We start from the raw sequence: 57671 nt of genomic DNA, 5'->3' as shown, positions 1-57671 counted from the left end.
CAGGCATCCAATACCACGTTGGTCCAATATCGAAAGTAAATCCCTCTTTTTTAAGTTGACGAGCTCTTCCTCCTATGGTGCTGTTTTTTTCAAAAACTGTTACATCGTTACCTTGCTTTGCTAAATAGCATGAAGCTGCTAACGATGAAAATCCAGATCCGATAATGGCGATTTTTTTACTCACTATTTTAATATTTTTGTTTAACAAAGATAATAAAAAGTTAAACAAAAGCAAACTTTTTATAAGGTATTTGAAAGTTCTTCTATACTATTAAATATACGTACGTTCTTTTTGATGACTTTAGATGAAATAGACTGTGTCATTCTGCCTAATAATAGCAGTTCATGATTGGTTTTTTCAATTAACTTAGCTTGAATGTCAATCATATAATTGTCTATTTCATCCTGATTAGGCTCAACAGTTAGGTAACTAACAAAGGATATTTTTTCGTAGGAATTAATCAAATCTAATAAACTATCGGTTGGGATACTTTCTCCTAAGTAAATGGTTTGATATCCTTTTAGTAAGATTTCATAATTTAAATACATTAATCCTAGTTCGTGAACTTCATTTAAAGGCAAAAACAATACAAAAACTTTATCTGTTCTTGTAGGTTCTAATATCTGAACTTTTTCGGTATTAATTAAAAGTTTTTGTTTAATTAAATAACTAATAAAATGTTCGTGTGCTGGTGAAATGGTTTCAGTTTGCCAAAGAAATCCTATTTCTTGCATTAATGGGATAAAAACAGTATAAAATACTTCACGAAATGATTTCTCACTCAATAATTGATTGTAAGTATTGAAAAACAACGATTGATCGAAATTCATCATCGCCATCTTGAAAGTGCTAATAGCATGATTTTTTGCACTTTTTTCAGATATAATATCGTTGGCAAGTTGGTTTATTTGATCTTGTGTTAATGTTCCAATTTTAGAAATCTTGTATCCGTAATTATGGAGTAAAACGATATTTAATAATTTTTGTAAATTCTTAATATCATAAGATCGGATATTAGTATCAGAACGCATAGGTTCTAAAACATTATATCTTTTTTCCCAAATTCGAATGGTGTGAGCTTTAATTCCTGAAAGATTTTCTAAATCTTTAATACTGAAAACATTTTTGACGTTGTTCATTTCTCATTTCCTTTTGTTTAACAAAAATAATAAAAAAAGTAAACAAAAAAATAATTTCAACAAAAAATGTTTAATATTTAATAAAATATCTTAAACAAAACTAGTAAGGAAAGATTAAATTAGTGACCAAGGAGGGATTTGAACCCTCACGCCCTTACGAGCACCACCCCCTCAAGATGGCGAGTCTACCGTTTCTCCACTTGGCCATAAAAAACAAAGACGTTGCAATGCAACGTCTTTAAGATTTTCTGTGACCTGGCTGGGATTCGAACCCAGGACCCCATCATTAAAAGTGATGTGCTCTACCAGCTGAGCTACCAAGTCGGTGCGTTCAAGAAATAAGTTTTATATAGTGACCTGGCTGGGATTCGAACCCAGGACCCCATCATTAAAAGTGATGTGCTCTACCAGCTGAGCTACCAAGTCATTTTATTTCCTTGAATGCGGGTGCAAATATAAAAACATTTATTTATTTTGCAATGGGATTTTCTTATAAATTTGTCTTTTTTTACAATTAATTTCTTAACCCTTTAATTTATAGGGTATTATTTATTTATGAAAATAGTTTTATTAGGTTACATGGGGTGTGGTAAGTCGGTAATAGGGGCTTTTTTAGCTGAAAGCCTTCAAATTCCGTTCTATGATTTGGATCAAGAGATTGAAAAAGAAACTCAAAAATCAATTACTGAATTGTTTCAAACTAGAGGTGAAATCTATTTTCGCAAAAAAGAAAATGAAATATTGAAAAAGTTTTTAGATAAAAAAGAACCTTTTATTCTAAGTTTAGGCGGAGGAACTCCATGTTATTACAACAATCATGAGTTATTACTTCAAGAAGGCGTTTTTTCTGTTTATTTAAAAGCGTCTGTTGATACATTGGTAAGTCGATTAATTAAAGAAAAAGCTAAACGCCCTTTACTTCATAATCAAGATGAGGTTACTTTAAAGGATTTTATCAACAAGCATTTATTTGATAGAAATTTTTATTATCATCAAGCCAATAAAATAGTAAATAATGATGATAAATCTGTTGAACAAATTTCAAATGAAATTAAAGCACTTTTAATTTAGATAAGCAAACGAATTATTTTCTTCAAAAACAACTTGAATGTGTTCTTGTAAGGAAGTCGATAATGATAATCCTTTAAAATCAGCTTTTACTGGATATTTTTTATGATTTCTATCTACTAAAACAGCAGTTTTAAATTTGCTTAAAGGAACTTCTAAAAAGTGTTTTACGCCATAAATTAAGGTAGTTCCTGAATTAAGAACATCATCAATAAGTACTAATCCTTTATTTTTATAATATTCACTAGGTATTGAAGTGTTTATTGATTCTTGAGGATTTTGTTTGTTTATTTTAACTTCACAAAGTGTTATTTTTAAATCCGATATCAAAGCTAGTTCTGCAGCAACTTTTTGGGCAAAAATATACCCGTTATTAGCAATTCCTGCTAAAATTACTTCCTCTTCATTTACGAATGTTTCGAAAATTTGGTAAGCAATTCGTTTGGTTTTGTGTTTGATTTCTTCGTGTGTTAAAATAATATTTTCCATGTGTGTTGTTATTTGACCTCAAAGATAAAAAAGAGTTCCTTATTTTCTCGTGGCTTAATCGAATTATATGCTTTTTCTAGTGTTTTTATGTTGAATTTGTCTGAAAACAGATTCAAATATTCGGTTACAGAACCTCCAAATGGGGGACCTTCAGCTGTTAAAGGAAAATCAAATAATAGTCCTGCTAATTTTCCATTAGGATTTAAAAGCGAAGCCATTTTTTCAACATATTGTAGGCGCATTTTTGGCGGTAAAGCACAGAAAAACGTTTGTTCTAAGATTAAATCGAAAGTATTTTCTAAAGCAAAAAAATCAGAATGAATCAAATGTGATGCAAATTCAGGTTTTCTCGATTTGATGTTACGTAAAGGGGTTTCGGCAATATCAATCACGTATACATTTTGAAATCCATTTTCAACTAAATAGTCAAATTCATAACCATTTCCGGCACCTGGAATTAAAATTTTAAGATTTTTGTCGGTTAATTGGTCGATGTATTCTTTTAATGGCGTTGTAATTGTTCCTGTATCCCAACCCGTTTCTCCTTTTTTATAGCGTTCTTCCCAGTAATTCATTTTATTCAAATTCTTCGGTTTCAAGATTGTCATCTAAATAGTCGTCGATATCTCTTCGTTCTTTTTTTGTAGGACGACCTGTTCCATGTGCACGATAGTGTTCTTTTGACAACTTCAATAATTCTAAATGCTCAAATGCTTCTTTTGGAGTTTCGTCTTTTCGATACATATCAACAAGTTTTGCTCCTAATCGATTTTGAGGAATATCTAAAATCGTTAATTTGTAGTTGATTTGGTCTTTTCTAAGTGTAATTTTATCTATTGGGAATATCTCTCTAGATGCTTTTGCTACTTGACCATTAACGGTAACATGACCTTTTTTAACTGCCTCTGCTGCAATACTTCGAGTTTTGTAATATCGCAAGCACCATAAAAGTTTATCAATTCGCATAATATAATTCAAAAAACCATGTTAATATTTCTACAAAAATAAATGAAAATTGTATCTTGCGCACAAAAAAATAACATAATGAAGAGTTTTTATAAAATTGTATTTGCTTTAGGGTTTTTAACGAGTTTGATTTCATGTCAAAATGAGGATAGTGTTTCTTTAACTCCTGATAGGCCTTATGATGAAGTTTATGCAGAAGATATAGCTGAGATTGAAGATTTTTTAGATACACATTATGTAACAGTTGATGCCGATTACAATACAACTTTTACACAAATTCCAGATGGCGGTACTCAAACCCCAATTTCTGCAATGCCTGAATTAACTTTTAAAGAGGTTGATTTGCATGATATAACGTATAAAGTTTATTATTTGAACTTAAGAGAAGGTTCTGGTGAAAATATTACCCGAGTTGATTCTTCTTTTGTATCATATAAAGGTTTTAGTTTTTCAAAAACAACGGTTGATAATGTGGATACATATACACAAACAGTTTTTGATAGTAAACAAAGCCCAATATGGTTGTCTTTAGATGAAGTTATTAGAGGTTGGGCTCATATAATGCCACTTTTTAAAATAGGAACTTTTACTTCTATGACCGATGGTAGTTTATCTTTCAATGATTTTGGTGCTGGGGTTATGTTTCTTCCTTCTGGATTAGCTTATTTTAGCTCAGGTTTTTCTTCAATTCCTTCTTATTCGCCACTCATTTTTAATTTTAAATTATATAATTTAAGAAGAAGAGATCATGATCGTGATGGTATTTTGTCTATGTATGAATACGGACCTGATTTTGATGAAGATGCTATAGATACTGATGGAGATGGCCGTCCAGATTATATTGATGTTGATGATGATGCAGATGGTGTGTTAACAAAAAAAGAAAGAGAAATTCCTGGTACTGATCCGGTTCAATATTATGATTTTGCTAATATACCTTTGTGTAATTCCACAGGTATAAAGGTACATCTTACTCCTGAATGTAGATAAAATTTCAAAGACCGATGCAAATCGGTCTTTTTTATACAAAAAAACTCCGATTTGCATCGGAGTGATTTTTTCTAAACTAACCCTAACTAAATGAGAAACATTCTCTTATTACTTTGCAAATGTCTTACCTTTTTTTGAATTCTTATGTTAAGGTAATGTTATACTTATGTTATTGATTATTAAAATTTTACGAAAACGTTTTTTCTATAAAAGTATAATCCGTTTTTTATTATTTTTTGTCTTGTAAAGCAAAAACTCGTTTTAATAAATCGGAACTTCTAGCGTTTAGGTTGTTACGAATTTCCTTTTCTTCAACCGCAATCATTTTAAAAACACCTTCCATAGCTTTGTTAGTAGTGTAATCGGTTAAATCAGGATTTACTTTAGTAACTAACGGAATAGAATTGTATTTTGTAATTATATTATTCCAAACTTTATCAGCACCAACTTTGGCAAATGAATTTTTTATCACTGGGTTGAATTTTATGTATAATGCATTTGAGGTTGTATTTTGCAAATATGTAGTAGCTGAGTTTTCGTTCCCCATCAAAATGTTTTTCGCATCATTGAATGTCATTTGTTTAACAGCATCTACAAAAATAGGAGTAGCTTCTTTAACCGCGTCTTCTGCAGCACGATTTAAGACTTTCAATCCTTCATCGGCTAATTTGCTCATGCCTATCTGACGTAATTTTTTATCAACCACTTGTAATTCTTGAGGTAATAAAATTTTAACGGCTTCATTTTTAAAGAAACCATCTGTTGCAGTTAATTTTGATACTTGTTTGGATATTCCATTGTTTAAAGCTTCTTTTAAACCATTACCAATTTCAATTTGGCTAATTCCGGTTGTTCCTTGAGGTAATTGATCTAATACTTGTTGCATTTCAGCACAACTAAATAAACTGAAAACGGCTAGGCTAAGAAAGATTTTTTTCATTTTTTTATATTTTACTTACTGTTTTACAAAGATAGTGCCAATTTTTGACTGAATTTTATATAAAATTTGAGGGGAATAAAATTATTAAATTCGTAAATTGCACCCTCAAAAATGAACAAAAATTACATATGGAACTACAAACTCCTTATATTCCTAAAAATAAAGTAAGAATTGTGACCGCAGCGTCACTTTTTGATGGACATGATGCAGCTATTAATATCATGCGTAGAATTATTCAAGCTACAGGTGTTGAGGTAATTCACCTTGGACATGATAGAAGCGTGGAAGAAGTAGTAAATACTGCCATTCAGGAAGATGCAAATGCAATTGCTATGACATCTTATCAAGGTGGTCATAACGAATATTTCAAATACATGTACGATTTGCTTAAAGAAAAAGGAGCAGGTCATATCAAAATATTTGGTGGAGGTGGAGGTGTAATTCTTCCTTCTGAAATCGAAGAGTTACATGCTTACGGAATCACTAAAATTTATTCTCCAGATGATGGTCGTGCTATGGGATTACAAGGCATGATTAACGACTTGGTTCAAAAAGCAGATTTTCCTGTCGGAGATGTGTTAAATGGAGAAGCGGAACATTTAGAAGAGAAAAATCCAAGAGCGATTGCTCGTGTAATTTCTGCTGCTGAAAATTTCCCTGAAATTGCGAAAGAAACGTTAGATAAAATTCACGCCGCAAACGAAACTTCTAAAATTCCAGTTTTAGGTATTACGGGGACAGGTGGTGCTGGAAAATCTTCATTAGTAGACGAATTAGTTAGAAGATTTTTAATCGATTTCCCAGAAAAAACAATCGGATTAATTTCGGTGGATCCATCAAAACGTAAAACTGGTGGTGCTTTGTTAGGTGATAGAATTCGTATGAATGCGATTAACAATTCTCGTGTTTACATGCGTTCGTTAGCAACTCGTCAATCGAATTTAGCCTTATCAAAATATGTAGCCGAAGCGATTCAAGTGTTGAAAGCGGCTAAATATGATTTAATCATTTTAGAAACTTCAGGAATTGGACAATCGGATACTGAAATTCTTGACCATTCAGACGTTTCTCTATATGTAATGACACCTGAATTTGGTGCTGCAACGCAGTTAGAGAAAATTGATATGTTGGATTTCGCTGATTTAGTAGCATTAAATAAATTTGATAAACGTGGGGCTTTAGATGCAATTCGTGATGTGAAAAAACAATACCAACGCAATCATAATCTTTGGGATGTAGATACCGATAAGATGCCAATTTTTGGAACTATCGCATCGCAATTCAACGATCCAGGAATGAATACGCTTTACAAATCTATCATGGATAAGATTGTGGAGAAAACAGGTTCGGATTTAAAATCTACTTTCCAAATTACGCGTGAAATGAGTGAGAAAATCTTCGTAATTCCGCCTCACAGAACTCGTTATTTATCTGAAATTGCAGAAAACAATAGAAAATATGACGAAACTGCTTTAACACAAGTAGAAGTAGCGCAAAAATTATACGGAATTTTCAAAACCATTGAATCAGTTAACGGAAATTTACCTCAAATTGATAAAGCAGGAATTATTGAAAGTTCGTTAAAAATAAATGATAGCAACAAAGATTTCTTAGGATTGTTATTGAAAGAATTCGACCGAGTAAAAATGAATTTAGACCCATACAATTGGGAGATTTTATTGACTTGGGAAGAAAAAGTAAACAAATACAAAAATCCGGTCTATTCGTTCAAAGTTCGTGATAAAGAAATCAAAATTGAAACGCATACCGAATCGTTATCGCATTCACAAATTCCAAAAGTAGCCTTACCTAAATACCAAGCTTGGGGTGATATCTTAAAATGGAATTTACAAGAGAACGTACCGGGAGAATTTCCTTTTGCATCTGGATTATATCCTTTCAAACGTGAAGGAGAAGATCCAACGCGTATGTTTGCAGGAGAAGGAGGTCCAGAACGAACCAATCGTCGTTTCCATTATGTTTCTTTGGGAATGCCAGCAAAACGTTTATCTACAGCATTCGACTCGGTAACGTTATACGGAAATGACCCAGACCACAGACCTGATATTTATGGTAAAATTGGTAATGCAGGAGTTTCTATTTGTTGTTTAGACGATGCTAAGAAATTATACTCTGGTTTCGATTTAAGTCACCCAGCGACATCCGTTTCTATGACAATTAATGGTCCAGCACCCATGTTGTTAGGATTTTTTATGAATGCTGCTATCGACCAAAACTGTGAAAAATACATCAAAGAAAACGGTTTAGAAGCCGAAGTTGAGAAAAAGAAAAAAGAACTTTACGACGATAAAGGTTTAGAAAGACCAAGATACAACGGAGAATTACCAGAAGGAAACAATGGTTTAGGATTGTTGCTTTTAGGTGTAACGGGAGACCAAGTGTTACCAGCGGATGTGTATCAAGATATCAAAGTGAAGACGTTAGCACAAGTTCGTGGAACGGTTCAAGCGGATATTTTAAAAGAAGACCAAGCACAAAATACTTGTATTTTCTCAACAGAATTTGCGTTGCGTTTGATGGGAGACGTTCAAGAATATTTCATCAAACAAAATGTACGTAACTTTTATTCGGTTTCGATTTCAGGTTATCACATTGCCGAAGCTGGAGCAAATCCAATTACGCAGTTAGCATTTACTTTAGCGAATGGTTTCACTTACGTGGAATATTATTTAAGTAGAGGAATGAATATCAATGACTTCGGTCCGAATTTATCGTTCTTTTTCTCAAACGGAATTGATCCTGAATATGCGGTAATTGGTCGTGTAGCTCGTAAGATTTGGGCAAAAGCCATGAAAAACAAATACGGAGCTAACGAAAGAGCGCAAATGTTGAAATATCACATTCAAACGTCTGGACGTTCGTTACACGCGCAAGAGATTGATTTCAATGATATTCGTACGACTTTACAAGCGTTGTACGCGATTTACGATAACTGTAACTCGTTACACACGAATGCTTATGATGAGGCAATTACGACTCCAACAGAAGAATCAGTACGTCGTGCAATGGCAATTCAGTTGATTATTAATAAAGAATTAGGTTTAGCTAAAAACGAAAACCCAATCCAAGGTTCGTTCATTATTGAAGAATTAACTGATTTAGTTGAAGAAGCGGTTTTAGCTGAATTTGATAGAATCACAGAAAGAGGAGGAGTTCTTGGTGCTATGGAAACCATGTACCAAAGAAGTAAAATTCAAGAAGAATCATTGTATTACGAAACTTTGAAACATACTGGAGAATTCCCAATTATTGGAGTAAATACCTTCTTAAGTTCAAAAGGTTCGCCAACAGTGATTCCAGCAGAAGTAATTCGTGCTACAGAGGAGGAAAAACAATTCCAAATCCAAACATTAGAGAATTTACATCAAGCCAAAGCGAAAGAAGTAGAAAATCAAATTTCAATCATTCAAGAGGCAGCGATTCAAAATCAAAACATTTTTGAAAAATTAATGGATGCAGCTAAGGTGTGTTCGTTAGGGCAAATCACCAGCGCATTATTCGAGGTGGGTGGTCAGTACCGAAGAAATATGTAATATTTCAATTATAATCATTTGTAGAGACGCGATTTATCGCGTCTCTTTTTTTTTGAATGAATTCAAAAAAAATCAAAATTATTTCCAATTCCCAAAATATTTTAATTATTTCGTAATTCGATATAACATTACACGCCATGCAAAATAAATTTAAAAACAAATACCGCATTTCCTCTGCGCGTCTACAAACGTGGGATTATTCCAATAATGGTGCCTATTTTATCACCATTTGTACGCAAAATCGACATCATTTTTTTGGTCATATTAAAAATCAAGAAATGCAATTATCCGAAATAGGAAAATTGGCAGAAAAATTTTGGTATGAAATACCCAATCATTTTTCAATGGTAGAATTAGGAAATTTTGTGGTGATGCCAAATCATGTTCATGGGATTTTGATTATTGATAAAACGAATGATGAATCATTTGTAGAGACAAGGCAATGCCTTGTCTCTACAATTCATACCAATTCAATTATTGGTTCATCCCGTTTTCAAAATCAGGGAAAAAATACCATTTCATCGATTGTAGGTTCATATAAATCAATTGTGACCAAAATGTCACGTCAAATCAACCCTAATTTCGCCTGGCAAACCCGATTTCACGATCATATTTTTCGGAATTCGAAATCATTTAATACCATTCAAAATTATATCGAACAAAATCCGTTAAAATGGAAAGAAGATACATTTTATAATTTATGAAGCCAACAATAAAAACCTTTCCAACTACAAAATTCATCGGAATAAATAGTCAATTTTCGTATTCAGATTATCGAATAGGGGAATTATGGGGGGAATTTATGCCTAGAAGAAATGAAATTCGAAATACGATAGGTAAAGATTTATTCAACATTCAAATCAATCCCGAAAATTTTGATTTCAATCCACAAACCGAATTTGTGAAATGGGCTGTAGTTCCTGTAACAGATTTTGATTTTATTCCTGAAGGAATGCAAAAATTAATAGTAGAAGAAGGTTTGTATGCAGTTTTTAATCACGTTGGTGATGCAGTAAAAGCTAGAGAAACCTTTAGTTATATTTTCGGTATTTGGTTGCCTAATTCGGAATATGAATTAGATAATCGACCTCATTTTGAAATTTTGGGTGAGATGTATAAAAACGATAGTCCTGATTCGGAAGAGGAAATTTGGATTCCAATTAAGAAAAAAATCTAATATTCTCCATCTACATAAAACCATTTCCCATCTTCTAATTTAAATGTTGAGTGTTCGTAATGCACTTGTGCTTTTAAATTTTCGTCTAAATAATAAGCTTTGAAGGTTACCGTGGTTTCAGTTGAAGCTAAAACTTCTAATTTTAACCATTTATTTGCCTGACTCCAGGTTAATATATCTTTTTTGTTGTGGAAGCGTCTTTTAGAAATATGAGTTGTGTTTACCAAATAATCTGCAGCACCTGTTGCAAAAGCGCTGTAACGAGAACGCATTAAAGTTTCTGCTGTTGGTGCTTTTTTTATCCCTTTAATATAAGGTTCACAACAATCATTAAATGAAATTGAATTTCCGCAATAACAATTCGACATAAATTACGATTTAGATTCGTTAAATTTTCTAGCGATTTCTTTTAATTTTTCGGCACGAGCATTCTTTTTCGCTTTTTCTTTTGCTTGCTCTTTGTGCAATTTGTTGTTGTGCGCTTTGATGTTTTTTGGATTATTTCTCCCCATTTTTATGGACTTTTTAAGCGTTTCAAATGTACAAAAAATAAATATTATAAAGTTTGGCACAACAATTGGTTATATTTACATAAGAAATAACTTAAAAATTAAAATATTATGAAGAAGATTACTTTATTGATAGCTTTTATCGGGATGATAACACTACAAAGTTGTACAATTAATGAGGAACACGATCATGTTGATAATGATACTATAGCTGAGGTTTTTGAATTAAGAAATGTAAATTTTAGTTATAATAGTTCAACAGGAGGATATTTTATTTACAGAACTTTAAATCCTCAAATTTATGCTTCAGATAATATTTTAATTTATAGAATGTCTGATTTAATTGATTCAAATACTCCAGTTTGGCAATTAATTCCTAGAACTATATATTTAAGTGGTGGTGATGAATTAGATTATGATTATGATTTTAGTAGAGAGGATTTTACTATTTATGCAGGTGGTACTTATAATTTGGCAGAAACTCCTGAGTTTATTTACAATCAAACTTTCAGAATTGTAATTGTCCCAGGTTATTTTTCTAATAGAAGTGCTACGCAAGTAGATTTAAATGATTATGATGCGGTAATTCAAGCTTACGGAATCAATCCTAATAATATAAAAAGTCTTTAAATACAAAGAGCTATCATCATGATAGCTCTTTTTTTATACGGATACTTTATCAATTTTTAAATAGCCAATGTGTTTTTCATCTTCTAAAACCGCGTTGGCTTTTGTTATTTTTAAACGGTATTGCGATTTGAATTTCTCCGAAAGAATTTCTTCTATATTATGAATGTCATCTACATCAACGCCATATTTGTCATCAATGTGCGATTCGGCTCCTTTAAATCCGTAATGTTTGTAAAATGTAGTTTGTTTGGCTTTTTTAATGGCTTCGGCTTTTGTTTTAGCAACAACTAAAATTTTGTAATGGTATTCTTCAAAATCACCTTCTTTATAGCCACCTAAATTCAAAAAGAACAATTGTTCTTCTTGTTCTTGTTTTTCATCTTTTGCAATAACTTCAATAGAAAATCCATCAACAAAAGTTACTTTTTGCCAAGCATCTATATGGATTCTTCCTTTTGCTTCTGGCCAAAAAGCATTCATGTCTGGAATTAATTCTTTTACGCTTGAACCTATTCCAAAAAAAATATCGTGTTGTTCTGTAAACCTGCCTTTTGGGGTACAGCCAAGCATTATCATATGTAAATTTAATGTTTTCATGATGTAAAAATAACAAATTTGATAATTAACCCCTAAAAAAATAGGGTGTTTTTGTAAATAAATCAAAAAAATCATATATTTGCATAACTTTTCAAGGGTTTAACAATAAAAACAACACATCTTATGTCAACATTCCGTTTTCAGGCTTTAAGAAAAGCAACAGACAGAAAACCAGTTCAAGTAGAAGAATTGGATAGAAAATCAGTTATTTTTGGTAGTAATGTCTTTGGTGACAAAGCTATGCGACAATTTTTAACTCCTGAAGCTTACAAAGCGGTTAAGGCTGCTGCAGAAGGCGTTAAAATAGATAGAAAAATTGCCGACTACATTGCTTTAGGTATGAAAGAATGGGCATTATCTAAAGGTGTAACACATTATACGCACTGGTTTCAGCCATTAACAGGAACTACTGCAGAGAAGCACGATGCTTTTTTTGAAACTTTTCCTGATGGAAGTGATCCAGTTGAGAAATTTGGAGGAAGTCAATTAGTACAACAAGAACCAGATGCTTCTTCTTTTCCAAATGGTGGAATCCGTAATACTTTTGAAGCAAGAGGATATACTGCTTGGGATCCAACATCTCCAGCATTCATTTTTGGAACTACATTATGTATTCCTACAGTGTTTGTATCGTATACAGGTGAAGCTTTAGATAACAAAACACCTTTGTTAAGAGCTTTACAAGCGGTGGATGCTGCTGCTATTGAAGTTGCAAAATACTTCGACAAAAACGTAAAAAGAGTTACTCCTACATTAGGTTGGGAGCAAGAATATTTCTTAGTAGATACTGCTTTAGCTAATTCAAGACCTGATTTATTAGCTACAGGTAGAACTTTATTAGGACACACGGCTGCTAAAGGACAACAATTAGACGACCATTATTTTGGTTCAATTCCTACACGAGTTTTAACATATATGCGTGATTTAGAAAACGAGTGTATGTTATTAGGAATACCAGTAAAAACACGTCACAATGAGGTTGCGCCAAATCAGTTTGAGTTAGCACCAATTTTTGAAGAAATTAATTTAGCAGTTGATCACAACTCATTATTAATGGATGTAATGCAAAAAGTGGCTGAACGTCATGATTTTAAAGTATTATTCCATGAAAAACCTTTTAAAGGAGTTAATGGTTCTGGAAAACATAATAACTGGTCATTAGCAACAGATACTGGAATTAACTTATTATCTCCAGGAAAAACGCCAATGAGCAACTTACAATTTTTAACGTTCTTTATTAATACTATTAAAGCGGTACATGATAATGAAGAGTTATTAAGAGCGTCAATTGCATCGGCTAGTAACGATCACCGCTTAGGAGCTAACGAAGCGCCACCAGCAATTATTTCTGTTTTCATTGGACAACAATTAACTAAAGTATTAGCGGAGTTAGAAGGTGTTTCTAAAGGAAAATTATCTCCAGAAGAAAAAACGGATTTAAAATTAAACGTAGTAGGTAAATTACCAGACGTTTTATTAGATAATACAGACAGAAACAGAACATCTCCATTTGCTTTCACAGGAAATAAATTCGAGTTTAGAGCTGTTGGTTCTTCTGCAAACTGTGCGGTTTCAATGACAACTTTAAATACTATTGTTGCAAAACAATTAAAAGATTTCAAAGCTGAAGTTGATGCGTTAATCGAGAAAAAAGATTTAAAGAAAGACGAAGCTATCTTTAATGTATTAAGAGAATATATCAAGCAAACTAAAGCTATTCTTTTTGAAGGTGATGGTTATAGCGATGCTTGGGAAAAAGAAGCTAAAAAACGTGGATTAAGTAATCACAAAACAACTCCTCAAGCTTTAAAAGCTAAAGTTTCTAAAAAAACAATTGCTCTTTTTGAAGAAATGGGTGTAATGAACCATGTTGAGGTTGAAGCGCGTTACGAAATCGAATTGGAAGAATACATGAAAAAAATCCAAATTGAAGGACGTGTTTTAGGTGATATTGCTCGTAATCATGTAGTTCCTACAGCTATTAAATATCAAAATGTTTTAATTGAAAACGTTAAAGGTCTAAAAGAAATTTTTGGAAAAGATTTCGAAAAAGTAGCCAAAGAACAAATTTCATTAATTAAAGAAATTTCTGAGCACATTGAAGGAATCAATACGAAAGTAGAGAAAATGACAGAAGAGCGTAAAAAAGCAAATGCTTTAACTAGTACTGAAAAAATGGCTGAAGCTTACTGTGATAAAGTAAAACCTTACTTCGAAGAAATTCGTTACCATGCTGATAAATTAGAGTTATTAGTAGACGACGAACTTTGGACATTAACAAAATACAGAGAGTTATTGTTCACGAAATAATTTTCAAACAAAATAATTCATAAAAAACCTGTTCATTTGGACAGGTTTTTCTATTTTCGGCATAAATAATAAAATAATGAGAAAATATTTATTCCTTTTACTTCTTTTTAGTTCGATTTCTTTTGGACAATCTAAATTCACGGTTTATTTTGATACTGATTCTGATCAATTAAAACTAAAGGAACTGATTCGTTTTGATGATTTCTTTAGAAATAAAAAAGTCAAATTCATAAAACTTATAGGCTATTGCGATTATCGTGCTTCAAATGGTTATAACGATACGTTGGCATACAACAGAGCTAAATTTGTATCAAATATTATCGAAAAAGTTGCTGACCAAAAGCAAATTGAAATTATTAGTAAAGGCGAAAATTTCGAACAAAATCACGATTTAAAATTGAATCGTAAAGTTGAGATTTACTATGAAGAAATACAATTAGATGAAATATTAGATAAGGACGACACTATTGAAAATAATAAGAATAATAATTTATCTTCCCAAGTTACAACAGTAAAAGTAGGCGATAAGTTAATTTTGAAAAATTTACATTTCTACAATCGTTCTGGGATTTTTGTTCCTGAATCGCGACCAGTTTTAGAGGAATTACTCCAAATTATGAAATCTAACCCGAATCTTAAAATCGAAATTCAAGGTCATATTTGTTGTCAAATGGGTACCGATGTTGAAGATACTGCTAAAGTAAGAGCGCTTGCTGTTTACAATTACCTTTATAATAATGGAATTTCAAAAAATAGGCTGAGTTATAAAAGTTTTGGGAGTACCCGCCCAATTCACACAATTCCAGAAAATAACGAAAATGAAAGAAATGAAAATAGAAGGGTAGAAATTCAAATTGTAGCTAATTAATTTTCGTCTTTTTATTAATTTATTGAAAATGATAAGTTTACTACTTGTGGTTAGTTCTTTTTGATAAATTAGTTTTTTATATCCTTTTTATTTTTTTATATTCGTTACATTAAATACCCTAAAATGAAATACCTATTACTGCTGTTTGGACTACTACTTTCAGCACAAGAAAAAGCTAGTTTTTATTTTGATTTCGATCAAGATACGTTTAATCCTAAACAAAACGAATTGTTTTTGTCTTGGTTAAACAAAGATGAAACTCGCGAAATTCTAGTAATTAACGGGTATTGTGATTGGTATGGAACTTATGAATACAATGATACCTTGGCTTACAAACGAATTCATACGGTTCATGAGCAACTAAAATTAAAGAACTCGATTTTTTTTACTTCTGATTTAAAAATTAATGGTTATGGTGAACGAGTTCAAACTAGAAAAGAACGTCGTCATAACAGAAGAGTTGATGTTTTTTACAATGTTTTTCCAGAAAAAATAAAAAAAGAAGAAAAGGTAGTATATGATGATCCTGAGGTTTATACAGGTCAAAAAATATCAGACGAACCAATTCCTGTTAATAAAATTAATAAAGAATTTCAGCCCGTAGATCCAGAGGAATTAATTCATCTAGAAGCTATTCCTAATCGCTATGCAAATGCTAAAGTTGGTGATAAATTGGTTATGAAGAACTTATATTTTTATGATCGTTCCGGAATTTTTGTTCCTGAGTCACTGCCAGTTATGGAAGAGCTTTTAGATTTTATGGTTAGTAACCCAAAAGCTAAGATTGAAATTCAAGGTCATATTTGTTGTCAATTAGGTGAAGATCCAGAAGATATTGCGTTAATTCGTGCAATTGCGGTACATAATTACTTGGTTGCAAATGATATAGATGATTCTAGGTTGCTTTATAAAAGTTTTGGAAGTTCGCAACCAATTCATAAAATTCCAGAAAAAAATGAAAAAGAACGAAACGAAAATCGTAGAGTAGAAATTCTTATTTTAGAGAATTAAATTTGGCACAATTTTTCGTTTTATTCATAAAAAAGTATAGTAATGAAATATCTATTTTCCGTTATAGTTTTCTATTGGTTTCAAATTGGAGTTGCTCAAGAACAAGTTACTTTTTATTTTGACAACAATAAATCCGAATTGAATAAAACAGAAGCTACTAAACTTCAAAAATGGATTGCCGAAAATACAACTTCAAAAATCCTTTCAATTACTGGCTCTACAGATGAGGTAGGTTCAACGGGATATAATGATACTTTATCTCAAAAAAGAGTGACTCATATTTTTAATCAAGTAAAAGATAAAGTCAACATAAGACCCGATTTTAAAAGTATTTCTCTTGGAGAAAAAGGAGCTACTTCAACAAATAAAGCCGAGAATAGAAAAGCAATCATTCATTATTTGTTAGAAAAAGATTTAGACAAGGAAAATGAAGTTTTAGGAATTAAAGTTGAAGAACCAGAGGTAATTATTCCTGAGGATGCTCCTTTAGCTGAAAAAGTTAAGTTGGCAAAAATTGGAACAAAAATCACGTTAAAAAATATCAATTTCTATCAAAACACTTTCGCAACAATGCCCGAATCACAAGGAACATTGTATGATTTGTTGTTTGTTATGCAAAATAATCCAGACTTAGTAATTGAAATTCAAGGACATATTTGTTGTATTGATAAAGATTACCGAAATTTGTCAACCGATAGAGCAAAACAAATTAAACGTTTTCTCGTTTATAATGGTATTCAGCAACATCGGGTTAAAACAAAAGGATTTGGTGTATCCCAACCTTTATATCCAATTCCTGAAGCAACACCTGAACAAGCAGCAGCAAATCGTAGGGTAGAAATTGAAATTTTAAGTAAAAAATGATGAAAAAAAGTTTAGGTTTAATAGTATTAGTAGTATTCTTTTCACTAATAAGTTGTAATGATGGTTGTGAAGAAGGAAGCCAACCCACGCCAGCCTCTTTTTTTGTAGAAATACTAGATGAAGCTTCAAATGAAAATGTATTTGAAAATACTACCTATACCCAACAACAAATAACTATTCTTGATTTAGATGAAGCGGCTATTCCTTTTAAATTCATAGAAAGTGCTAATGTTATTCAAATTTTCCCATCTGTTTTAAATTCTACTGATAATTCATTTACCATTAAATTAAATAATGATACTACGTTACAAACAGATGAAATTGAAGTAAATTATGATGTTTCATCAAGTGCGGGAGAATGTTTTAAAACCTATAAAATTGAGAATGTTTTGTTTCCAAATAACACTTCAGAAATTACGGAAACAGTTTATGTGATAAAAATTTAACAAATTCTAAAGTCAGATTTCTAAATTCTAATTTTTAGAACTATCTTTGCGCCACAACAACAACACACTATATTCATGAGTTCTGATACGAGCAAACGCTACAATTTACGAGGAGTTTCGGCTTCTAAAGAAGATGTGCACCAAGCTATCAAAAACATCGACAAAGGCTTATTTCCTCAAGCATTTTGTAAAATTATTCCTGATTATTTAACGAATGACGACCAATACTGCATTATTATGCATGCGGATGGAGCTGGAACAAAGTCTTCCTTAGCTTACATGTATTGGAAAGAAACTGGCGATATTTCGGTTTGGAAAGGAATTGCTCAAGATGCCTTAATCATGAATATTGATGACTTATTATGTGTTGGAGCAACTGATAATATTTTACTTTCCTCTACTATCGGAAGAAATAAAAATTTAATTCCTGGCGAAGTAATATCGGCTATCATCAACGGTACAGAAGAATTAATTTCGGAATTAAAAAATCACGGAGTTACCATTCATTCTACTGGTGGAGAAACTGCTGATGTAGGTGATTTAGTTAGAACTATCATTGTAGATTCAACCGTAACTGCCAGAATGAAACGTGAAGATGTAATTGATAATGCTAATATTCAAGCTGGAGATGTTATTGTAGGACTGGCTTCTTTCGGTCAAGCTACTTACGAAAAAGAATACAATGGCGGAATGGGAAGTAACGGTTTAACTTCGGCTCGTCATGATGTTTTTGCGAAATATTTGGCTGAGAAATATCCAGAAAGTTTTGATGCTTCGGTTCCTAATGAATTAGTGTATTCAGGTCAAACTAAATTGACAGATACTGTTGAAAATAGTCCAATAGATGCTGGTAAATTAGTGCTTTCTCCTACTAGAACGTATGCGCCAATAATCAAAAAGATTTTATCAAAATACAATTCAAACGAAATTCACGGAATGGTTCACTGCAGTGGTGGTGCACAAACAAAAGTGCTTCACTTTGTAGATAATGTTCACGTGATTAAAGATAATTTATTTGCAGTTCCACCATTATTTAAACTGATTCAAGAAAATTCTAAAACGGATTGGAAAGAAATGTACCAAGTATTCAATTGTGGTCACCGTATGGAATTATATGTTCCTGCAGAAGTAGCTCAAGACATCATCGAAATTTCGAAATCATTCAATATCGACGCACAAATCGTAGGAAGAGTAGAGAAATCAGATAGTAAGAAATTAACGATTACATCCGAATACGGAACGTTTGAATATTAATCTGTAGAGACAAGTCATGACTTGTCTTTCTGTTTTTAATGAAATTAAAATTTACAACACAACATCAATAAAATGCAACACAACGTATTAATTTTAGATTTCGGGTCGCAATACACCCAATTAATTGCCCGAAGAGTAAGAGAATTAAACATTTTCTGCGAGATTTTTCCATTCGATAAAATTCCAGCAGATTTATCATCATATAAAGCGGTAATCTTAGGCGGAAGTCCATGTTCGGTTCGTTCTGAAGAAGCATTGCACCCAGATTTATCACAAATCAGAGGAAAATTGCCATTATTAGCAATTTGTTACGGAGCACAATATTTAGCGCATTTTTCAGGTGGAGAAGTAGCGGCTTCAAACACTAGAGAATACGGAAGAGCGAATCTTTCATACATCAAAGAAAACGAAGTATTTTTAGAAGGTGTTTCTGAAAACAGCCAAGTTTGGATGAGTCATTCGGATTCAATCAAGAAACTTCCTACTAATGGTGTAATGATTGCCAGCACAAAAGACGTAGAAAACGCAGCATATAAAATTGAAGGCGAAACTACTTATGCAATTCAATTCCACCCAGAAGTTTATCATTCTGTGGATGGAAAACAAATGTTGGAAAATTTCTTAGTGAAAATTGCAAAAGTGCCTCAAAATTTCACACCAAATGCTTTCGTAGAAGAAGTAGTTGCCGAAATGAAAGCTAAAATCGGAAACGATAAAGTAGTTTTAGGACTCTCTGGTGGTGTAGATTCAACAGTAGCAGCAGTTTTATTGAACAAAGCAATTGGAGAAAACTTATATTGTATTTTCGTTAACAACGGATTATTACGTAAAAACGAATTCCAAAATGTACTTAATCAGTATAAAGGAATGGGTTTAAATGTAAAAGGAGTAGATGCTTCGGCACGCTTTTTGGATGCATTAGCTGGGTTAGATGATCCAGAAGCGAAACGTAAAGCCATTGGAAAAGCGTTTATTGAAGTTTTTGATGATGAAGCACACCAATTAACCGATGTAAAATGGTTAGGTCAAGGTACTATTTATCCAGATGTTATCGAATCAGTTTCGGCAACTGGCGGACCATCAGCTACAATTAAATCGCATCACAATGTAGGTGGTTTACCAGATTTTATGAAATTGCAGGTGGTTGAACCTTTACGTATGTTGTTTAAAGATGAGGTTCGAAGAGTAGGAAGAAGTTTAGGAATCGACGAAGAATTATTAGGACGTCATCCATTTCCAGGGCCAGGATTAGCGATTCGTATTTTAGGTGATATTACAGCGGAAAAAGTAGCTATTTTACAAGAAGTAGATGCAGTTTTCATCAACGGATTAAAAGAACACGGTTTGTACGACAAAGTTTGGCAAGCAGGTGCTATCTTATTGCCAGTGAATAGTGTAGGAGTAATGGGCGATGAGCGTACCTACGAAAAAGTAGTGGCACTTAGAGCTGTAGAATCTACAGATGGTATGACTGCTGATTGGGTACATTTACCATATGAGTTTTTAATGAAAGTCTCAAATGAAATCATAAATAATGTTAGAGGAGTAAACAGAGTGGTTTATGATATTAGTTCAAAACCGCCTGCAACAATAGAATGGGAATAAAATAAATTTTTCAAATTCAACATATAAATTTCAATAGCAATTATTTTTATTCTATTTTTACGATATAAATTGCTATTGAAATTTTTGTTTAGTATTGTTTTAAATTAAGATTATGATAAAAAGTGTTGTTTTTCTTTTCAGTTTGATTTTTTTCTTTGCCCTACCAGTGAAATCTCAGATTAAACATGTAGTAGCTAAAGGAGAAACCGTTTTTCAAATAGCAAAAAAGTATGAAGTTACTCCTTTTGATATTTATCGTTTAAATCCTGACGCAAAAAATGGAGTTAAAGAAAACACAACTTTACTAATTCCTAAAACAACTTCTTCAAAAGCGCTTGTTCATGTTGTTGCTGAAAAGGAAACGCTTTACGGAATTTCAAAAAAATACAATGTTTCGGTTAGTGATTTAGAAAATTGGAATAAGGCAATTCTTCAAAATGGCTTAAAGAAAGGTCAGGAAATTTTTGTTTCTAAACCTTCTGCAGAAGAGTTAAAGTCAATATCATCAGCAATTGTATCGCGACCAAAAGTGGATGTAAATGCTACTACTCATTTGGTTGTTGCTAAAGAAACAAAATACGGAATAGCTACTCAATATGGATTAACAGTTACTGAATTAGAACAATTAAATCCACATATTATTGGAGGTTTGAATGTAGGGCAAACGGTAGTTTTAAAGCCAGGTGTTCAAATAAAAAAGACTTCCAATACAATTTTAGTTGATTATGAAGTGCAACCAAAAGAGACGCTATATAGTTTATCTAAGAAATTTGATATTGCTCAGGCTGAGTTGATAACGTTAAATCCGGATATTCAGGATGGTTTAAAAATTGGAATGATAATAAAAGTTCCGTCAAATGGTGGAATAGCAACTCTTAATTCAAAAGTTAAAGACTCGGTTTTATCTGCAAAAACAAAAGTAAATTTACTAGCAACTGTAGATAAAACACAATCTAAAAATATGGTGTTGTTATTGCCATTTAATTTAAATAAAATTGAAACAGATTCGGTTAAGACTAAAACGGAACATTTAAAAACAAATAAATTTTTAAATCTAACGTTAGATTTTTATGCTGGTGCGCAAATGGCAATTGATTCTGCAAAAACACTAGGCTTGCCAGTTAATGTAAAAGTGTATGATGTAGAAAGTTCTAAATATTCTTCAAATGTGGCCACTATCATTTCTAAAAATAATTTTGAAAATGTTGATGTTGTTATTGGTCCCTTTCAAAATTCTGTAATAGAAACTACGGCTCAATTATTATCGAAATATGATATTCCAGTAATTTCACCATTATCAAAAGAACGTGGATTACCTATGAATAATTTATATTATTCAATTCCATCAGAAGATTTGATGAAAGTTACATTGTTTAATTATTTCAAAGAAAAACAAGGTAATGTTGTGGCAGTTATTAGCTCTAAAAAAGTAACTTCAAAAGAATATATTTTAGAGAATCATCCAGAAGTTAAACACGCTGTATTCAATGAAAAAGGAGCTTTAGATGTTGCTCTTTTGAAAACACAATTGGTAAAAGGACAAAAGAATTTTGTTTTAATGGAAATTGAAAAAGCCAGTACCATATTAAATGTAACCAATATTTTAAAAGGATTACAAAAAGAATATGATATTCAATTAGCGGTATTTGAATTATATGATGCGTTAAATTTTGAAGAAATCCCAATGACAAATTTAACCGATTTAAAAATGGTATTTCCATCAATTACTAAAGTAGCCGAAACTCCAGAAGAAAAGATTTTTGAAAAAGAATTTAAGAAAATCAATAACATTTATCCAAATGCTGCAGCTAAAAAAGGATTTGATGTAACGTTTGATGCAATGTTGCGCATTTGCCAACCAGAAGGTTTTGTAAATTCCGCAGCTACAACCAAAACAGAATACATTGAAAATGCTTTTGATTATACATCAAATAATGGAATGATTACCAATAACGCAACGTATTTATTGTATTACGACAGCGATTTAACAATTAAGCAAGCACAATAATGGCAACTTCTAAACTGACATATTTAGGTGATTTACGCACCTCTTCTATACATTTACAATCGGGTTCTGAAATTATTTCGGATGCACCGCTAGACAACAACGGAAAAGGAGAAGCTTTTTCTCCAACCGACACCGTTGCCAATGGATTAGCTAGTTGCATGTTCACCGTTATGGGAATCAAAGCACGAGATTTGGACGTAGATTTTTCAGGTTCAACAGCAGAAGTAACCAAAATCATGGGAACCGAACCAAGAAGAATTACGGAAATTCACGTAACCTTCAATTTTTCCATAAATCCCGACGAAAAAACAAAAACCATCTTAGAAAGGACTGCAATGACTTGTCCTGTTTTTTATAGTTTACATCAGGATATTAAGAAAGAAATTGTTTTTAATTGGAAGTAGTTTGCAAAATGAATATTATCCACAATCTTGTCATTCCGAAGGAATCTCTTCTTATGAAATTATTTTCAATAATCTTATTGTTTGCTTTTAGTTCAATTCAGTCTCAAAGTTTTGAAGGTGAACTGAACTATACTGCAAAGATGGATGGTTATGTGATTTATAAATCAGATACATTGAAATTTAAAGATTTAAAAGAAAAAATGATTCAAAAAGGGGAGTATTTTGATTCTCTTAACATTAAGATTAATGATTTGGGTTATGTCAAAAAAATCAACAATGGTAAAAATAAAACTATAATTTTAAATTTCAATCAAAAAAAGAAATATATAATTACCGAAAAAGAACTTACTATTGATGATTTGAATTTTAGAAATATCTATAATAGACAATTAGGTGCAGATTATACTCATAATGAAATCATTGAGTTGACGCAAAATGATACAATCATAAAATTCAACAATACTGAAATTAAAGCCAATAGGATAACTGTTAAGAAAAAACACTCAAAAGAAATCTATTTAATTTCTGATGATTTTTTAAAACTTCCTGTAAAAAGAAATATTTTAATTAGTGAAGATAATCAGATTTATGATAAAGAAGTGGAAGATTTAATAGAATCTAATTTAATTTTAAAATATACGATGACAACAACCTTTTTAGGCTATTTGATTGTTGATATCGAATTATCAAAAATAGAGCAAAAGGAAATTCCCATATCTAATTTCGAAATTCCAAAACATATTGAAGATAAAGAGTTGAAAAAAATCAACAAAGATTCTGAAAGATTCAAGTTTTACAAAATAGTGAATTAGTCTTTCTTCTTTTCTCTTTCTTCTATCCTCTCAAAAATGACCAACCACGAACTCCTCATCAAACTCGCCCACACTAAAATGCCATTTGGTAAATATGAAGGCTATTTCTTAATCGACCTTCCGGAGTATTACGTAGTTTGGTATGCTAATAAAGGTTTTCCAAAAGGACAATTGGGCGAACAATTAAAATTGGTACACGAACTCAAGTTAAACGGCTTAGAAGAACTCGTTCGAAATATCCGCAGGAACTTTCCAAAAAAGTAATTTTTTTTGCCACAGATTAAAGGATTTTTACGGATCACCTTTTGTTAATCTGTGTAATACTTGTTTGTAAAATTTTGTTTATAACACAAGAAACATCTCAAAAAAATAAAATATTTATACAGTTTAAAATTATTAATCCGTGTTAATCTGTGTAATCCGTGGCTCTAAAATTTCGTTTTATTAAATATTTTGACTTTTCATTGTTGAATAGAATATTGTTTACAATTTAATTACAAAATTGATACATCGACTAATTGGCACATTGACTAATTAATATTATCTTTGCACGTTTTTATTAATTATTACAACTTGTCTTCCTGAGCTTGTCTAAGGAAACAACAACACAACAACACAACAACATTACAATGAACCAAACTAAGTACATTTTTGTTACCGGAGGTGTAACTTCTTCTTTAGGAAAAGGTATTATCGCAGCTTCGTTAGCCAAATTATTGCAAGCAAGAGGATACCGAACCACCATTCAAAAGTTCGACCCTTACATCAACGTGGATCCAGGAACATTAAATCCTTATGAACACGGAGAATGTTATGTAACTGATGATGGTGCGGAAACAGATTTGGATTTAGGTCATTACGAGCGATTTTTAAACGTTCCTACTTCTCAAGCGAATAATGTAACTACTGGAAGAGTATATCTTTCGGTTATAGAAAAAGAGCGTAGAGGAGAATTTTTAGGAAAAACGGTTCAAGTGGTGCCTCATATTACAAACGAAATCAAGGAACGCATGCAGTTGCTTGGAAAATCGGGTGATTATGATATTGTGATTACAGAGATTGGTGGAACAGTTGGGGATATTGAATCATTACCTTATATCGAGTCAGTTCGTCAATTGATTTGGGAATTAGGTGAAAATAACGGAATCGTTGTTCATTTAACCTTAGTGCCCTATTTGGCTGCTGCCGGAGAATTGAAAACGAAACCAACACAACATTCGGTTAAAACTTTAATGGAAAGCGGAATCAAAGCCGATATTTTAGTGTGTCGTACCGAACACGAATTGTCTTCAGATTTACGTCAGAAATTAGCGTTATTCTGTAATGTGAAAAAAGAAGCGGTAATTCAATCTATTGATGCTTCTACTATTTATGAAGTTCCTAATTTAATGTTAGAAGAAGGATTGGATAAAGTAGCATTAAAAAAATTAGATTTACCAGAAAAAAATACGCCAGATTTAAACAACTGGAACGAGTTCTTATTTAGATTGAAAAATCCAAAACACGAAGTTAACATCGGATTGGTTGGAAAATACGTAGAATTACAAGATTCGTACAAATCGATTTTAGAAGCGTTTATTCATGCAGGAGCAGCAAATGAGACAAAAGTAAATGTCATTTCGATACATTCGGAGTATTTAGATGCCAATTCGGCAGAAAGTCAGTTGAAAGATTTAGATGGTATACTTGTTGCACCAGGTTTTGGCGGTCGTGGAATTGAAGGTAAAATCGACACGGTTCGTTATGCAAGAGAAAATAATATTCCGTTTTTCGGAATCTGTTTAGGAATGCAAATGGCAGTAATTGAATATTCACGTAACGTTTTAGGTTATGCTGATGCCAATTCAACCGAAATGAACGAAAACACCGCTCATCCAGTAATTAACTTAATGGAAGAGCAAAAAAATATTGAAAATAAAGGAGGAACTATGCGTTTGGGTGCATGGAAATGTAGCATAAAAGAAAACACGTTGGCACAAAAAATCTATGGTAAAACTGAGATTATGGAGCGTCACCGTCACCGTTATGAATTCAATGGTGCGTATTTAAACGAATTAGAACAAGCAGGATTGGTAGCTTCGGGAGTAAATCCAGATACGAAGTTGGTAGAAATCGTAGAAATTCCTACACATCCGTTCTTTATCGGCGTTCAATACCATCCTGAATATAAAAGTACTGTCGCTAATCCACACCCACTTTTTGTGAATTTTGTAGCAGCTGCAGTACAACATAAAAATAAATAAACCGTTCACTAATCCCATAGTTTTGGGAATAAAAGTTGAACACTGAACACTAATAGTAGATGGAAGAAAAAAAATTAGACCTTAATTCGATTATTGGATTTGTATTAATTTCTGGAATTTTAATTTGGATGCTTTGGTCAAATGCTCCAACACCAGAGGAATTAAAGGAAAAAGAGAAAAAAGAGCAAGTTGAAAAGCAAGCAAAAGAAGTTAAAACCGTAACTTCAACTGTTGCTTCAACTCCTGAAGCAGATTCTTTAAAAACTGCTCAAGCCCAAGCCCAATTAGGTTCGTTTGGCTATTCTGCAACACTTCCATCAGCAACTGATGCTGTAACTGAAATTAAAAACGAAGTTTTATCGCTTAAAATTTCAAATAAAGGAGGATATATAGTGGATGCAACGGTTTTAGGATTTGATCAATTTGAGAAAAATTCAAAAAAGGCGGTTCAAATTATTAAAGATAATAATGCTTCTTTAGACATCGCTTTAAATACAACCGATAACAGAACGTTGCATACAAAAGACATGTATTTTGAACCTAAGTTAACAATTGAAGGTAAAAATCAAGTTTTAACGTTACAATTAAAAGCGGGTCCGGATCAGTTTTTAGAATATCGATATGTATTGAAACCTAACGAATATATGTTAGATTTTGCAATCCGTTCTCAAGGGTTAGAAAAAGTGGTAAATACTGCAAAACCATTAGATTTAGAATGGCAATTAAAAACCTACAGAAACGAAAAAAGTGTTATGTATGAAAACCGCTACACAGATATTCACTTTGAGTATGAAGGCGGAAAAGATAATTCTTTAAGTGTTGGTACCGAAGATGAAGATACTGTTAATGATGTTTCTTATATTGCGTTTCATCAACATTTGTTCGCGTCTATTTTATTAACAGATACGAACTTTAAAACGGCTAAATTCAAATCTGAAAACTTAGTTAAAGATGAGAAAACAGATACAATTTATACTAAAAAATTTTTAGCTCAGGTTCCTTTAGAATTTAAAAATGGTGCTTTAAATTATAATATGAATTGGTATTATGGCCCTACAAAATATGAAGTTTTAAATAGTTATGATCGTAACTTAGATGAAATATTACCTTTAGGATGGGGAATTTTTGGATGGTTGAATCGTTATATATTTATTCCTGTTTTCGGACTAATTTCTTCAATTGGATTTGGTTATGGTATTTCAATTATTTTGCTAACAATCTTGGTTAAATTAATTTTATCACCTGTAACATATAAATCATTTTTATCTCAAGCAAAAATGAAGGTTTTACGTCCTGAAATTGCCGAATTGAATGAAAAATTCAAAGATAATCCGATGAAGAAACAGCAAGAAACAATGAAATTGTATTCTAAAGCTGGAGTAAATCCAATGGCGGGTTGTTTACCTGCTTTATTACAAATGCCTGTTTTATATGCCTTAATCTATTTTTTTCCATCTGTATTTGATTTAAGACAAAAATCATTTTTATGGGCAGATGACTTGTCTTCATATGACAATATTATTCAGTTACCATTTTATATTCCGTTTTATGGAAATCACGTGAGTTTATTCCCAATTTTGGCTTCTATTGCTATTTTCTTCTATATGAAAATGACAACGGGTGACCAAGCGATGAGTACACCTCCACAAGAAGGTATGCCAGATATGGGTAAAATCATGAAAATTATGATTTATATCTCGCCAATTATGATGTTGTTTTTCTTTAATAACTTTGCATCTGGTATGAGTTTGTATTACTTTATTTCCAACTTAATTACTATCGGAATTATGTTAGTAATTAAGAAATATATTGTAGACGAGAAAAAAATTCACGCTCAAATTCAGGAGAATAAAACAAAAGAGAAAAAGGAAAGTAAATTCCAAAGAAAAATGCGCGAAATGATGGAGCAAGCAGAAGCTCAAAAAGCTGCGCAACAAAAGAAAAAATAATGTATACTCTTAAAAACCCTGTCTGCAAAAGGCAGGGTTTCTTTTTTAAAATAGTAATGAAAATAGCAATTATCGGATTTGGTAATATGGGGCAAACCTATGCCAATAGTTTTATGAGTTCAGGCTTTGTTGGAGCTTCAGATATTTTAATTTTAAATAAAATTGCCGTAGCAGAAAAAGATTCTTACGGAATTGAATTGGTTAACTTTTATACCCAACCAAATCCTAAGATCTTCGAATCAGATATTTTAATTTTAGCGGTAAAGCCACAAGATTTCAAGCAATTAGCATTTGAGATTAAAGCGTTCTTACATCCAGATCATGTTGTTTTATCAGTTATGGCTGGAATTTCTATTGAAGCGATGCAAAAGGAATTAGGAGTTACAAAAATTGTTCGTTCTATGCCAAACATTCCCACCCAAATAGGACAAGGAATGACTGTTTTTTGTGCTTCTAGTGCTGTGGATAGAAAAGAACTTTTCATTGTACAGAATTTAATTAACACTACCGGAAAATCGATTTATATTGAAAAAGAAGAAATGCTAAACGCAGCCACAGCCGTTTCTGGTAGTGGTCCTGCTTATGTTTTTTATTTCATGCAAGCTATTATTGAATCAGCTATTAAATTAGGTTTTACTGCTTCAGAAGCTGAGTTTTTGGTGAGCCAAACATTTTCAGGATCAGTTCAATTACAAAATAGAAGTAAGTTATCAAATGAAGCATGGATTCAAAGAGTGGCTTCTAAAGGAGGAACTACAGAAGCAGCTTTGTCTGTTTTTAATCAAAATAAACTTCAACAAATTGTTATAGATGCTATAGAAGCCGCAAATTTAAGAGCAATTGAATTAGGGACATAAAAAAAACGCTTTCCTAAAGAAAGCGTTTTTATTCATAGCAATTTTATTTATAGAAACGAATTAATTTAAGTTTGGAAGTAATACTTTGTTAATGGCATGAATTACACCATTTGAAGCTTGTACATCAGTAGCTATGATATTTGTACTTCTACTTTGTTCATCTGTTATAACTGTTCCAGTGATTGAAAATGTTCCTGATTCAAAAGTTGTTATTGGCCCTGAAGGAATTGCGTTAGATAAAACATTAGCACCTGGTACTACATGATAAGTTAATACAGCTGTTTTTTGTGTTGAGGTTAATCCACTATATAAATTTAATGTAGCAGTATCAAATGCACTATTCAAAGGAGCAAAAACAGTAAATGGAGAACTAGTAGTCCCATTTAAGGTTTCTACTAATTGTTGCTGAGTTAATAAAGTAGCTAATGTACTGAAATTAGGGTTAGCCGTTGCATGTGTTACAATTGTAGGCAAGCCAATAACAGCATCAACAACATGAATTACACCATTATTTGCAATTAAATTTGCTGTAATTACGTTAGAAACACCATTTAGTCTTACGCCAGATTCTGTATTGATAAACATACTTAAGTTATTAGAAGGAGAAGCACTTCCAATTGCTAATGTCTTTACATAACCAGTTGAAAGATTATTTGATGTATTCGTTCCTAAAACAACGTGATTTAGTAAAATTTGTGTTAAAGTCGATACTGGCACATCATCTAAAGAATTAAAACCATTTTCATCTAAAAAATTCATAAATGCACCATTAGTAGGTGCAAATACTGTATATGAACCAGCTTGATCAAGTGTCTCTGCCAAATTTGTTCGATTTAAAGCTTCAACAAGTATTGTTAAGTTTAAGTTTTCAGATGCAATTCCTGTAATTGAATTGTTTTTAGGTAAAGTATCATCATCTGAGCATGAAAACATTATTATTGAACTTAGTGATAATAATGTTAATTTGATTAATTTTGCAATGTTTTTCATAGATATTTATTTTTTTTGTTTAACCAAAATTAAAAAAGATTAAACAATAAAAAAAATGGTCTTAGTACTTATTAAAGAAATTTAACTCATATTTATTTTTTGTTTAATCAATAAATGGATTGATTTTTGAAACAGTAGAATAAATTAAGTTAATTGAAAGGATATCAATTAAACAATATAAAAAAATATGAAAAAAATAGTTATGTTGATTTTATTTTTTGGTGCTTTTTTAGCAAATGCACAAGATAAAATTAATCAAGTAGATGATAAAGGAAATCGTCATGGTTTGTGGAGAGGAACGCATAAAGAATCCAATCGAATTCGATATGAAGGTACTTTTAATCACGGAAAAGAAACCGGTATATTTAAATATTTTGATGATACTAAAGCAGGAACAGTAATTGCAACTCGCGATTTTACTAAAGGAGATGGTTCTTGTTATGCTATTTTTTATAACCAAAAAGGAAATAAAGTAAGTGAAGGGAAATTAGTAAATAAACTTCCTGAAGGAGAATGGAAATATTATCATTTTGAATCCACTCAATTAATGTCTTTAGAGTTTTATAAAAACGGTAAATTGGATGGAATTCGAAAGGTTTTTTATAAAGACGGAACGGTTGCCGAAGAAACTAATTATAAATTAGGTGTAAAAGAAGGTGCTTCAAAAACGTACTCAGAAAAAGGTGAATTAATTGATTCTCACATTTATAAAAATAATGTTTATGATGGACCAGCGTATTATTATGATGGTTTAGGTAATAAAAGGTATGAGGGTAATTATGTGAACGGAAAACGAGTTGGAATTTGGAAATTTTATGAAAATAATAAGGTTATCAAACAAGTAAAAGCAGCAAAGTTTAGTCAAGAATTGATAAAATACGAACAAAGAAATACTGAAGAAGTTTCAAAAACACTTGAAGATTTAAAAAAAGAAAAAGGAGGACAGGAATAAATGAAAAGAGTAGTAGTAGGACTTTCGGGTGGTGTAGACTCGAGTGTTGCCGCTTATTTATTAAAAGAACAAGGATATGAAGTTATTGGATTATTCATGAAGAATTGGCATGATGATTCGGTAACAATTTCTAATGAATGTCCGTGGTTAGAAGATAGCAATGATGCTTTATTAGTAGCCGAAAAACTGGGAATTCCATTTCAAACAGTTGATTTATCGGAACAATACAAAGAGAAAATCGTTGATTATATGTTTAACGAATACGAAAAAGGTAGAACTCCAAATCCTGACGTATTGTGTAACCGTGAAATCAAATTCGATGTTTTTATGAAAATAGCCATGTCACTAGGTGCAGACTATGTGGCTACAGGACACTATTGTAGAAAAGGAACTATTGAAAAAGAGGGAAAAGAAATTTACCAATTGTTAGCAGGTAAAGATGGAAATAAAGACCAATCGTATTTTTTGTGTCAATTATCGCAAGACCAACTTTCGAAAGCTTTATTCCCAATAGGTGAATTGACAAAACCTGAAGTTCGTGAAATTGCAGCAAGATTAGATTTAATTACAGCTGAAAAGAAAGACTCGCAAGGACTTTGTTTCATCGGAAAAGTGCGTTTACCCGAATTTTTGCAACAAAAATTACAACCTAAAGAAGGAATTATTGTAGAAATTCCTGCAGAAGCAGCTATATATAATCAAGAAAAACCTCAATTTAATTCGGAAGAAGAAGCTTTTGCTTACGAATCAAGACGAATTAACTATTTGAAAGTTCCGGGTAAAGTTGTTGGAAAACACCAAGGTGCTCATTATTTTACTAAAGGACAACGTAAAGGGCTGAATGTGGGAGGAACAAAAGAGCCATTATTCATCATTGAAACCGATGTTGAAAAAAATATTGTTTACACAGGTCAAGGAAATCAACACCCAGGTTTATTTAAAAAAGCCTTGTTTATTGCAAACGATGAAATTCATTGGATAAGAGAAGATTTGGCTTTACAAGAAGGTGATAAAATGGAAGTGATGGCAAGAATTCGTTATCGTCAACCTCTACAAAATGCAACTTTACATCAATTTAAAGAGGGAATGTATGTAGTTTTCGAAAATCCACAATCTGCTATAACAGAAGGGCAATTTGTAGCTTGGCATCAAGGTGAAGAGATTTTGGGAAGTGGTGTAATTGCTTAATAATGGATTTGTTAGATACAATTATCAATAGTATTGATACCAATATTATGCTGTGTTTAATTCCATTGATTTTATCATTATGGATTACCAACACAATTTTCAAAGAAAAATACAATTCTAAAAAAGTATTGAATATTGTTAGTTGGACAGTAATTTGCTACAGTTTTATTATTTTGATTCGTTTTATAATTGAAATTATTATCAACGCTGATAATGTTGCAATTTATAATAGAGCTACAGGTCCATATTGGTGGTCTTATTGGTTAATGCTTTTTTGTGCAACTATTTTTCCTTTTACATTACTTTCAAAGAAATTAAGGGTTAAATTTTGGTATGTATTAATTGTTGCGTTTTCTATTAAGATTGGATTTTATTTTGAAATGTATGTTATTATTGTATCTAATTTTCATAGAGAACATGCTCCGTCTGGTTGGTCCAATAGCAATTTTATGTATTTATACGAAATTGGAAAATTTTTTATTCAAGGCATTTTTATAGCAATATTATCATTGGTTATTTATAATTCAGTTATTAATTTAAAAAATAAATAATCAATTAAATTATCAGAAATACAATTTTATGAATTTCATCTACATTATTTTAGGTTTAACATTATTAGTTTTAGGAGGAAATTGGCTTTTAAAATCTTCTGTTGGATTATCCTTAAAATTTAATATCTCAAAAATTATTGTGGGATTAACAGTAGTTTCGTTTGCTACTTCTGCACCCGAAATGATTGTAAGTATTAAAGCTGCTTTAGATGGTTTTCCTGATATTGCTGTGGGTAACGTTGTGGGTTCAAACATAGGGAATGTTGGTTTGGTGCTTGGAGTTGTTTTATTAATTAATGCCATTCAGGTCGAAACTAATTTTTACACAACCGATTGGCCAATGAAGATGATTGCTTCAGTATTGTTGTTTTTCTTTTTAATGTTAGATGGAAAATTAAGTCGTACAGAAGGAATAATTTTTGTTCTACTATTAATTGCTTTTGTGATTCATTTGATCAAAAAAAATAAAACCATAGAAATCGAAATTAACGAAGATAAAGACCCCGAAATGTCGTACGCTATGATTTTCGGATTATTAGCAATAGGAGGTTTCGCACTTTGGTTAGGTTCTGAATTATTAGTAGATGGTGCTGTACAACTAGCAGAAGGATTAGGAGTTAGCAAAAGAGTAATTGCTGTTACAGTTGTATCAATTGGAACTAGTATCCCTGAATTAGCTTCATCAATAATTGCGGCAGTAAAGAAAGAAAACGATATTTCTATCGGAAACATAATTGGATCTAACATTTTCAATATTTTAAGTGTTTTAGGATTTACAGCTATTATTAAACCAATAGAAAATGTAGACAGTAAAATTATGTCTTTCGATATTTATTGGTTGTTGGCTTTTGCTTTTATTTTATTACCAATGGTTGTTTTACCAAAACGAAATAGTTTGTCATTCAAAGAAGGAATTCTTCTAGTAGCCTCATACATAGTATTTATATATTTTACGATTCAGTAAAAAATATATTTTATATATTTGGTATCCAAACATTTGCTGCAAATGAATAAAAAGTTACTTTTCGTTTTTATATTTTTATTTTCATATGGGATTCAAGCTCAGGAAGATGCTTGGGTATATTTTAATGATAAACCTGATGCTGATTTTTATTTGAGCAATCCGTTGCAAATGCTATCACAAAGAGCGTTAGACAGAAGAACGAGTCAAGGGATTAGTTTAAACGAATCTGATGTGCCTATTTCTCAAAACTATATTGACCAAGTAGTAGCTTCTAGTGAAATTAATGTTTTAGCTAAGTCTAAATGGTTAAATGCTTTGCATGTTAGAGGTCTTCAAACAGATATAGAAGCAATTCGAAACTTTTCATTTGTTAATAGAATAGAATTTGCCGATCGAAATTTGAATTCAAGAACTGTACCTACAAATCGTGTAAATGAAATCCAAAATGTAAATAAAGAATTGGAAGTATTAGTGGATTTCAATTATGGAAATTCCGCTAATCAAATTCAAATGTTAAACGGACATTTTTTGCACCAACAAGATTTTACAGGTCAGGGTAAAATAATTGCGGTAATGGATAATGGCTTTACGGGTGTTAATACCGCAAGTTCTTTTCAACGTTTACGAGATAATAATTTAATTTTAGGAGGCTACAATTTCCCTGATAGAAATACTTCCATTTATTCAAGAGGTTCGCACGGTACAAATGTATTGTCTTGTATGGGAGGATTTGTAGATAATCAATTGGTAGGAACGGCACCTGATGCACACTATTATTTGTTTATTACAGAAGATATTAATTCTGAAAATCCTGTTGAAGAATCGTATTGGGTAGAAGCAGCCGAAGTTGCAGACAGCTTGGGTGTCGATGTTATCAATACATCTTTAGGTTATTTTGCTTATGATAATCCAAATTACAGCTATACATATGCTGATATGAATGGAACAAAAGCTTTTATTTCAAGAGGGGCTGATATCGCTTTTTCAAAAGGTATGATTTGTGTAACTAGTGCAGGAAATTCTGGAGCTACTTCTGAACCTCATATTGGAGCGCCGGCTGATGCAATTTATACTTTAACAATTGGAGCAGTTGATGCTTCAGAAAATTATGTTTCTTTTAGTTCTATCGGACCTTCTTTTGACGGAAGGGTTAAACCCGATGTTTGTGCGAAAGGTTTAAGTGCTACAGTTAGTAATACGTCTGGAATTATTGTAACCTCAAACGGAACTTCGTTTTCTAGTCCTATTATGGCTGGAATGGTGACTTCTTTTTGGTCGGCTGTACCTAACCTAACCAATGCAGAAGTTGTTCAATTTGTAAAACAATCCGCTGATTTATATGCCACTCCTACTGTTTTTAAAGGTTATGGTGTTCCCGATTTTCAATTGGCTTTAAACAATGCTCTTTCCTTAAATTCAAATGAAATGGCTTCTGTTGTTTTGTATCCAAATCCTGTTAATGATAAACTTCAGGTTAACTTACCAAACAATACATCTTCGGCTAAACTATTCTTATACAACAATTTGGGACAACAAGTAAATTCTTATGTTGTTGATGCAACAAATGCTACAATTTATTTAGAAAGTTTGGCATCTGGTTTGTACTTTTACCAAATAGAATTTGCTAATAATTCAGCAAAAGGAAAATTATTGAAATTATAATGAATAAAATTACCCAACTCTTCAATATAAAATATCCAATTATTCAAGGTGGAATGATTTGGAATAGTGGTTATAAATTAGCGAGTGCTGTTAGTAATGCAGGTGGATTAGGTTTAATAGGTGCGGGATCTATGTATCCAGAAGTGCTTAGAGAGCACATCCAAAAATGCAAAAAAGCAACCGATAAACCTTTTGGAGTAAACGTTCCAATGCTATATCCAAATATTGAAGAAATTATGCAAATTCTAAAAGAAGAAGGCGTGAAGATTGTTTTCACTTCTGCAGGAAATCCAAAAACTTGGACTCCTTTTCTTAAAGAAAATGGAATAACGGTTGTTCATGTGGTAAGTAGTTCTAAATTCGCGTTAAAAGCACAAGAAGCTGGAGTAGATGCTGTAGTTGCAGAAGGTTTTGAAGCTGGCGGACACAACGGTAGAGAAGAAACCACTACTTTAACCTTAATTCCAATGGTTCGCGAACAAATTTCTATTCCGTTAATTGCAGCAGGAGGAATTGCAACGGGTAGAGGAATGTTAGCTGCTATGACATTAGGTGCTGATGGTGTTCAAATGGGAAGTCGTTTTGCAGCTTCAACGGAAAGTTCGGCGCATGATGAATTCAAACGAACTATTGTAGAAACAGGTGAAGGTGATACGCAATTAACGTTAAAAGAATTGGCACCCGTTCGATTAATCAAAAATAAATTTTACAACGATGTTCAGGAATTATATGCCAAATGTCCGTCAAAAGAAGATTTAGAGAATTTACTAGGAAAAAGAAGAGCAAAAAGAGGTATGTTTGAAGGTGATTTAGTGGAAGGCGAATTAGAAATTGGTCAAATTGCCGGATTAATTCATGATATTTTACCTGTTGAAACTATTGTTGATAATATCATAACCGAATTTAACTTGGCTAAAAAAGAGGTTACTACCTTTGAATTTTAATATTTATATGATGAAGCATTTAAAATCCCTACTATTATTTTTGTTTTTTGTATCTACTGTAAGTTATGCGCAAAAGTTTAACTTTAAGACTTCTGGATATATGGTAAGCCAGAAAGATAATAAAGGAAACTGGAGCGATTGGTCAAAACTACAAAAATCAGAAATGACAGTATTGTTAGATATGGAAAGTCATCGAATTGTGGTGTATTCTGAAATTCTTCAACTTTTTTCCATAATGAAATATGGAAATCAAGAAACAATAGGTGATGACGATGTAGTAAAATTTGATTGTGTTGACAATAATGGAGTGGAATGTATCTTAACCATTTATACTCGAAAAAAACAAGGCGGACGCAATCAATTATATATCACCTATCAAGATATGATTATTGCCTATAATATGACCGTACTTGAAGATAATTCTTCAAAGAAAAAATAATATTTTTAAAATATCTTGAAATGACTTTTTATTTGATTAAATAAAGAGTCATTTTTTTATTAATTAACATTCCTTTTACATCAAAAATGTATTTTTGTATAAATAAATTTTAAAATGAAAAAAGCAATTGCCTTTATAATTGTCTTAGTTAGTTTAACCTCTAAAGCTCAAGATAAACCAAAATTAGTTGTAGGAATCGTAGTAGACCAAATGAAAATGGAATATTTATACCGTTTTTCAAATGACTTTTCAGACAATGGTTTTAAACGCTTAATGAATGAAGGATTTACCTTTCATAATACACATTACAATTACATGCCAACATATACGGCACCTGGCCATGCTTCTGTTTATACAGGAACAACGCCTGCGGTTCATGGAATTGTTGGAAATGAATGGTTCAATAAAGCTACTGGTAAAGAAACGTATTGTACCGATGATGAATCAGTGAGTACCATAGGTGATAATTCAGATAAAGAAGGTAAAATGTCGCCAAGAAATTTACAAAGTTCTACCATGACCGATGAGTTAAAATTAGCAACTAATTTCAAAGGAAAGGTAATTGGAATCAGTATTAAAGATAGAGGTGCTATTTTACCAGCCGGACATTTTGCGGATTGGGCTTTTTGGTATAGTAAAACGGGTGCTTTTATTTCGAGTACATACTATGGTGAAAAATTACCAGATTGGGCAACCCAATTCAATTCGGAAAAACATTATTTAAAATATTTAAGCAAGAATTGGGAATTACTGAAGCCCAAAGAAACATATAATGAAAGTTTAAACGACAACAATCCTTACGAAGGAAAATTGTATAAAAAAGCGCCATTCATGCCCTACAATTTGCAAGATATGTATGATGCCAATGATGCAGGAGTTTTGCGTTCTACACCTTTCGGAAATAATTTATTGGCTGATTTTGCTAAAAAAGCCATCGAAAGCGAAAATTTAGGAAAAGATAACATCACCGATTTCTTAGCAATTAGTTTCTCTTCAACTGATTATGTTGGGCATCTTTTAGGACCAAGATCAATTGAGCTACAAGATACCTATTTACGATTAGATGAAACTATTGCCGATTTCTTAGCGTATCTAGATAAAACCGTTGGAAAAGGAAATTACTTAGTTTTCTTAACGGCTGACCATGCAGGAGCAGAAAATGTAACCTATTTAAAGGATAACCGATATAAAGTTGATAACATTAATTACAAGAACATTCAAAAAGAATTAAAAGAATTCTCAGAAAAAACGTATGGAGAAGATTTACTTTTGAATTATTCTAATTTCAATGTGTTTTTTGATAAAGATAAAGTGAAATCAAAAGGCTTGAATTTACAAGAAGTTAAACAAACTTTTAAGGATTATTTACAAAAGCAAGATTACATAAAAAGAGCTTACACAGAAGAAGAAGTTGCAAATGCAAATGCAACGGATTACTATTTGAATTTTGTTGCAAAAGGTTACGATCCAACGCAGAATGGTGAGTTAGTTGTCATTTTTAAACCTGGTTATGTAGAATATTCGGCAACAGGCACAACTCATGGTTCGCCTTATTCTTATGATACACACGTTCCATTATTATTTTATGGATGGAATATTAAAAAAGGACAATCTCACGATAGAAAAGAAATTACACAAATTGCACCAACCATTACGCAAATGCTAAAAATAACCATGCCTAATAGTTCTGATGGTAAGGTTTTGTTGGAAGTTTTAGGTAAGTAAATTTGTTTATGAATATTTTTATTAGACTTCTATTTTTATCTTTTTTATTTATTGGATGTGAAAATTCAAATAATGACATTTTAGATTCTGATTTAGAGAAAGAGTTTAGAACAGCTATTGCCAATACAAAAGCAGAAGAATTTAAATATTTAGACGATGGTTTAGTTCCTCAAGAGAATTTTTTTATAGATTCAAAACTTAAATATTTGAAATTTAGATATAATCCAGAAGCCGGTTTTTCTGAGAGAAGAGTTTATTTTGACTTAAATACTGATTCGATAGAAAGAATAGTTTTGAGGAAAGTTCAAGCAGATTGGGATAGTTTTAAAGATGGAGATTATCATAAATTTCATGATTCTATTTTTATTGTGTATCCTAAAATGAATAAAACAGAAGTTTATTTTAAAAATGAAAAGATAAAATCAATCAATTCAAAAGCTGTTTTATTAAAAGAAGAAAAATTCATCTACAGATTAAAGAAATATACTGAAATTCAGAATAATAATAAAGGATCAAACTAAAATTTGATGCTTTTTCATTCGTGCTAATTTGTGAAATTCGAGTTTAAATTAACTCAATATTGTCATTCCGAACACGTTTCGGAATCTTACGTTAGAAGCTGAAACAAGTTCAGCTTGACAAATGTCGATATAGTTTATAAAGTATTAAGCAAAATCAAAAATCCCGAATTAAATTAATTATCCGGGATTTTTTCTTAACCAAAAACTAAATTTCAATCATTACTTGATTTTTCAAAATATCGTCAAACGTTTCGCGCTCTCTGATTAAGTGCCCTTTTCCGTCTTTCCATAATACTTCGGCTGGTTTTAATCGTGAGTTATAGTTAGATGCCATTGAAAAGCAATAAGCGCCTGCGTTTCTAAAACATAAAATATCCCCTTCGTGAATTTCTGTAATTCTTCGATTGCTAGCAAAAGTATCGGTTTCACAAATGTATCCCACTACTGAATAATAACGCTCTTTTCCATTAGGATTAGAAATATTTTCAATATGATGTTGCGATCCATACAACATCGGACGAATCAAATGATTAAATCCCGAATCAATTCCTGCAAAAACAGTTGAGGTAGTTTGTTTTACTACATTCACTTTTGCCAAGAAATAACCTGCTTCGCTTACCAAAAATTTTCCTGGCTCAAAAGCCAAAGTCAAAGGTCTTCCATATTCTTTTTCGAATGCTAAAAAACGTTTCGTTAATTTTTTTCCAAACTCTTCCACATTGGTTTCAATATCATCTTTTTTATAAGGTACTTTAAAACCACTTCCAAAATCAATAAAATCTAATTCTTTGAAATTTTTAGCCGTTTCAAACAAAATTTCGGCTGCATATAAAAACACTTCTACATCTAAAATATCCGAACCTGTATGCATGTGGATTCCGTTGATATGCATTTTCGTGTTTTCAATAATTCGTAAAATATGAGGCAATTGATGAATCGAAATCCCAAATTTACTATCAATATGTCCCACCGAAATATTCGCATTTCCACCCGCCATCACATGTGGATTGATTCGAATACAAACTGGTACATTTGGATGTTTTGTACCAAATTGCTCTAATATCGATAAATTATCAATGTTGATTTGTACCCCTAAAGCCGCTACTTCTTCAATTTCTTCCATCGAAACCCCGTTAGGAGTGTAAATAATGTCTTTAGGATTTACACCTGCATGTAATCCCAGTTGTACCTCTTGTAAAGAAACCGTGTCTAGTCCTGAACCTAAACTTTTTAAGTATTTCAAAACAGATACATTTGATAAAGCTTTAACCGCATAATGCACTTTAAAGCGTTCTATTTTACTAAAAGCATTTACTAAACGATTGTATTGAAAGGCAATTTTTTCTGCATCATAAACATATAGCGGACTCCCAAATTCTGTTGCTAATTGTTCTAAAACTTCTGGTTTCATAATTGATTTAATTTCCTGCAAAAGTAGCCTAATTTTAATTCAAAGCAATTTTTAAAACAATTATTAACAAAATATAACAAAATGTTTAAAATATAACATTTGTTGTTTTTTGAATTTTAATTTGGTTTTGATTATGTATATTAATTTCCCAAATTAAAACAAAAAAAGTTAGTCCATTAAAAATTACTTTGTTATTTTTGTGGCACTTTTTTAATAAGATAAACGCATAACAATTATGAACATACACGAATATCAGGGTAAAGAAATCCTAGCTAGTTATGGAGTACGTGTTCAACGTGGTATTGTTGCTAACAATCCAGTTGAGGCGGTAGCTGCAGCAAAACAATTAACTGCAGAAACAGGTACAAGTTGGTACGTTGTAAAAGCACAAATCCATGCTGGTGGTAGAGGAAAAGGTGGGGGAGTTAAGTTAGCTAAAAACTTAGAACAAGTTACGGAGCTTTCTGAACAAATTATAGGAATGCAATTAGTTACACCACAAACTCCACCAGAAGGAAAAACAGTACACAAAGTATTAATTGCTGAAGATGTATATTATCCTGGTGAAAGTGAAACATCTGAATTTTATGTTTCAGTTTTATTAAACAGAGCTACTGGACGTAACATGATTATGTATTCTACTGAAGGTGGAATGGATATCGAAGAAGTGGCTGAACATACTCCACATTTAATTTTTACAGAAGAAATTGATCCAGCTTACGGATTACAAGGTTTCCAAGCTAGAAAAATTGCTTTCAATTTAGGTTTATCTGGTGAGGCTTTCAAAGAAATGGTGAAATTTATCGATGCTTTATACAAAGCGTATATCGGTTCAGATTCTTCAATGTTTGAAATCAACCCGGTTTTAAAAACATCTGATAACAAAATCTTAGCAGTTGATGCTAAAGTAAATATTGACGATAACGCTTTATTCAGACAAGCAAAATATGCTGAAATGAGAGACGTTAGAGAAGAAAATCCAATTGAAGTTGAAGCTAAAGAAGTAGGATTAAACTACGTAGATTTAGATGGAACTGTAGGTTGTATGGTAAACGGAGCTGGTTTAGCAATGGCTACAATGGATTTAATTAAATATGCAGGTTTTGAGCCAGCTAACTTCTTAGACGTAGGTGGAACTGCTGATGCGAAACGTGTTGAAACCGCTTTCCGTATCATCTTAAAAGATCCAAACGTAAAAGCTATTTTAATTAACATTTTTGGTGGAATCGTTCGTTGTGACCGTGTTGCTCAAGGTGTTGTAGATGCATACAAAAACATGGGGGATGCTATTAAAGTGCCAATCATCGTTCGTTTACAAGGAACTAACGCAGAAATTGCTAAAGAATTAATTGATAATTCAGGTATGCCAATTTTATCTGCAGTTCAATTCCAAGAAGCTGCTGACCAAGTTAAAGCTGCTTTATCTTAATCGAATTTTATATTCAATTATAAAGAAACTCTCAGATTTTTCTGAGAGTTTTTTGTTTTTTTACATCTTGATAATTTTTTAAAATTCCAAGGATTTCATACATTAGCAAATCAATTTAGTAGTCATGATTTCAGAAGCGCAATTTCAAAAAGAATTAGAATTAATTATAAGTAATGCCATTCGTGAGGATGTTGGAGATGGCGATCACAGTTCACTCGCGTGTATTCCATCTTCAGTGCAAGGAAAAGCGAAGTTATTAGTTAAAGATGATGGGATTATTGCTGGAGTAGAATTTGCCAAAATGATTTTTCATTATGTGGATAAAGACATGAAAGTGGAAACCTTTATCAATGATGGTGAAAAAGTAAAACAGGGTGATGTAGTATTTCATGTTTCTGGAAGTTCACAGTCTATTTTAAAAGCAGAACGTTTGGTATTGAATTCAATGCAACGTATGAGCGCTATCGCTACAAAAACTAAAATGTTTGTTGATTTGTTGGAAGGTACAAAAACTAAAATTTTAGATACTAGAAAAACCACACCTGGAATTCGTGCTATTGAAAAATGGGCAGTAAAAATTGGTGGTGGTGAAAATCATCGTTTTGCCTTATATGATATGATTATGTTAAAGGATAATCATATTGATTTTGCAGGTGGAATTCCGCAAGCTATAGCTAAAACAAAACAATATTTAATTGATAATAACAAAGATTTGAAAATTATTGTTGAAGCAAGAGATTTAGATGAAGTGCAACAAATTTTAGCTGCTGGTGGCGTTTACCGAATTTTATTAGACAATTTCGATTATGAAATGACGAAGAAAGCGGTTGCTATGATTGGAAGTCAATCGTTAACAGAATCTTCAGGTAATATCAATGAAAAAACCATTCGTCATTATGCTGAATGTGGTGTAGATTATATTTCTTCAGGTGCTTTAACGCATTCAATTTATAATATGGATTTAAGTTTAAAAGCAATATAATTTATGTCTGAAGAAATTGAAAATAAACTGAATAAAATACCCGTTGTAAAACAATTGGTTATTCTAATTAAATCTATAAAGTTAAAATCTTTAGAAGGATTGTCGCTTTATGATATTTTAGAATTATATGTTTTAGGAATTTTTAGAGGGGCATTTTCATACAGAGCTAGTGCTATTGCCTTTAGTTTTTTTATGGCATTATTTCCTTTTGCGCTCTTTATTTTAAATCTAATTCCGTTTATTCCCTTAGATAATTTTCAAGCAGATTTTTTGCGATTTGTTGAAAATGGTGTGCCTCCAAATACATATGAAGCCATTGAAGTCATATTAAAAGATATTATGGGAACAAGTCATCAAGGGTTGTTGTCTTCTGGTTTTATTTTGTCTATATTATTAATGACCAACGGAATTAATGCTATTTTAGGCGGATTTGAAATGTCGGCTCATATTACTATTACAAGAGGTTTTTTTAGGCAATATTTTATTTCTTTAGCAATATCGCTTGTCTTATCTATGATACTTCTTATTACTGTTGCTGCAATTGTGATTACTGAAGTAATGATTCAAAAAATAAATATTAGAGGTTATGTTGCTGATGTTTCAGTTATTGAATGGAGTAGATATGGTTTTATCTTATTAATGATATTAATTACCACTTCTATTTTATATAAATACGGCACAAAAGAAACGTCAACTATTTCTTTTATAAGTTATGGAGCCGTTTTTACTACTATATTATTTGTATTGTCGTCTTATATTTTTGGGATTTATGTAACAAAATTTGCTAAGTACAATGAGTTATATGGTTCAATTGGTACACTTCTTGTTTTAATGTTTTACATATGGATAAACTGTATGGTTTTGCTATTAGGTTTTGAATTAAATGCAACAATTTCTAAATTGAAAAGAAAAAATTTATATATTTAACCAAACTAAAAAAAAGATTATGAGAAAACAAGTGATTACATTTTTAATGTTGATTGCAACTGTATTTACAGTTAATGCACAAAAAACAGTTTCAGGAGTTAAAGTTGATGCTAAGTTAAATCTAGAGAATCAATCTTTGGTTTTAAATGGTGCTGGAACACGTGTAAAATTATTTATGGATATGTATGTAGGAGCTCTTTATTTAGAAAAAAAGAGTGCTAATGCAAACGAAATCATGAATAGTAAAGAAGCTGCAGCTATTAAGCTAAACATTGTTTCAGGATTAATTACTTCTGATAAAATGGTTTCTGCTATTAATGAAGGTTTTGAGAATTCAACCGGAAAGAAAACAGCTCCATTGAAAGCTAAAATTGATAAGTTTAAAGGTTTCTTCAAAGAAGAAATTAAAAAAGGAGATGTTTTTATTATTATGTATGTTCCAAGTGAAGGAATTGTAGTTTTTAAAAATGGTGTTAAAAAAGGAAGTATTGATGGACACGATTTTAAAAAGGCATTGTTTGGAATTTGGTTATGTGATAAACCAGCAGATAAAGGATTAAAAGATGAAATGTTAGGAAAATAATCTTAACGAAATACAAAATCAAGCGTTCTCAATGAGGACGCTTTTTTTATTCAAGAATTTATCTTTTTTCTATTCTCTTTTTTCTATTCTCTTTTTTCAAACTATATTTGTTCTATGCTGTATTTTATTGAAGTTGTTTTACCATTAGCGGTATCAAAAACCTTTACTTATCAAGTTTCTGAAGCCGAGTTTCACTACATTCAAATTGGAATGCGAGTAGCTGTTCCATTTGGTAAATCAAAGATTTTTACAGCATTGGTTTTAAATAAATCAAATAATCCTCCCCAATTATACGAAGCAAAAGAGATTCATCAAATTTTAGACGAAAAACCAGTTGTTAATTATCATCAAATTGAACATTGGAAATGGATAGCGTCCTATTATATGTGTTCGTTAGGTGAAGTTTTTCGTAGTGCTTTACCTGCAGGGTATATTTTGGAGAGCGAAACTATTATTTCAGCTAAAGACAATTCTGAAATTGACACTAATGAATTAAAAGATGATGAATATCTAATTTTAGAAGCTCTTAAAAGTCAAACTTCAATAACTGTTCAAGAAGTAATTAAGATTTTAGGAAAAAAAACGGTTTTTCCAATAATTAATCGATTATTAGCAAAAGGCGCTTTGGTTTTACAAGAAGAAATATCAGAGCAATATAAACCAAAACTAGTTCGATACATTAGATTACAAGACGAATTTCTGCAACAAGAAAGATTGGCAGAATTGTTAGAAGTGTTGTCAAAGGCAAAAAAACAACGCGAATTAGTTTTGCATTATTTTCAATTACAAGCTCGAGAAAAAACACCAATTTCTGTAAAAAAACTAATTGAAACATCCGGAAGTTCATCGGCTATTGTAAAATCTTTGGTAGATAAAACCATTTTTGAAGAGTATTATATTGCGCAAGATAGAGTTGCATTTAATAAAGAAGAGAATAGTCATTTTTCATTAAGTGAAGCACAATTATCTGCTTTTGAAAGTATTCGAGAAAATTTAAAAAGTTATGATGTAAATTTATTACATGGTGTTACAGCTTCGGGTAAAACGGAAATTTATATTAAACTTTTAGAAGAATATATAAAAGATGGAAAACAAGTGTTATTTCTGTTGCCCGAAATTGCATTAACCACACAATTAGTTCAGCGATTAACGGCTTATTTTGGAAATGAAGTTGCTGTTTTTCATTCGAAATATACTAATAACGAACGGATAGAAGTTTGGAATCAAGTTTTAGAAAATTCTCCTAAAGCAAAAGTGGTTATTGGGGTTCGCAGCGCTTTGTTTCTTCCGTTTTCTAATTTAGGATGTATAATTGTAGATGAAGAACATGAACAAACCTTCAAGCAACAAGATCCTGCACCACGATATCATGCACGTGATGCCGCTATAGTTTTAGCCAAGCAACATGGCGCAAAAGTGGTTTTAGGAAGTGCGACTCCATCTTTGGAAACCTTTTATAATGTACAAACTAAAAAGTATGGTTTAACTGAATTAAAAGTGCGTTACGGAAATGTAGTGTTGCCTGAAATTCAGTTGGTTGATTTAAAAGATAAATATTTCAGAAAAAAAATGTCGGGGCATTTTTCCGATGAATTATTGGAGGAAATTACGGAAACGTTATCGAAAGGTGAACAAGTGATATTGTTTCAAAACAGAAGAGGATTTTCACCTTATGTAGAATGTATGACGTGTGGACATGTGCCGCATTGTCCAAGTTGCGATGTAAGTCTGACTTATTATAAATTTAAAAATCAATTGCGTTGTCATTATTGTGGTTATACTATTGCAAATCCTACTCATTGTCATAGTTGTCAATCAGTTGATTTAACTACTAAAGGTTTCGGAACCGAACAAATTGAAATGGAATTGAAAACCCTTTTTCCAGAGAAAAACATTGGAAGAATGGATCAAGATACTACTCGTGGAAAATTCGGCTTTGAAAAAATTATCGATTCCTTCAAAAATAGAGAAATTGATGTATTAGTTGGAACACAAATGTTAGCCAAAGGGTTGGATTTTGATAATGTTACGCTTGTAGGAATTTTAAATGCCGATAATCTGTTGAATCAGCCTCATTTTAGAGCTTATGAAAGAGCATATCAGATGATGATGCAAGTTTCGGGTAGGGCAGGGCGTTCAGAGAAAAAAGGGAAAGTGGTAATTCAAACGTATAATACATATCATAATACCATTCAACAGGTTTTGAATAATGATTATATGGGAATGTATAAAGAGCAGATTTACGAACGTCAGAATTTTAAATATCCACCTTTTTTTAGATTGATAAAATTAACTTTAAAGCATCGTGATTTTGATAAATTGAAAGAAGGTTCAATGTGGTTGTATAATGTATTATCCCAAAATTTAGATATGCCCGTTTTGGGTCCGGAAGAGCCAGCGATTAATAGAATTCGTAATGAATATATTCGAACAATAATGGTTAAAATTCCGGTTCAGAAACATTTAGGGAATACCAAAAAAAATATTGCGAAAGTACTCATGAGTTTTGAAGCAATTTCGCAATATCGATCTATTAAGGTTAAAGTAGATGTTGATGTTTATTAAGCTTTTTCAATAGCTTTTACAATCTCCTCTTTTTTATTTCTGCTCAATGGTATTTTTGTATTTCCAATTTCGGCAAACTTACTATTGAATTTCTCCACACGATCTAAGTTAATAATATACGATTTGTGAACTCTAATAAATTTATTTAAAGGAAGTTCTTTTTCGAAATTTTTCATGGTAGACAATACTAAATGACTTTCATCATCGGTAACAATTTTGATATAATCACCATAAGCTTCAACCCACTTAATTTTAGAAACAAATATTTTAAGTTTCTTTAAGTTGCTTTTGATTACGATACTCTCGCCAGCATCTTCATGAATTTCATTACGTAGAATATGTAATTCACTAGCTTTTTTTATAGCTTTAATGAAACGTTCTTTTGAAATTGGTTTTTGAAGGAAATCAGTAGCTTCATAATCAAAAGCTTTCATTGCATAATCCGATTTTGCCGTAATAAAGATAATTTGAGGCTTTTTCTTAAGTCCGTCTAAAAGATCAAAACCATTAATTAATGGCATTTCAATATCTAAGAAGATAAGATCAATGGGATTATTGTTAATACAATTTTTTGCTTCAAAAGCATTAGCAAAATCACCTACTAAATTTAATAATGTTGATTCGTTAACTAATTTTGTGATTATCATTCTTTGAATCGAACTATCATCTACAACTATACAATTCAACTTCATGGGCTTATATTTTATTAATACCGATAAAAATAGTAAATTATTTTAATATTTAACAACTTTTGATATAAAAAAAATAACATAAATTGTATTGTTAAATATAAAAAAAGTATTATTTTTGCACCCAATTTTATAACAATAAATATAGAAATTATGAATCATTATGAAACTGTTTTCATCTTGAATCCCGTTTTATCTGAACAACAGATAAAGGAAACAGTAAGCAAGTTTGAAGATTTTCTTACTTCTAAAGGGTCTGAGATGGTATCAAAAGAAGATTGGGGCTTAAAAAAATTAGCTTACGAAATTCAACACAAGAAAAGTGGATTTTATCACTTATTTGAATTCAAAGCGCCAGCTAACATTATTGCTGCATTTGAAACTGAGTTCCGTCGTGACGAGCGTGTAATGCGTTTTTTAACAGTGTCTTTAGATAAACACGCTGTAGCTTGGGCTGAAAGAAGAAGAGCTAAATTAAAATCTAAAACTAACTAATTATGTCTACTTTAGAGCAATCTGCAAAAGGGAAAAAAGACGGAGATATCAGATATCTTACGCCTTTAAACATAGATACAAACAAAACTAAAAAATACTGTCGTTTCAAAAAATCAGGTATTAAATATATCGATTATAAAGACGCAGACTTTTTATTAAAATTTGTTAACGAGCAAGGTAAAATTTTACCAAGACGTTTAACAGGTACTTCATTAAAATACCAAAGAAAAGTTTCTGTAGCTGTTAAAAGAGCACGTCACTTAGCTTTAATGCCATACGTGGCCGATTTATTAAAATAATAATTAACAATATAGTTGTTGCTTCGCCGTTGGTGAGCTAACTTCTAAAATTTAAAAGGACAACAACATGGAACTTATCTTAAAACAAGACGTTCAAAATTTAGGATTTAAAGATGACGTAGTAACAGTTAAAAACGGTTATGGTCGTAATTATTTAATTCCTCAAGGTTTTGCTATTTTAGCAACTCCATCAGCTAAAAAAGTATTAGCTGAAAACTTAAAGCAAAAAGCTCACAAAGAAGCTAAATTAGTTGCTGATGCAAAATCTTTAGCTGAAGCTTTAAAAGCTTTAGAAATTAAAATTACTGCTAAAGCAGGTGGTGATAAATTGTTTGGTTCAGTTACTAGTGCTAACATCGTTGAAGCATTAGAAGCTAACGGACATTCAATTGAGAAAAAATTCATTACTAGTGGTGTAGTAAAACGTGTAGGTAAATATACTGCAAGCGTAAGATTACATAGAGATGTTATCGTTGAATTACCATACGAAATTGTAGGTGAGAAAGCATAATGTTTTGAATTATAATAAAAAAATATCCCACATTTGTGGGATATTTTTTTTATATGATTTTTGCTCCTTCTATTTGAAATAGTTTAATAAAATACTTTTCTAAACAATTTAAATTTATCAAGTTTTTTTTCGTGGTGTGAAAATTACTTTGTCCTAATTTCAACACATAATTTTCTAGTCTATTATTGCTGTTGCTTTCGCCTTCACCATCAAAAATAATATCAAAAACAATTACACTATATTTTCCTTCAGAAAATTCTACAATAAAATTTAAATCAAATGATTGTTCAAAATACCAACTACCTTCCTTACAGTCACAATTTAAATTAACTCCTTTACCAGTATTATCTGTTTTATTAGTAAATATTTTAGTATGATTTTTGTCAATCTTATTTAAAATATCAACTTCATTTGTTTGGAATTCAGCTTTCCAAGTAACCTCTTTTCTTTCTGCTTTAAAATGATGTTCTTGAGCAAATGTTACACTACTGAATAGTAATAATGTTATATAAAATTTTATCATGTTATATATGTTTTTAACAAATGTAACAATTTTATAGAACAAAATTTAATTGAATGGATTTGACCATTTTTGATTCGTATAAACATCTGTACCCGATAATGTTTTTAAAAACGCAATTACAGCATCCATTTCAGTAGCATTTAAATTTAATTGTTGTCCTATGCCGTTTGGTTTAAGTCTTGGATCAAGATTAGAATTGTTTTGAGCTGCAGTAGTAAGATTTCCATAATGACCAATAGCAGCTTGTAAACTAGTAATAATACCAGTATGCATCATAGGTCCGTTTAATGTTTCATTTGTTTGAATTAAATTTCGTAAAGTAGGTGCTTTTGTATTAGTAAGATCTGGTCCGCCATTAATTGAACCACCAAAACCATTGCTCAAAGAATTAGGATCAATATCAAACTCTGGCGCTCTATGACAACCGCCACATCCTAATCCACCTGAAGTTCTTACAGAATTAGAATTGAAAGTAGGTGGAGTTAAAAACAAGTTTTTACCCATATTTTCTTGAGCAGTGAAATTAGAAAAAGGTTGTCCGTCATTTGCAGCTAAGGCTCTTCCAGTATCATATTTTGAATCAAATGATTGAATACTTCTTATAAATTGGGCTAGTGCACTTTGTATTTTTGCTTCTGTAATTTCTTCTGTACCATAAACAAATTTAAATAGTTCCTTATAATATCCAATTCCATTTAATCGGGTGATTAAATCATCGAATGACATATCGCCATTTTCTCCACTAAATCCCATTTCTCCATGATCTTTAATAGGCATGGTAGTTTGAGTTTCAAGGTTTATAGCACGTTCATTCCAAAAAAACTTAGTTTCTGTAGCAAATTTCACATTTATCAAGCGCATAGAATGTCTTCCGGTTGTTCCATTTACTCCAGTACTAGCAACATCGGTATCACTAAATGCAAATTCTTGCTTATGACAGCTAGCACATGAAATGGTGTTGTTTGAAGATAGATTTTTATCGTAAAAAAGTACACGACCTAAAGTAGCACCAGCATCGGTTATTGCATTTCCTTGTGAATTATCTTTAGTAATGTAGGAAGGCACAGTTTGATTTGCATAGTTAGCTAAGTTGTTTAAATCAATTGTAGAACCAAATTCAGCTTCAACAAAAGGATATTGCGGAATTTCTTCGTAATTATCAGAACTATTGCTACAAGAAGTCAATCCACATATCGCAAAGAGACTAAGAAAAATTTGGTTTCTCATAATAGTTTGTTTTAAGATTATTTTAATAAGACTACGATTTATAAAAAAGGTTTAATTGAATTTGTAATTTTTTTTATACTTTAAAATATTCCTATATTTGAGCATTAATTGAAAACAAACTAATACCAATATTTACCATGAAATTATTAGAAGGAAAAGTTGCCATTATTACAGGTGCAAGCCGAGGAATAGGTAGCGGAATTGCAAAAGTTTTTGCAGAGCAAGGTGCTAATGTTGCGTTTACATATAGTTCATCTGTTGAATCTGCAATGGCGTTAGAAAATGAATTAAATGCTTTAGGAATTAAAGCAAAAGGATATCAATCAAATGCTGCGGATTTTAATGAAGCTCAAAAATTAGTAGATGATGTAATTGCTGAGTTTGGAACTATCGATGTATTAATTAATAATGCTGGAATTACAAAAGACAACTTATTAATGAGAATGTCTGAAGAAGATTTTGATAAAGTTATCGAAATTAACTTGAAATCGGTTTTCAATATGACAAAAGCAGTGCAAAAAATTATGTTGAAAAACCGTAAAGGTTCTATCGTAAATATGAGTAGTGTAGTAGGAGTAAAAGGAAACGCTGGTCAAGCTAACTATGCTGCTTCTAAAGCAGGTATGAACGGATTTACAAAATCAATTGCTTTAGAATTAGGCTCAAGAAATATTCGTTGTAATGCTATTGCACCAGGATTTATTGAAACTGAAATGACGGCTAAACTGAACGAAGACGTAGTAAAAGGTTGGAGAGATGCTATTCCTTTAAAACGCGGTGGAACTCCTGAAGATGTTGCAAACGTTTGTGTTTTCTTAGCATCAGATATGAGTGCCTATGTTACAGGTCAAGTTATTAATGTTGACGGTGGAATGTTAACGTAATAGTTAAACTATAAATGACAACAAGCACAGTTTTACTTCTATTATTGTCAGTAATTATTGCTGCTGGATTGTCGTTTTATCAATATTTATACAAAGTCAAAAATCAATCGAAATGGTATTGGTTTTTGGCTTTTTTACGTTTCATAAGTTTGCTTTCTGTTTTTTTATTGCTGATTAATCCAATTATCAGTCGAAAAATAATAGAAATTAAGAAAACTCCGTTACCTATAGTAGTAGATAATTCTAAATCAATTTCTGAATTAAAAGCCACTAAAGAAGCCTCGTCTTTATATCGTGCTATTTCTGAAAATAAAGCGATTACTGAAAAATATGATGTACAATTATTTTCGTTTGCTGAAGAATTTCAATCACTAGAAAAATTAGATTTCAAAGGAAATCAATCGCATATTGATGGCGTTGCAAAAAATGTAAAACAATTGTATCGAAATACCAATTATCCAATAGTTTTATTTACTGATGGAAATCAAACCATGGGAAATGATTATGTTTTTGGTTTTCAAGAAAATGCAAGTGTTTATCCTATAGTTCTTGGGGATACTACAACAATTTTGGATATAAAAATTAACCAAATCAACGTTAACAAATACGCTTTTTTAAAAAATAAATTTCCAGTTGAAGTATTTTTACAATACAATGGAAATGAAAGTATTACAACTAATTTTTCCATTCAATCAGGAAACCAAACAGTTCACAAGCAAACTATTGCTTTTTCAAAAGACAAAAAAGCACAAGCAGTTACAGTTTTATTAAATGCTGATAAAGTTGGGATTGCTAAATACAAAGCCATAATTTCTTCTAATATTAAGGAACGAAATACTGTTAACAATACTAAGAATTTTGCTGTTGAAGTAATAGACCAACGAAGTGAGATTGCTTTAATTTCAGCAATCAATCACCCTGATTTAGGTGCATTAAAACGAAGTATTGAACAAAATCAACAGCGTAAAGTAACCATTCTTAAGCCTAATGAAGTAAAATCTTTGCAAAATTATAATGTTTTAATTTTGTATCAACCTAATGCTTCTTTTAAACCAATATTTGATCAAAATAAAGTAGCTCAAGTCAATACATTTTTGATTACTGGAACTGCTACGGATTTTAATTTTCTTAATCAAAAACAAGATGAATTCTGGTTCAAATTAGCCAATCAAAAAGAAGATTATTTGGCTACTTATGAATCGGGTTTTAATTTGTTTTCACAATCAAATATTAATTTTGAGAATTTTCCACCTTTAGAAAATAATTTTGGAACTATTGCGGTAAAAGCTAAAGTTAATACCTTACTTTCTGCTAGAATTAGAAATGTGCAACTTCAAAATCCTTTACTGACATTTACAGAAAATGGTAGTAAAAGAAGTGCTTATTTGTTTGGCGAAAATATTTGGAAATGGCGATTAGAAAATCATTTGTCTAAAAAATCTTTTGAAGAATTTGATTTATTTTCTGATAAAATTATGCAGTTTTTGGTTTCGAATTCTTCAAAAAAGAATTTGAATGTTACGTACGAAAGTTTTTATAACGCTGGTGAAAGCATAGAAATAACTGCCGAATATTTTAATAAAAACTATGAGTTTGATGAGAAAGCCCAACTCACAATACAAATAGTAAATTCGAAAACCAAAGCATCTAAGAATTATGATTTATTGAAATCAAACAATTCATATAAAGTAAATTTAGATGGTTTAGAAGCAGGAACTTATTCTTTTAAAGTAACTGAAAAATTATCCAACTCAAGTTTTTCTGGTGCATTTGAAGTATTGGATTTTGAAATCGAAAAACAATTCGTAAATCCAGATAAAAACCGATTAGAACAATTGGCTGCTAATACAAACGGAATGGTTTATTATCCAAATCAAATGGAGAAATTGATTCAAAATTTGATTGCTAACAATAACTACATTCCAACCCAAAAAGAAACCATAAAGAAATCACCACTAATTGATTGGGTTTGGCTTCTAATAATTGCTGTTATTGCGCTAGCAACAGAATGGTTTGTTAGAAAATATAACGGTTTATTATAATCTAATTATCATTGTTCTATTAAAAGTAGCATCTTTTTCTAATAAATTAATACCTTCTTTTACAGAAAGTTCTCCATTATGATTAACATTGTCTGCTAAACCACACCAAGGTTCAATACACAAAAACGGAGCATTTGGTTTTGTCCAAATTCCCAAATAAGGGAAACCATCAAATTGAACGGATAGAACTTCTTGTTCGTTTTCTAATAAAGTTAATTCATTTGAATTTAAATGTTTAAATACCAAAGCATCTTTTTCAAAAAGCGAGTAATCTAAAGAAATGGTGTTATTAACTGTACTGATTTCTTTGAATGAATTATTAAATTGTTCGTTTTCTAATTCGAATGAGATGAATTTATCTTCTTTATTAAAACGTAAAGAATAGTCTTTAAAATTATTGTCAATTGCAAATGCAGGATGTGCTCCAATAGAAAAAGGCATCGTTGTATTTGATTTATTTACAATCGAATACTTCGTTTTTAAGGAATTGCCTTCTAAAACATATTCCAATTGCAATTGAAAATCAAATGGGTAGTTTTTTAAAGTTTCCGAATTGCTTTCTAATTGAAAAAGCACCGAATTTTCGGTTTGGTTTACAATTTGAAAATCATAATTTCGAGCAAAACCATGTCGTGGCAACTCAAAAGTTGTGTTATTTATCGAGTAAGAATCATTTTTCAATCGACCTACTATTGGAAATAGAATAGGTGATGTTTTGTTCCAATAGGTTTCGTCAACTGTCCAAATGTAATTTTTATTGTCTTTTTCTAATCGAATTAATTCGGCACCAATTGAATTAATTGTTGCTGAAATTTTTGTATTTGAAATTGTGATTATCATATTCTAAAATTACGTTTTAATAAACTGTAAATTACAGTATCAGTAAACTCGTTATTGTAATAAAAATTCTCTTTAAAATGCGCTTCTTTTTCAAAGCCATTTTTTTGTAAAACACGTTCCGAAGCTGTATGTCTTGAATCAATTACCGCTTCAATGGAGTGAAAATTAAGTGTATTGAAAGCAAAATCTAAAAGTGTATTTACTGCTTCTGTAACATATCCTTTTCCCCAATATTCTGTATGAATCATGTAACCTAATTCTGTTCTGTAATGTTCGGGTTGGGTTCTGTAAAATCCCATTATTCCAATACATTTATCACTTCCTTTTTCGGTTACAGCCCAATTAATATCTAAGTTCTCATCAATTTTATCATTTATCATTTTTATATGTGCCAAAGCGCCTTCGATATCCGTTACTAAAGGTCTTGGTATGAATTTCATGGTTTCAGGATTGCCTCGTAATTCTAAAATTTCAGGGGCATCATGATCCGTCAATTTTCTAAAATGTAAACGTTCCGATTTTAGTATTGGGAAAGGCGAGAAGTTAAGTAGTAACATTTTTTTTCTTTATAATTAAAGCGCTAATTAAGGTGTATACAATTCCTAATGGTAAAATTTCTATATAAGTTATTAAAATAACCAAAATTGGATTTTTATACATTTCCTTAAATGAATTCATTTCTTCGGTTACTTTAGCTACTTCTTCCGGACTAGCTTTCTCAATAGCCATATTGGTATAATGTTCGGCAAAATTAGGGAAGTAGTTATACAAAATGACTAACCAAACTAAAACATAAATAGTAGAAATGATGAGTGTAATTAAAAAACCAGTTAAAAATGCTTTGCCAAATGAAAGGTATCCATTATTTAATTCACGTTGTTTTTTTATTCCAACAGCAACAAACAAAAAAGCTATAAGCATTCCAGCAAATCCAATCATCATGTTTACTTCTTTTTCTGGATTTGCTTTCATGTAAAAAGATATAGCGATTAGCAATGCACTAACAATACAACCTCCGATTATCCCGTTTTTTAAAATATTTTTTAACATAATATATTTTTTTTTTGGTTAGTAAATCAAATTTAATAAAATTATTCAATGAAATCTAAATCCTTATTATGGGTTTCTGAAATGGTTAAAGTAGCATAGATGCCAAGTGCAAAAGCGAAGAAACCTACAATAGCTGCAGCAGTTATAACGCCGTTATTTGCTTTTAATCCATCAAAAGCTAGTAACATTACCGGAACTAATCCACGAACCATATTAGGAATAGTAGTTGTTGCTGTACTTCTAATGTTTGTTCCAAATTGCTCCGCTCCAACGGTTACAAACATAGCCCAATATCCAGTTCCTAGACCTAGCCATGCACAATAAAAATAATACATATTTTCAGATTTAGTTCCTCCATATAGCATTAATAGTACGCCGATAATGGTAAATAACATCATATAAAATATGGCTTTTTTTCGTGAATGTAACCAATGGGATATAAATCCACTTGCAAAATCCCCTACAGAAATTCCAATATAAGCCCACATAATTGCTTTTCCAGGTTGAATATTTTCAATTCCCATTACGCTTGCAAACTGATTGGACATAACGGCTAAAATTCCGATGCAAAACCAAGTGGGTAATCCAATAGCAATACATTTCATGTATTTTACAAAACGATTCCAGTTGGTGAAAAATGAAAAGAAATTTCCTTTTTTAATATCCAAATCATGTTGAATGTCACTGTAAATACCCGATTCTGCAACACTAATTCGAAGTACTAAAAGAGTTAAACCTAAACCACCACCAATGTAGTAAGCAACGGTCCAATCACCTGCTAACTCAACTGTTAGTTGAGCAACAACTGCCCCAAGTAGTCCAAAACCTGCCACAATAGAAGTTCCAATTGCTCGTAATTGTTTAGGTAATGATTCAGAAACCAAAGTAATTCCAGCACCGAGCTCTCCTGCTAAACCAATTCCTGCTATAAATCGCAACCATGCATACAACATGGTTTTATCTTCTACTGGAAAATGAGGTAAAAATCCACAAGCTAGATTAGCCAAAGAATACACTAAAATGGAACCAAATAATACAGAGAGTCTCCCTTTTTTATCCCCTAAAATTCCCCAAAGGATACCTCCAAGAAGTAATCCAACCATTTGATAGTTTAGGATTAATGTGCCTGCAGTATCAATATCTAAATTCAGGTCTTTTAAACTAGGTACACGAACTATTCCAAAAAGAAGTAAGTCATAAATATCTACAAAATAGCCTAAAGCAGCTACAATTACTGGAAAAGATAGAAGATGTTTTAATTTTTCTTTCAATGTAAAATCAGTCATGACGCAGTTATTGGTTCGTTAATTTGGTAAAAATAACTATTAATGTGTTTAAACGAATTGGGTTGTGTACAATTTTTCAACAAAAAACTTTAACAAATTTTGTGGGTTTTGTGTTGGTTTATATTGATTCATTTCACTTCTAATCCTTAAATTTGAAATAAAAAAAATATGAAAAAATACTATTTGGTTGTTTTTTTGATTTTAAATCAATTTATCTTTTCTCAAACCGATGCTAGAATTTATGAAATTATCAATGCTGTTTCTTCAAAACGAATTGAAAATGACATTCGAACGTTAGCTAATTTTGGTACTCGAAACACATTTAGTGATACCATTTCTAATAAAAGAGGAATTGGAGCCGCTAGACGTTGGATCAAATCAGAATTTGAAAAAGTATCTAAAGAATGTTCAAATTGCTTAGAAGTCTTCTATCAAAAAGATTTTGTAACTACAAATGATGGTGAACGAGTGCCCAAAGATACTTGGATTGTAAATGTGGTAGCGGTTCAAAAAGGAACTAAAAACAGCAATCGTTATGTCATCATGACTGGCGATATTGATAGTAGAAATTCGGATCCAATAGATTTTTCAAAAGATGCTCCAGGAGCTAATGATAATGCTTCTGGAATGGCAGGAACTATTGAAGCTGCAAGAGTTTTATCTCAATATAAATTCGATTACAACATTGTCTATTTAGGATTGTCAGGCGAGGAGCAAGGCTTGTTTGGCGGAAAAGGCTTTGCTGAATATGCTAAAAAACAAGGTTGGGATATCATAGGGGTTTTAAATAACGATATGATTGGAAATATAGAAGGAGTTGACGGTGTAATTGATAATAGAACGTTCCGCATTTTCTCTGAACCAACACCTACTACCGAAACAGAAAGAGATCGAAATAATCGTCGTTTTTATGGAGGAGAAGTTGATGGGAATTCTAGACAATTGGCTAGATATATTCACAAACTTACCACAACGTATATGCCTGAGATGAATCCAATGTTAGTATATAGATTGGATCGATTTGGGCGTGGTGGTCATCATCGACCATTCAATGATTTAGGTTTTGCAGGTGTTCGAATTATGGAAGCTCATGAAAATTACAACCGCCAACATCAAGATTTACGAACTGAAAATGGGATTAAATATGGAGATGTTATAGAAGGTGTAAATTTTGAATATGCTTCTAAATTAACTGCTGTAAATGCTATTACTTTAGCCAGTTTAACTTGGGCAACTCCTGAACCAAAAAATGTGAGAATAGGCGGAATTGTTGAGCCAAATACCAAATTACGTTGGGAAAA

58 protein-coding genes and 3 tRNA genes (2 of these 61 running past the window's edge) are annotated in these 57671 nt (G+C 31.4%); 40 read left to right on the top strand and 21 right to left on the bottom strand.

Going from position 1 to position 57671, the window contains the following annotated elements; all coding sequences use genetic code 11:
- From crtID to LOS86_RS09685, 5 genes are all read right to left on the bottom strand, one after another.
- Positions 1–184, bottom strand: partial view of a bifunctional phytoene desaturase/3,4-desaturase gene (crtID, locus tag LOS86_RS09705; RefSeq protein WP_231841908.1) — the 5' portion only. 1277 nt of this gene lie to the left of the window's left edge; only the first 184 of its 1461 coding nucleotides appear in the window; the start codon lies at positions 182–184; the stop codon falls past the left edge of the window.
- Positions 185–240: 56 nt separating this feature from the next.
- Positions 241–1140: a MerR family transcriptional regulator gene (locus LOS86_RS09700; RefSeq protein WP_231841907.1), complete on the bottom strand. Its 900-nt coding sequence runs from the start codon at positions 1138–1140 to the stop codon at positions 241–243.
- A 123-nt stretch (positions 1141–1263) separates the two neighbouring features.
- Positions 1264–1346: transfer RNA gene (locus tag LOS86_RS09695), tRNA-Leu, on the bottom strand.
- Between the two features lie 45 nt (positions 1347–1391).
- Positions 1392–1464: transfer RNA gene (locus LOS86_RS09690), tRNA-Lys, on the bottom strand.
- Positions 1465–1493: 29 nt separating this feature from the next.
- Positions 1494–1566 (bottom strand) — tRNA-Lys (locus LOS86_RS09685).
- A gap of 129 nt (positions 1567–1695) precedes the next feature.
- On the opposite strand from LOS86_RS09685, the gene LOS86_RS09680 reads away from it, so the two are divergent.
- Positions 1696–2211 (top strand): shikimate kinase, encoded by a 516-nt coding sequence (locus LOS86_RS09680; RefSeq protein ID WP_231841906.1) that lies wholly within the window; start codon positions 1696–1698, stop codon positions 2209–2211.
- On the opposite strand, the gene LOS86_RS09675 is transcribed toward LOS86_RS09680, so the two are convergent.
- From LOS86_RS09675 to LOS86_RS09665, 3 genes are read right to left on the bottom strand one after another with little or no spacing between them, the layout of a single operon-like run.
- The gene (locus LOS86_RS09675) at positions 2203–2697 is read right to left on the bottom strand and encodes a phosphoribosyltransferase domain-containing protein (RefSeq protein ID WP_231841905.1); all 495 of its coding nucleotides are present in this window, start codon (positions 2695–2697) and stop codon (positions 2203–2205) included. The genes LOS86_RS09680 and LOS86_RS09675 overlap by 9 nt on opposite strands.
- 8 nt (positions 2698–2705) lie before the next feature.
- Positions 2706–3272, bottom strand: coding sequence for a methyltransferase domain-containing protein (locus LOS86_RS09670; RefSeq protein ID WP_231841904.1), 567 nt, complete (start codon positions 3270–3272; stop codon positions 2706–2708).
- Position 3273: 1 nt separating this feature from the next.
- Entirely contained in the window at positions 3274–3663 is a 390-nt protein-coding gene (locus LOS86_RS09665) for an RNA-binding S4 domain-containing protein (RefSeq protein ID WP_231841903.1), read from the bottom strand.
- A 78-nt stretch (positions 3664–3741) separates the two neighbouring features.
- On the opposite strand from LOS86_RS09665, the gene LOS86_RS09660 reads away from it, so the two are divergent.
- On the top strand, positions 3742–4653 hold the full coding sequence (locus tag LOS86_RS09660) for an FKBP-type peptidyl-prolyl cis-trans isomerase (protein WP_231841902.1): 912 nt from the start codon (positions 3742–3744) through the stop codon (positions 4651–4653).
- Between the two features lie 229 nt (positions 4654–4882).
- On the opposite strand, the gene LOS86_RS09655 is transcribed toward LOS86_RS09660, so the two are convergent.
- Entirely contained in the window at positions 4883–5593 is a 711-nt protein-coding gene (locus LOS86_RS09655; RefSeq protein WP_231841901.1) for a DUF4197 domain-containing protein, read from the bottom strand.
- A gap of 128 nt (positions 5594–5721) precedes the next feature.
- On the opposite strand from LOS86_RS09655, the gene LOS86_RS09650 reads away from it, so the two are divergent.
- The 3 genes from LOS86_RS09650 (at position 5722) to LOS86_RS09640 (ending at position 10324) form a co-directional block, all read left to right on the top strand.
- Positions 5722–9147 (top strand): methylmalonyl-CoA mutase family protein, encoded by a 3426-nt coding sequence (locus LOS86_RS09650; RefSeq protein ID WP_231841900.1) that lies wholly within the window; start codon positions 5722–5724, stop codon positions 9145–9147.
- A gap of 137 nt (positions 9148–9284) precedes the next feature.
- Positions 9285–9851: a transposase gene (locus tag LOS86_RS09645; RefSeq protein WP_231841899.1), complete on the top strand. Its 567-nt coding sequence runs from the start codon at positions 9285–9287 to the stop codon at positions 9849–9851.
- Entirely contained in the window at positions 9848–10324 is a 477-nt protein-coding gene (locus LOS86_RS09640) for a GyrI-like domain-containing protein (protein ID WP_231841898.1), read from the top strand. The genes LOS86_RS09645 and LOS86_RS09640 overlap by 4 nt, the downstream gene beginning before the upstream one ends.
- Here the strand turns inward: LOS86_RS09640 and LOS86_RS09635 are convergent.
- Together LOS86_RS09635 and LOS86_RS09630 are read right to left on the bottom strand one after the other, a co-directional pair.
- On the bottom strand, positions 10321–10692 hold the full coding sequence (locus LOS86_RS09635) for a YchJ family protein (protein WP_231841897.1): 372 nt from the start codon (positions 10690–10692) through the stop codon (positions 10321–10323). The two genes, LOS86_RS09640 and LOS86_RS09635, sit on opposite strands and share 4 nt — an antisense overlap.
- Before the next feature lie 3 nt (positions 10693–10695).
- Positions 10696–10836: a hypothetical protein gene (locus LOS86_RS09630; RefSeq protein ID WP_231841896.1), complete on the bottom strand. Its 141-nt coding sequence runs from the start codon at positions 10834–10836 to the stop codon at positions 10696–10698.
- Positions 10837–10944: 108 nt separating this feature from the next.
- Here LOS86_RS09630 and LOS86_RS09625 point away from each other — a divergent pair, with 108 nt between their 5' ends.
- Entirely contained in the window at positions 10945–11463 is a 519-nt protein-coding gene (locus tag LOS86_RS09625) for a hypothetical protein (RefSeq protein WP_231841895.1), read from the top strand.
- 33 nt (positions 11464–11496) lie between these two features.
- Here LOS86_RS09625 and LOS86_RS09620 read toward each other — a convergent pair whose 3' ends face one another.
- On the bottom strand, positions 11497–12060 hold the full coding sequence (locus LOS86_RS09620) for a DUF1543 domain-containing protein (protein WP_231841894.1): 564 nt from the start codon (positions 12058–12060) through the stop codon (positions 11497–11499).
- Between the two features lie 123 nt (positions 12061–12183).
- Here LOS86_RS09620 and LOS86_RS09615 point away from each other — a divergent pair, with 123 nt between their 5' ends.
- The 14 genes from LOS86_RS09615 (at position 12184) to proC (ending at position 28691) form a co-directional block, all read left to right on the top strand.
- The gene (locus LOS86_RS09615) at positions 12184–14370 is read left to right on the top strand and encodes a glutamine synthetase III family protein (RefSeq protein ID WP_231841893.1); all 2187 of its coding nucleotides are present in this window, start codon (positions 12184–12186) and stop codon (positions 14368–14370) included.
- Positions 14371–14446: 76 nt separating this feature from the next.
- Entirely contained in the window at positions 14447–15238 is a 792-nt protein-coding gene (locus LOS86_RS09610; protein ID WP_231841892.1) for an OmpA family protein, read from the top strand.
- Positions 15239–15361: 123 nt separating this feature from the next.
- Positions 15362–16249, top strand: a complete 888-nt coding sequence (locus LOS86_RS09605; RefSeq protein ID WP_231841891.1) for an OmpA family protein — start codon at positions 15362–15364, stop codon at positions 16247–16249.
- 42 nt (positions 16250–16291) lie between these two features.
- A complete protein-coding gene (locus tag LOS86_RS09600) occupies positions 16292–17113 on the top strand; it encodes an OmpA family protein (RefSeq protein WP_231841890.1) in 822 nt (273 codons plus the stop codon).
- Entirely contained in the window at positions 17110–17559 is a 450-nt protein-coding gene (locus tag LOS86_RS09595) for a hypothetical protein (protein ID WP_231841889.1), read from the top strand. The genes LOS86_RS09600 and LOS86_RS09595 overlap by 4 nt, the downstream gene beginning before the upstream one ends.
- Before the next feature lie 75 nt (positions 17560–17634).
- A complete protein-coding gene (locus tag LOS86_RS09590) occupies positions 17635–18813 on the top strand; it encodes an AIR synthase related protein (protein ID WP_231841888.1) in 1179 nt (392 codons plus the stop codon).
- Positions 18814–18885: 72 nt separating this feature from the next.
- Positions 18886–20418 carry a glutamine-hydrolyzing GMP synthase gene (gene guaA / locus LOS86_RS09585; RefSeq protein ID WP_231841887.1) on the top strand — a complete coding sequence of 511 codons (1533 nt, stop codon included), beginning with the start codon at positions 18886–18888 and terminating at the stop codon, positions 20416–20418.
- A gap of 166 nt (positions 20419–20584) precedes the next feature.
- The gene (locus LOS86_RS09580; RefSeq protein WP_231841886.1) at positions 20585–22426 is read left to right on the top strand and encodes an amino acid ABC transporter substrate-binding protein; all 1842 of its coding nucleotides are present in this window, start codon (positions 20585–20587) and stop codon (positions 22424–22426) included.
- Positions 22426–22830 carry an OsmC family protein gene (locus LOS86_RS09575; RefSeq protein WP_231841885.1) on the top strand — a complete coding sequence of 135 codons (405 nt, stop codon included), beginning with the start codon at positions 22426–22428 and terminating at the stop codon, positions 22828–22830. Before LOS86_RS09580 ends, LOS86_RS09575 begins: the two co-directional genes overlap by 1 nt.
- Positions 22831–22883: 53 nt before the next feature.
- Complete coding sequence (locus LOS86_RS09570; RefSeq protein ID WP_231841884.1) at positions 22884–23642, top strand: hypothetical protein; 759 nt, start codon at positions 22884–22886, stop codon at positions 23640–23642.
- Positions 23643–23678: 36 nt separating this feature from the next.
- Positions 23679–23906 carry a DUF3820 family protein gene (locus LOS86_RS09565; protein WP_231841883.1) on the top strand — a complete coding sequence of 76 codons (228 nt, stop codon included), beginning with the start codon at positions 23679–23681 and terminating at the stop codon, positions 23904–23906.
- A gap of 365 nt (positions 23907–24271) precedes the next feature.
- Positions 24272–25885 carry a CTP synthase gene (gene pyrG, locus LOS86_RS09560; protein ID WP_231841882.1) on the top strand — a complete coding sequence of 538 codons (1614 nt, stop codon included), beginning with the start codon at positions 24272–24274 and terminating at the stop codon, positions 25883–25885.
- Between the two features lie 59 nt (positions 25886–25944).
- Positions 25945–27834, top strand: a complete 1890-nt coding sequence (gene yidC, locus LOS86_RS09555) for a membrane protein insertase YidC (protein ID WP_231841881.1) — start codon at positions 25945–25947, stop codon at positions 27832–27834.
- 56 nt (positions 27835–27890) lie between these two features.
- A complete protein-coding gene (gene proC / locus LOS86_RS09550; protein WP_231841880.1) occupies positions 27891–28691 on the top strand; it encodes a pyrroline-5-carboxylate reductase in 801 nt (266 codons plus the stop codon).
- Between the two features lie 60 nt (positions 28692–28751).
- On the opposite strand, the gene LOS86_RS09545 is transcribed toward proC, so the two are convergent.
- Entirely contained in the window at positions 28752–29681 is a 930-nt protein-coding gene (locus LOS86_RS09545) for a fasciclin domain-containing protein (protein WP_231841879.1), read from the bottom strand.
- Between the two features lie 187 nt (positions 29682–29868).
- Here LOS86_RS09545 and LOS86_RS09540 point away from each other — a divergent pair, with 187 nt between their 5' ends.
- The 9 genes from LOS86_RS09540 (at position 29869) to LOS86_RS09500 (ending at position 38627) form a co-directional block, all read left to right on the top strand.
- The gene (locus tag LOS86_RS09540; RefSeq protein WP_231841878.1) at positions 29869–30633 is read left to right on the top strand and encodes a toxin-antitoxin system YwqK family antitoxin; all 765 of its coding nucleotides are present in this window, start codon (positions 29869–29871) and stop codon (positions 30631–30633) included.
- The gene (mnmA, locus tag LOS86_RS09535) at positions 30634–31821 is read left to right on the top strand and encodes a tRNA 2-thiouridine(34) synthase MnmA (RefSeq protein WP_231841877.1); all 1188 of its coding nucleotides are present in this window, start codon (positions 30634–30636) and stop codon (positions 31819–31821) included. It abuts the gene before it with no gap.
- Positions 31822–31823: 2 nt separating this feature from the next.
- A complete protein-coding gene (locus tag LOS86_RS09530; RefSeq protein ID WP_231841876.1) occupies positions 31824–32372 on the top strand; it encodes a hypothetical protein in 549 nt (182 codons plus the stop codon).
- A gap of 28 nt (positions 32373–32400) precedes the next feature.
- Positions 32401–33336 (top strand): calcium/sodium antiporter, encoded by a 936-nt coding sequence (locus LOS86_RS09525; protein WP_231841875.1) that lies wholly within the window; start codon positions 32401–32403, stop codon positions 33334–33336.
- Positions 33337–33378: 42 nt separating this feature from the next.
- Complete coding sequence (locus LOS86_RS09520) at positions 33379–34998, top strand: S8 family serine peptidase (RefSeq protein WP_231841874.1); 1620 nt, start codon at positions 33379–33381, stop codon at positions 34996–34998.
- On the top strand, positions 34998–35942 hold the full coding sequence (locus tag LOS86_RS09515; protein WP_231841873.1) for an NAD(P)H-dependent flavin oxidoreductase: 945 nt from the start codon (positions 34998–35000) through the stop codon (positions 35940–35942). The genes LOS86_RS09520 and LOS86_RS09515 overlap by 1 nt, the downstream gene beginning before the upstream one ends.
- Positions 35943–35952: 10 nt before the next feature.
- Positions 35953–36381, top strand: a complete 429-nt coding sequence (locus LOS86_RS09510) for a hypothetical protein (RefSeq protein ID WP_231841872.1) — start codon at positions 35953–35955, stop codon at positions 36379–36381.
- 114 nt (positions 36382–36495) lie between these two features.
- Positions 36496–38106 carry an alkaline phosphatase PafA gene (gene pafA / locus LOS86_RS09505; protein WP_231841871.1) on the top strand — a complete coding sequence of 537 codons (1611 nt, stop codon included), beginning with the start codon at positions 36496–36498 and terminating at the stop codon, positions 38104–38106.
- A gap of 8 nt (positions 38107–38114) precedes the next feature.
- Positions 38115–38627 (top strand): hypothetical protein, encoded by a 513-nt coding sequence (locus LOS86_RS09500; RefSeq protein WP_231841870.1) that lies wholly within the window; start codon positions 38115–38117, stop codon positions 38625–38627.
- Between the two features lie 205 nt (positions 38628–38832).
- Here LOS86_RS09500 and lysA read toward each other — a convergent pair whose 3' ends face one another.
- Positions 38833–40038, bottom strand: a complete 1206-nt coding sequence (gene lysA / locus LOS86_RS09495; RefSeq protein ID WP_231841869.1) for a diaminopimelate decarboxylase — start codon at positions 40036–40038, stop codon at positions 38833–38835.
- Positions 40039–40273: 235 nt separating this feature from the next.
- Between lysA and sucC the strand changes: the two genes are divergently transcribed.
- The 5 genes from sucC to priA all read left to right on the top strand — a co-directional run bounded on the left by sucC (position 40274) and on the right by priA (position 46524).
- The gene (gene sucC / locus LOS86_RS09490) at positions 40274–41467 is read left to right on the top strand and encodes an ADP-forming succinate--CoA ligase subunit beta (RefSeq protein ID WP_231841868.1); all 1194 of its coding nucleotides are present in this window, start codon (positions 40274–40276) and stop codon (positions 41465–41467) included.
- Between the two features lie 124 nt (positions 41468–41591).
- Complete coding sequence (gene nadC / locus LOS86_RS09485) at positions 41592–42449, top strand: carboxylating nicotinate-nucleotide diphosphorylase (RefSeq protein ID WP_231841867.1); 858 nt, start codon at positions 41592–41594, stop codon at positions 42447–42449.
- A gap of 3 nt (positions 42450–42452) precedes the next feature.
- A complete protein-coding gene (locus LOS86_RS09480) occupies positions 42453–43376 on the top strand; it encodes a YihY/virulence factor BrkB family protein (RefSeq protein ID WP_231841866.1) in 924 nt (307 codons plus the stop codon).
- Between the two features lie 19 nt (positions 43377–43395).
- Positions 43396–43959, top strand: coding sequence for a chalcone isomerase family protein (locus LOS86_RS09475; protein ID WP_231841865.1), 564 nt, complete (start codon positions 43396–43398; stop codon positions 43957–43959).
- A 114-nt stretch (positions 43960–44073) separates the two neighbouring features.
- Complete coding sequence (gene priA / locus LOS86_RS09470; protein WP_231841864.1) at positions 44074–46524, top strand: replication restart helicase PriA; 2451 nt, start codon at positions 44074–44076, stop codon at positions 46522–46524.
- Here the strand turns inward: priA and LOS86_RS09465 are convergent.
- Complete coding sequence (locus LOS86_RS09465) at positions 46521–47216, bottom strand: LytR/AlgR family response regulator transcription factor (protein ID WP_231841863.1); 696 nt, start codon at positions 47214–47216, stop codon at positions 46521–46523. The genes priA and LOS86_RS09465 overlap by 4 nt on opposite strands.
- A 150-nt stretch (positions 47217–47366) precedes the next feature.
- Between LOS86_RS09465 and rpsF the strand changes: the two genes are divergently transcribed.
- The 3 genes from rpsF to rplI all read left to right on the top strand — a co-directional run bounded on the left by rpsF (position 47367) and on the right by rplI (position 48518).
- Entirely contained in the window at positions 47367–47708 is a 342-nt protein-coding gene (rpsF, locus tag LOS86_RS09460) for a 30S ribosomal protein S6 (RefSeq protein WP_231841862.1), read from the top strand.
- A 2-nt stretch (positions 47709–47710) separates the two neighbouring features.
- Positions 47711–48007 (top strand): 30S ribosomal protein S18, encoded by a 297-nt coding sequence (gene rpsR / locus LOS86_RS09455; protein ID WP_008253655.1) that lies wholly within the window; start codon positions 47711–47713, stop codon positions 48005–48007.
- Between the two features lie 67 nt (positions 48008–48074).
- On the top strand, positions 48075–48518 hold the full coding sequence (rplI, locus tag LOS86_RS09450) for a 50S ribosomal protein L9 (RefSeq protein WP_231841861.1): 444 nt from the start codon (positions 48075–48077) through the stop codon (positions 48516–48518).
- 49 nt (positions 48519–48567) lie between these two features.
- Here rplI and LOS86_RS09445 read toward each other — a convergent pair whose 3' ends face one another.
- Both LOS86_RS09445 and LOS86_RS09440 read right to left on the bottom strand, forming a co-directional pair.
- Positions 48568–49041: a hypothetical protein gene (locus LOS86_RS09445; RefSeq protein ID WP_231841860.1), complete on the bottom strand. Its 474-nt coding sequence runs from the start codon at positions 49039–49041 to the stop codon at positions 48568–48570.
- Positions 49042–49086: 45 nt separating this feature from the next.
- Positions 49087–50268 (bottom strand): cytochrome-c peroxidase, encoded by a 1182-nt coding sequence (locus tag LOS86_RS09440; RefSeq protein ID WP_231841859.1) that lies wholly within the window; start codon positions 50266–50268, stop codon positions 49087–49089.
- A 137-nt stretch (positions 50269–50405) separates the two neighbouring features.
- Between LOS86_RS09440 and fabG the strand changes: the two genes are divergently transcribed.
- Together fabG and LOS86_RS09430 are read left to right on the top strand one after the other, a co-directional pair.
- On the top strand, positions 50406–51152 hold the full coding sequence (gene fabG / locus LOS86_RS09435) for a 3-oxoacyl-[acyl-carrier-protein] reductase (RefSeq protein WP_231841858.1): 747 nt from the start codon (positions 50406–50408) through the stop codon (positions 51150–51152).
- A gap of 14 nt (positions 51153–51166) precedes the next feature.
- Complete coding sequence (locus LOS86_RS09430; RefSeq protein WP_231841857.1) at positions 51167–53194, top strand: hypothetical protein; 2028 nt, start codon at positions 51167–51169, stop codon at positions 53192–53194.
- Here the strand turns inward: LOS86_RS09430 and LOS86_RS09425 are convergent.
- Genes LOS86_RS09425 through LOS86_RS09410 form a run of 4 tightly spaced genes read right to left on the bottom strand, consistent with a single transcriptional unit; the run spans position 53189 to position 56370 of the window.
- Entirely contained in the window at positions 53189–54034 is an 846-nt protein-coding gene (locus LOS86_RS09425; protein WP_231841856.1) for an aldose 1-epimerase family protein, read from the bottom strand. The two genes, LOS86_RS09430 and LOS86_RS09425, sit on opposite strands and share 6 nt — an antisense overlap.
- Positions 54031–54591 carry a GNAT family N-acetyltransferase gene (locus LOS86_RS09420; RefSeq protein ID WP_231841855.1) on the bottom strand — a complete coding sequence of 187 codons (561 nt, stop codon included), beginning with the start codon at positions 54589–54591 and terminating at the stop codon, positions 54031–54033. Before LOS86_RS09420 ends, LOS86_RS09425 begins: the two co-directional genes overlap by 4 nt.
- Entirely contained in the window at positions 54578–55084 is a 507-nt protein-coding gene (locus LOS86_RS09415) for a DUF4199 domain-containing protein (protein WP_231841854.1), read from the bottom strand. Before LOS86_RS09415 ends, LOS86_RS09420 begins: the two co-directional genes overlap by 14 nt.
- Before the next feature lie 41 nt (positions 55085–55125).
- Positions 55126–56370, bottom strand: coding sequence for an MFS transporter (locus LOS86_RS09410; protein WP_231841853.1), 1245 nt, complete (start codon positions 56368–56370; stop codon positions 55126–55128).
- A gap of 168 nt (positions 56371–56538) precedes the next feature.
- On the opposite strand from LOS86_RS09410, the gene LOS86_RS09405 reads away from it, so the two are divergent.
- Positions 56539–57671, top strand: partial view of a M28 family metallopeptidase gene (locus LOS86_RS09405; protein ID WP_231841852.1) — the 5' portion only. Its footprint extends 223 nt past the window's final position; only the first 1133 of its 1356 coding nucleotides appear in the window; its start codon is at positions 56539–56541; the stop codon falls past the right edge of the window.

Source organism: Flavobacterium cyclinae (assembly GCF_021172145.1).
GTDB classification, from domain to species: Bacteria; Bacteroidota; Bacteroidia; order Flavobacteriales; family Flavobacteriaceae; genus Flavobacterium; species Flavobacterium cyclinae.
This window is presented reverse-complemented; position numbering and strand designations above follow the sequence as displayed.

What these genes read in the sequence shown, in the direction of transcription:
- LOS86_RS09700 (WP_231841907.1), bottom strand. Translation starts at nt 1,140, where the DNA reads ATGAACAACGTCAAAAATGTTTTCAGTATTAAAGATTTAGAAAATCTT.
- LOS86_RS09680 (WP_231841906.1), top strand. Translation starts at nt 1,696, where the DNA reads ATGAAAATAGTTTTATTAGGTTACATGGGGTGTGGTAAGTCGGTAATA.
- LOS86_RS09675 (WP_231841905.1), bottom strand. Translation starts at nt 2,697, where the DNA reads ATGGAAAATATTATTTTAACACACGAAGAAATCAAACACAAAACCAAA.
- LOS86_RS09670 (WP_231841904.1), bottom strand. Translation starts at nt 3,272, where the DNA reads ATGAATTACTGGGAAGAACGCTATAAAAAAGGAGAAACGGGTTGGGAT.
- LOS86_RS09665 (WP_231841903.1), bottom strand. Translation starts at nt 3,663, where the DNA reads ATGCGAATTGATAAACTTTTATGGTGCTTGCGATATTACAAAACTCGA.
- LOS86_RS09660 (WP_231841902.1), top strand. Translation starts at nt 3,742, where the DNA reads ATGAAGAGTTTTTATAAAATTGTATTTGCTTTAGGGTTTTTAACGAGT.
- LOS86_RS09655 (WP_231841901.1), bottom strand. Translation starts at nt 5,593, where the DNA reads ATGAAAAAAATCTTTCTTAGCCTAGCCGTTTTCAGTTTATTTAGTTGT.
- LOS86_RS09650 (WP_231841900.1), top strand. Translation starts at nt 5,722, where the DNA reads ATGGAACTACAAACTCCTTATATTCCTAAAAATAAAGTAAGAATTGTG.
- LOS86_RS09645 (WP_231841899.1), top strand. Translation starts at nt 9,285, where the DNA reads ATGCAAAATAAATTTAAAAACAAATACCGCATTTCCTCTGCGCGTCTA.
- LOS86_RS09640 (WP_231841898.1), top strand. Translation starts at nt 9,848, where the DNA reads ATGAAGCCAACAATAAAAACCTTTCCAACTACAAAATTCATCGGAATA.
- LOS86_RS09635 (WP_231841897.1), bottom strand. Translation starts at nt 10,692, where the DNA reads ATGTCGAATTGTTATTGCGGAAATTCAATTTCATTTAATGATTGTTGT.
- LOS86_RS09630 (WP_231841896.1), bottom strand. Translation starts at nt 10,836, where the DNA reads ATGGGGAGAAATAATCCAAAAAACATCAAAGCGCACAACAACAAATTG.
- LOS86_RS09625 (WP_231841895.1), top strand. Translation starts at nt 10,945, where the DNA reads ATGAAGAAGATTACTTTATTGATAGCTTTTATCGGGATGATAACACTA.
- LOS86_RS09620 (WP_231841894.1), bottom strand. Translation starts at nt 12,060, where the DNA reads ATGAAAACATTAAATTTACATATGATAATGCTTGGCTGTACCCCAAAA.
- LOS86_RS09615 (WP_231841893.1), top strand. Translation starts at nt 12,184, where the DNA reads ATGTCAACATTCCGTTTTCAGGCTTTAAGAAAAGCAACAGACAGAAAA.
- LOS86_RS09610 (WP_231841892.1), top strand. Translation starts at nt 14,447, where the DNA reads ATGAGAAAATATTTATTCCTTTTACTTCTTTTTAGTTCGATTTCTTTT.
- LOS86_RS09605 (WP_231841891.1), top strand. Translation starts at nt 15,362, where the DNA reads ATGAAATACCTATTACTGCTGTTTGGACTACTACTTTCAGCACAAGAA.
- LOS86_RS09600 (WP_231841890.1), top strand. Translation starts at nt 16,292, where the DNA reads ATGAAATATCTATTTTCCGTTATAGTTTTCTATTGGTTTCAAATTGGA.
- LOS86_RS09595 (WP_231841889.1), top strand. Translation starts at nt 17,110, where the DNA reads ATGATGAAAAAAAGTTTAGGTTTAATAGTATTAGTAGTATTCTTTTCA.
- LOS86_RS09590 (WP_231841888.1), top strand. Translation starts at nt 17,635, where the DNA reads ATGAGTTCTGATACGAGCAAACGCTACAATTTACGAGGAGTTTCGGCT.
- guaA (WP_231841887.1), top strand. Translation starts at nt 18,886, where the DNA reads ATGCAACACAACGTATTAATTTTAGATTTCGGGTCGCAATACACCCAA.
- LOS86_RS09575 (WP_231841885.1), top strand. Translation starts at nt 22,426, where the DNA reads ATGGCAACTTCTAAACTGACATATTTAGGTGATTTACGCACCTCTTCT.
- LOS86_RS09570 (WP_231841884.1), top strand. Translation starts at nt 22,884, where the DNA reads ATGAAATTATTTTCAATAATCTTATTGTTTGCTTTTAGTTCAATTCAG.
- LOS86_RS09565 (WP_231841883.1), top strand. Translation starts at nt 23,679, where the DNA reads ATGACCAACCACGAACTCCTCATCAAACTCGCCCACACTAAAATGCCA.
- pyrG (WP_231841882.1), top strand. Translation starts at nt 24,272, where the DNA reads ATGAACCAAACTAAGTACATTTTTGTTACCGGAGGTGTAACTTCTTCT.
- yidC (WP_231841881.1), top strand. Translation starts at nt 25,945, where the DNA reads ATGGAAGAAAAAAAATTAGACCTTAATTCGATTATTGGATTTGTATTA.
- proC (WP_231841880.1), top strand. Translation starts at nt 27,891, where the DNA reads ATGAAAATAGCAATTATCGGATTTGGTAATATGGGGCAAACCTATGCC.
- LOS86_RS09545 (WP_231841879.1), bottom strand. Translation starts at nt 29,681, where the DNA reads ATGAAAAACATTGCAAAATTAATCAAATTAACATTATTATCACTAAGT.
- LOS86_RS09540 (WP_231841878.1), top strand. Translation starts at nt 29,869, where the DNA reads ATGAAAAAAATAGTTATGTTGATTTTATTTTTTGGTGCTTTTTTAGCA.
- mnmA (WP_231841877.1), top strand. Translation starts at nt 30,634, where the DNA reads ATGAAAAGAGTAGTAGTAGGACTTTCGGGTGGTGTAGACTCGAGTGTT.
- LOS86_RS09530 (WP_231841876.1), top strand. Translation starts at nt 31,824, where the DNA reads ATGGATTTGTTAGATACAATTATCAATAGTATTGATACCAATATTATG.
- LOS86_RS09525 (WP_231841875.1), top strand. Translation starts at nt 32,401, where the DNA reads ATGAATTTCATCTACATTATTTTAGGTTTAACATTATTAGTTTTAGGA.
- LOS86_RS09520 (WP_231841874.1), top strand. Translation starts at nt 33,379, where the DNA reads ATGAATAAAAAGTTACTTTTCGTTTTTATATTTTTATTTTCATATGGG.
- LOS86_RS09515 (WP_231841873.1), top strand. Translation starts at nt 34,998, where the DNA reads ATGAATAAAATTACCCAACTCTTCAATATAAAATATCCAATTATTCAA.
- LOS86_RS09510 (WP_231841872.1), top strand. Translation starts at nt 35,953, where the DNA reads ATGAAGCATTTAAAATCCCTACTATTATTTTTGTTTTTTGTATCTACT.
- pafA (WP_231841871.1), top strand. Translation starts at nt 36,496, where the DNA reads ATGAAAAAAGCAATTGCCTTTATAATTGTCTTAGTTAGTTTAACCTCT.
- LOS86_RS09500 (WP_231841870.1), top strand. Translation starts at nt 38,115, where the DNA reads ATGAATATTTTTATTAGACTTCTATTTTTATCTTTTTTATTTATTGGA.
- lysA (WP_231841869.1), bottom strand. Translation starts at nt 40,038, where the DNA reads ATGAAACCAGAAGTTTTAGAACAATTAGCAACAGAATTTGGGAGTCCG.
- sucC (WP_231841868.1), top strand. Translation starts at nt 40,274, where the DNA reads ATGAACATACACGAATATCAGGGTAAAGAAATCCTAGCTAGTTATGGA.
- nadC (WP_231841867.1), top strand. Translation starts at nt 41,592, where the DNA reads ATGATTTCAGAAGCGCAATTTCAAAAAGAATTAGAATTAATTATAAGT.
- LOS86_RS09480 (WP_231841866.1), top strand. Translation starts at nt 42,453, where the DNA reads ATGTCTGAAGAAATTGAAAATAAACTGAATAAAATACCCGTTGTAAAA.
- LOS86_RS09475 (WP_231841865.1), top strand. Translation starts at nt 43,396, where the DNA reads ATGAGAAAACAAGTGATTACATTTTTAATGTTGATTGCAACTGTATTT.
- priA (WP_231841864.1), top strand. Translation starts at nt 44,074, where the DNA reads ATGCTGTATTTTATTGAAGTTGTTTTACCATTAGCGGTATCAAAAACC.
- LOS86_RS09465 (WP_231841863.1), bottom strand. Translation starts at nt 47,216, where the DNA reads ATGAAGTTGAATTGTATAGTTGTAGATGATAGTTCGATTCAAAGAATG.
- rpsF (WP_231841862.1), top strand. Translation starts at nt 47,367, where the DNA reads ATGAATCATTATGAAACTGTTTTCATCTTGAATCCCGTTTTATCTGAA.
- rpsR (WP_008253655.1), top strand. Translation starts at nt 47,711, where the DNA reads ATGTCTACTTTAGAGCAATCTGCAAAAGGGAAAAAAGACGGAGATATC.
- rplI (WP_231841861.1), top strand. Translation starts at nt 48,075, where the DNA reads ATGGAACTTATCTTAAAACAAGACGTTCAAAATTTAGGATTTAAAGAT.
- LOS86_RS09445 (WP_231841860.1), bottom strand. Translation starts at nt 49,041, where the DNA reads ATGATAAAATTTTATATAACATTATTACTATTCAGTAGTGTAACATTT.
- LOS86_RS09440 (WP_231841859.1), bottom strand. Translation starts at nt 50,268, where the DNA reads ATGAGAAACCAAATTTTTCTTAGTCTCTTTGCGATATGTGGATTGACT.
- fabG (WP_231841858.1), top strand. Translation starts at nt 50,406, where the DNA reads ATGAAATTATTAGAAGGAAAAGTTGCCATTATTACAGGTGCAAGCCGA.
- LOS86_RS09430 (WP_231841857.1), top strand. Translation starts at nt 51,167, where the DNA reads ATGACAACAAGCACAGTTTTACTTCTATTATTGTCAGTAATTATTGCT.
- LOS86_RS09425 (WP_231841856.1), bottom strand. Translation starts at nt 54,034, where the DNA reads ATGATAATCACAATTTCAAATACAAAAATTTCAGCAACAATTAATTCA.
- LOS86_RS09420 (WP_231841855.1), bottom strand. Translation starts at nt 54,591, where the DNA reads ATGTTACTACTTAACTTCTCGCCTTTCCCAATACTAAAATCGGAACGT.
- LOS86_RS09415 (WP_231841854.1), bottom strand. Translation starts at nt 55,084, where the DNA reads ATGTTAAAAAATATTTTAAAAAACGGGATAATCGGAGGTTGTATTGTT.
- LOS86_RS09410 (WP_231841853.1), bottom strand. Translation starts at nt 56,370, where the DNA reads ATGACTGATTTTACATTGAAAGAAAAATTAAAACATCTTCTATCTTTT.